Raw genomic sequence first — 54,035 nt, forward strand, 5'->3', positions numbered from 1 at the left:
GAGCCAGTCCTTGACGTTGTTGATGCCGCTGGCCTTGGTGAGCGCACAGGTGTTGTCGTCGGTAGACGGGGCGCCCAGCCAGTTGAACTTGCGCCCGTCGAACTTGATGCCCTTCTTGCCGAGCACGTGCTGCAGCACCAGGGGGCCGATCCAGTTACCGATGGTCAGGCCGTCCGGTTTGGCCTTGGCGTAGATGTAGTTGGCGGCGATCATGCTGCCGGCGCCGGTCCGGTTCTGCACCACCGTCCTGGGGTTCCCGGGGACGTTCTTGCCGAAGTGGCGGGCAATGAGCCGGGTGTAGGTGTCGAAACCCCCGCCCGGGGAGAATCCGACCACGAAACGAATGGTCTTGCCCTTGAAGAAGTCGTCCGCGCCAAGAGAGAGGGACGGCACCAACACAAGGACAAGCGCCGAGAGCATCAAGATTCGGAGTAACCGATTGACCATGACAAGCCTCCTACGCTTTGTCCGCGGTGACTCGCCGGGGCACCCTTCATCAACGGGCATGGACGGTCCGCGTGACCGCTCCCAACCCGTCGATTCGTCATCCCTCTCGGTGAGACCCGCAACGATATTAATAAACCCACGTTTTTCGCACATATCGCAGCCGAATGAAAGCGCGCACCGGATAAATTCCAAGGCCGGTCAAGACGCCGCGAGTCGTTGCCATCGCGTGGCGGCGTCGACGGCGATTTGCTCTCTCAGGCGGAATATGAGAAACATCTGTCCGAGGCGCTTCCCAACGCCGACGGCGAGCGCGTCCTGAGCGCGGTCTTCAAGGACAAGGACTGGGTTCTTCAGATGAACTAGTGTCTGTCGCTTCGTCGACTCCCTCTGTGAGCAAGGAGAACCCTGTGAATCGATTCTGCCTGGTGTGTCAGAACGTCGACTGCAAGAGTCGCGGCTCCGAGGAGATTATGAAGGATCTCCAGGAGCGCGTGGCGGCCAAAGGGCTGGAGGACGTGGAGGTGCGTTCCTACATGTGCTTTGGCGCCTGTCAGGAAGGCCCCAACATGGTCCTTTACCCCGACAGGTTCTGGTACGCAGGCGTCAAGAGCGAGGACCTGGACGACATCGTGGAGCACATGGCCGGCGGCCCGGCGGTGGAGCGGCTGGACAAGATCGACCCCTCCCTCAAGGAACTCATCTACCAGCTTCTGGACACCGGAGTATTTTAACGGCCATGGAAGGCATCCTCTTCCCGCGCGGCGTGCCCGAGGGGCTCGAAGGGCTGGACGCCTATCGCGCACGCGGCGGCTATCAGGCCGTGGAGCGGCTCGCCGAGATGTCCCCGCAGGACGTCGTCGCCAAGGTGGAGGCCTCGGGCCTGCGCGGCCGCGGCGGCGCCGGCTTCCCCACCGGCCGGAAGCTCGCTCTCACCCTCGAATGCCCCGAAACGCCCCGCTACGTCGTGATGAACGGAGGCGAGGACGAGCCCGGCAGCAAGAAGGACCGGGTGCTGATGGAGAATGTCCCCCATCTCATCCTCGACGGGATCATTCTCGCGGCCTACGCGGTGCAGGCGGAGAAAGCCTACCTCTACATCAACCACGGCTACGAAGCGGCCACCCGCGCGGTGGAGACGGCCATCGAGGAAGCCCGGCAGGCCGGGTACTGCGGCGAGAACGTCGCCGGTTCGGGTTTCAGCCTCGAAATCGTCATGGTGGCGGCGCCGTCGAACTACGTCGCCGGCGAGGATACCGCGGCCCTGGAGGTCATCGAGGGGAAGGACGCGCTGCCGCGCCAGAAGCCGCCCTTCCCGGTCACCGAGGGCCTGTTCGGCAAGCCGAGCCTGGTGAACAACGTCGAGACCCTGGCCAACATCGCGCCCATCGTCAACCAGGGCGCGGAGTCCTTCCGCTCCTTCGGCACCGCGGACAGCCCGGGCACCATGGTCTTCTCGCTGGGGGACGAAATGGAGCGGCCCGGGGTCTACGAACTGCCTCTCGGGACCCCGCTGCGCCACCTCGTGGAAGAGTGCGGCGGAGGCTTGAAAAACGGCAAGGCCATCAAGGCCATCCTTCCCGGCGGCCCGTCATCGGGTTTCCTGCCGCCCGAGAGCCTCGACCTGCCCCTCGACCACAACGCCCTGCGCGAAGCGGGCTCCTCCATCGGCTGCGGCGTGGTGAAGGTCCTGACGGAGGACGATTCCGTGCTGGACGAAGTCGTGCGTATCGCGGATTTCTTCGCCCGGGAATCCTGCGGCCAGTGCCCCGCCTGCCGCATGGAAACCAACATGCTGGTGGCGCTGCTCAAGAAGGTTCAGGCGGGCGAGGGAAACGAGGCGCTGGTGGAGCAGTTCGGGAAGGTGATCGCCTTCAACAAGGGCAAGGGGTTCTGCAGCCTGATCAACATGCCGGGACCGCCCATCGAAAGCGCCATCCGGCTCTTCCCGGAAGAGTTCCGCGGCGCCTGACGGCCGGCGGGCCGGGCCACCACCGGCGTCCTGTCACATATTGAGGTTCTTCTTCGGCACGTTGTAGACCACACCGTCCGCGTCCCGCACGAGACACAGGTCGTTGCTCCATTCCTCCACCACCTCCAACTCGTCTCCCGGCGAGAAAGTGGTTTCCTCAATGCCGGAGTTCTTGTTCGCCTGATATTTGTAGGTAAATCCTTCCTTAACCGTGGCCATCCGAGGCCCCTCCCTTCCTGGTGTTCGTGACCCTCTCCCGGGCTGCCGGCCGCGGGTCTGAACCCCGCCTGTCAGCCATCACCCAGTGCACCGTAGACGCTCTTGAGACCGAAGACAAGCCCTGCGTCGCCGCCGAAAACATCGTTTTCTTGGCCTCTGAGCGGCGCGGCCGGTCCGGTCAAGGCTGCCAACCTCCGAAGGCGCCCATGATCCGGTTGACCTGATCATTGAGGGTCCCGGCGGCTTCTTCATGGTTGGGGCCGTGAAACTCTCCTACCACCCGGTGCCCATCATCCGTGAACCTCAACCTGTCCTGGTCAAGCCGGACCTCGTACTCCAACAAGGACTCACGCCAGTCGGCAGGGGCAGGTCCTTCGATGTACTTGACTGTCGTCAAGTCATCGAAGCTTACGGTACCTCCCTGACCGCTCAACTCGATCCGCGCACGCCCACGGACTGGTTCAGCAGTCAGAGTGTCTACGGCGAGTAGTGAACCTCTCCAAGTGTACTCACCCTCACCTAACGGCTCCGTGCTCCGAGGGCCCTCCACAAAGGCGTCGAAGCGTAGGTTGTCAACGGGGGGGCTACTTACGCTGAAGGCAAGCTCCCTGACTACCTTCACTCCCCACTCGGCCCACTCACCCCAAGCTGCGTAGCTGTAGGTCTCGAAGGGATTGTCAGGTGAACCATCCGGATAGTCTCCTGCTCTCGTGTATCCCTTACCTGCCAAGTCAACGAGCTCGCTCTCGTGGGGTACCACGATCTCGTGATCGTTGTACCCTTTACCCATCAACCTGTACGGAGACAGTGGGCCGACTGGTCTACCGCGGGAGCTTCCGTCATGGGACAAGCCAAGAACGTGACCCATTTCGTGGGCGGCGAAGTAAGCTTGGTCCTTGTCTACCGGAACTCCGATGCTCCGGCCTCGGTACCACGTTGCCAAGTCGGTCACCAGCGCTCCATTGTTGAACCATCTGGACCGCTTTAGAGCCAGGAGGCGGTGACTTCCGCAAGCGGTATTGGCCGTGGGACAATGGTTGCTGGCCCAATCAGTGTAGACAGTGATCTCGTCGTCACCGCTGGAGTCCCTGAGCAGCCGGTAGGTCCAAGCCTTCCCACCTCGCTCCAGGATCGCTCGCAACTCATGCGGAAGCTGGAGCCAGTGATCTCCGATGAAATCCACGTCAAGAGTATCGGTGGGGCCAGCCTTGGCCTGACCATAGGTGATCCCGTCCGATTGACCGAGAATATCGTACGTCAATCCTGCTATGGTTCGAGATCCCGGCTCCGGGTCTGGGTTCAGGAAGTAACGGTGATCCTCCCAAGTCTCTCCAGGGTCTATCCCATGCCCCTGGTTGGAAGTCGTCGCGCTGATCCTGGTACCATCTCCTGTCACGCTTGGAGTCGGTAACGACAACGGACCGACCGGTAACAGTACCGAGCCATCACCAATCGAGTTACCTCCTGTTGAGACCCCTCCACCACCGCATCCGGTAACAAGGACAGCCAGTACCAACGCCAGCAACGATTGTCTGGTCATCTATACCCTTCCTCACCCACTACGCCTCTTCCAGGAATTTGCGAATCATGGCGTCTCGCCGGTCTTCCGCCAACTGCCACGGCGGGAGGGATGGCGCAGCGCTTCGTCGAGACTCGCCAGAAAAGCCTCCCTCGGCAACTCGCGCGCGCCGAGGCTCAACATGTGGGGAGTTGTAACTTGGGCGTCGATGAAATAGAAGCTCCAGCCGGTGAGCCGCTCGACCAGGCGCGCCAGCGCCACCTTGGAGGCGTCCGTCGCACGGTGGAACATGGACTCGCCGAAAAACCCGCGCCCGAGTGCGATGCCATAGATGCCGCCCACCAACTCGCCGCCGCGCCAGCACTCCGCCGAATGGGCCAGGCCCGCGTCGTGTAGCCGGACGTAGGCCTGTTCCATCTCCGGCGTGATCCAGGTGCCGTCCTGACCGTGCCGGTCCACGGACGCGCACGCGCGGATCACCCCGCGGAAGTCCGCGTCGAAGGTCACCTCGAACTTCCCCTGGTTCAGCACCCGCCGCAGCCGCCTCGACACATGGAAATCGGCGAGATGGAGGACGCACCGGGGGTCCGGCGACCACCACAGGATGGGCTGGCCCTCGCTGTACCAGGGGAAGATGCCCATGGAGTACGCCAGCAGCAACCGCGCGCTGCCGAGATCGCCTCCCACCGCCAGAAGCCCGCCGGGCTCCGCCTCACGCGGGTCGGGGAAGACGAGTTCCCGGCTCAAGCGATACACAGGCATGGAGGAACCATGATGAATCGAAGCCAGGGATGCAAGGAACGTGGCAATATGGGCGTTGTCCTTCGCGCTATCTATTGCCGGCTTCGGCCAAACGCCTTTTCGAATCGGAACAAACACGTTGACGAGCCCTGCCGGTTCGGGGCACAATCGCGCCATATCGTTCCGTGTGGCAGACGGGGAATCGGCATGTTCAAGAGAATCGACCATGTAGCGCTCCATGTCGCGGACCTGGACCGCGCCATCGCCTTCTATGAGGACAACTTCGGCTTCCGGAAGTACTTCCAGCATCCGTCCAGCGCCGGTATGCAGATCGCGTACCTCAAGCTGGGCGACACCGTGTTGGAGCTGACGCACAAGAGCGACGGCTCCATGACCGGCTTCCACTTCTGCCTGGAGACGGACAACTTCGATGAAACGGTGACCGATTTGCAGCGGCGCGGCGTGCCGCTGCTGCGTGAGCCCCACGGCACCGCGGCGCGGGAGCCGCGTGAGGAAGGCTGGCGCCGGGTCGTCTTCGGCGGCCCCGACGGCGAGCAGATCGAACTGCGCGGCTAGTGTTGCGTCTGGTGAGGCAGGGACCCTACGGATCGTCATTCCCGCGAAAGCTTGCCCTCGACCCCGATCGGGGGCGGGAATCCAGGGGTGGTGGTGGGGCACTACAGCGGCGTTTCCCCGCCGCGCCACCCCTGGATTCCCGCTTTCGCGGGAATGACGAACATGGGGCCTGGGGAATGACGAATATGGGGCCTGGGAGTTCGCGCCGCAGGACCTTTTCTACCGGGCAGACTCCCAGATAAGGCTTGAGCTATCATGGCAGACCAGGAAACCCCGACCATCAGGCTCGATTGCCCCTGTTGCGGCGCGACGCTGATCGTCGATCCGTCGCTGGCGGTGGTGCTGCGGCACGAGGCGGCGCCACCGCAGCACAAGGCGCCGGACCTCAAGGACGCCGGCCGCATGCTTCGGGAAGAAGCGACGCAACGCGATCAGAAGTACCGGCACATCCTCGACGCGGAGAAGGACAAGGGCAAGGTGCTGGACCGCAAGTTCCAGGAATTGTTCAAGAAGGCCAAGGACGAGCCCATCGAGAAGCCCCTCAAGGACATCGACCTGGACTAGTGTCGTGTCCCGTAAATACCTGGCATAAGTTGCGCAGGATTCTTCGTCGTCGGCAAGGCGCGATGACGAGCAGTGGCGGGCACCACGCGAGGAAGAGTAACGCAGCCGACGGCGAAAAAGACCAGCAAATTATGCCAGGTATTTACGGGACACGACACTAGCCTCACCTCCCGCGATCCCCGCCATCGGGCAACGCCGCGGATCGTTGCCGTCCCTGTCCTCCGTCACCACGCCCTGACGGCCGTGGCCTCGTAGCCGTAGACCAGCTCCAGCAACTGTTTCACCATGCGGGCCGTCGCGCCCCAGATGTCCCACTCCTCGTACTGAAAGTGGTAGATGGGCTCCGAGCGCCGGGACAGGCGCGAGTCCAGGGTCAGTGCGTCCTGCCGCAGCAACGCGGCCACCGGCACGGAGAACACCGCGGCGGTTTCCCGCGGGTCGGGATCGAACTCGTAAGGATGGGGAATCAGGCCCACGAACGGGGTCACCAGAAAATTGTACCCGGCCACGACCTGGTCGAGCTGGCCCACGATGCGCACGTGATCGGGGTCGATGCCGATCTCTTCCCGGCTCTCCCGAAGCGCCGCCGCCAGCGCGCCGTCGTCTTCGGGGTCGACGCTGCCGCCCGGGAACGCCACCTGTCCGCTGTGTGAGCTGAGGTTCGCCGCGCGCAGGGTGAGGATCAGGTAATCGCCGTCCGCGCGCTCCTGGATGGGCGCCAGTACCGCCGCCGGGCGGAAGTCGTCCCCGGCGACGGCCTCGGGAATCCGGGTCCTCAGGACCTTGAATCTGTCGGCGTGCGCGTTCACGAACTCTCGGCTACTCCTCCCGCTTCAGCGACTCCGGGAAGTAGCGCGACGGCACCCACACCTTCGCGTCGAAGTTGGTGCATCCGAGAATCCGCAACTCGCGCATGATGCGGATGTAGTCCGGCGACTCGATGAAGCCCTGCCACGCCTGGAGGGATTCGAACTCGATCATGATGGCCACCTGGGGGCTGACCTCCAAGGGGTTGCGCAGGTTGCGGATCTCCCGGACTCCTGGCGCCGCCAGGGTCATCGGCAGCCAGTCGTTCTTGGCCTTGTTGCTGTAGATGGTGAGGTTGGCCTTCTGATCGGGGAGGTCCCAGTGGACGATGTAATTTACCATGCTTGTTCCTTGCCTGTTCCCTACATGAGGGTCCGGACGAGCCCGCCGTCGATCAGGATCGCCGTGCCGGTGATGTAGCTGGCGCGGTCGGAGCCGAGAAAGACCACCAGGTCGGCCACTTCCTCGGACTGCCCGAAACGTTTCACGGGAATCTCCTCCCGGCTCTGCTGCTGCACCTGCTCCAGCGGCAGGTTGAGGCGCTTGGACCGGGCCACGTTGAGGCTGTGATGGCGCTCGGTATCGATGCGGCCGGGCAAAACCGTGTTCACGAGGATGTTGTCCGGTCCCAGCTCGCGCGACAGAGTCCGCGCCCAGCCCACCACGCCCGTGCGGAACGTGTTGGACAGGATCAGGCCGGCGATGGGCTCCTTGACCCCGTAGGAGGTGATGTTGATGATGCGTCCCGCGCCCGCCTTCTTCATGTGCGGCACGGCCTCGCGGGTGAGCCGGACGGTGCCCATGAGGCTCAGGTTGTAGGCGGCCATCCAGTCGTCCTCGCTCAGCGCGTCGAAGGTCCCGAACGGAGGGCCGCCGGCATTGTTCACGATCACGTCCACACGGCCGAAGGCCGCGACACTCTTGTCCACGTAGTTGCGGATGTCGTCGTAGCTGGACATGTCCGCCACCGTGGCCAGCACCTCGCCGCCGGTGGACTTGCGAATCTCCTCGGCGGCCCGCTCAAGGGCCTCGCCGCCGCGGGCGCACATGCTCACCTTCGCCCCTTCCCGAGCGAAGCCCTCGGCGATGGCGCGCCCCATCCCCTGGCTCGCGCCCGCCACCAGCGCCACCTTGCCTGTCAAACCCAGATCCATCCAAAGCTCCTTGTCGTGTTGGGCGCGCTCACTTCTGCGTCCAGTAAATGTTGTCGTCGAACTCGGAATCCAGCCGCATCAGGTAGAGCGCCAGCATTCCGTGGGCGCCCAGAGGGCGCAACTGCCGCGGGTCGCGGGTCCTGACGGCGGCGACCTCCTCGTCGCTCAGGTCGTAGCCGGACAAGGCCGTGTCGAGGTCGGACCTGGCCTGGTCCACGGCGCCGGGCTTCATCTTCAGGTCGAACAGGAACCGGTTCAAATGGTATCGGCTCATGGGGTGCTCCCGGGTGCTTTGCGGTCGCGGACTCGGCCGGGTGACGGGCGCCGGAGCATCAGAGCTTCCAACTGGCGAAGCCCCAGCCGGTGGCGACGTGGTCGGGCATGTAGAAGGTCTCGGAGGCAGGCGTGTCGCTCACGGCCCCCACCGTGACCATCCAGTTCAGGAACTCGGTGTTTCCCGACTGGCGCAGTTGCTCCAGCGTCAGGTCCGCCAGCGCGGCGCCCTCGCCCGCGCGCATCCGCTCCAGCAACCCTTCGTCGAAGCTGGTGTCGATCTCGCCGATCCGGGGCGACCCCGGGAAATGCGACAGCCCGCCGGTGGCGAGCATAGCCACCCGTTCGGGCGCCGCGTCCGCCACTTCCCGGATCAGCCTTCCCAGCGCGTAACATCGCGCCGGCGTGGGCAGCGGGTCGATCCAGGTGTTGACGAAAATCGGCAGGATCGGGACCTCCGGCTCGCGCAGCAGGAAATGCAGCGGCACGAGCTGGGTGTGCTGCAGTTCGATGTCCTCGCCGAAGGAAAGGTCGAGACCGGCGTCCACCCCGGCCTTGAGGATGGCGCGGCCGAGATCGGCATGGTTGCGGTACTGGAACCGGTGGCGGGTGAACTGGCCGCGCACCTCGTCCGCCAGCGTCACGAAGAACGTCGGTATGTTGTCGAAGAAAAAGTTCACGAACTGGTCGTTGGCGACCACGATCAGCACGTCGGGCCGAGCGGCCTCGAGGTCGGCGCGAAGCACGGAAAAGGCGTGCTCCGCGTCCTGCCGCAGCTTCTGCTGCGCCTCCAGGGAGGGCCTGGTCCCCGCCGCCTGCGGCGCCATGCGATAGTGGAGCGTCATGAACTCTTCCCACTCCGCGCCCGGTTCGAGCAGGATGTTGGGAGCGTGGCTTGCGGCCACGGCGGCGACGAATGGCATTTGAACGGGTTCCCTTCTGAATGGGTGGCAAATGATGGTATAATCCGGTCCAACAAATATCAACCAGCCCGCTGCCCGCGCAGGCTCGTGGGGCGCGGCCTCCACAACGGGGAAAATCCATGCGGAAATGGTTCTGGTGCGCTCTCGTGGTCTGCGGACTCGCGGCTTTCGCCGCTCCTTCAACGGGGGAGTCGTGGGAGCCCGCCACCGCGGTTTTTGAGTACCGCGATCCCGTCGACGGCGAGACCGGCGAGACTCCCGCTTCCACCATCATCGGGGACCGGGCGACCTACGTCGCCGAACACAAGGACACCCTGCTCGACGTCGCCCGCCGGAACCACCTCGGCTACACGGAGCTGATGCTGGCCAACTCCGGCGTGGATCCCTGGCTGCCCGGCAAGGGGACGCCGGTCGCGATCCCGTCTGAGTGGATCCTGCCCGACGCCCCGCGCGAGGGCATCGTCCTCAACATCCCCGAGATGAGGCTGTACTACTACCTGCCGGACTCCAAGGTCATGACCTTCCCGCTGGGGGTGGGCGTCGAGGGCCAGCACACGCCGGCGGGGAAGTACCTCATCCGGCAGAAGCGCGAAAACCCCACCTGGTACGTACCGGTTTCCATCCAGGAGGAGCGGGGGCCGGACCAACCCAAGGTGGTCCCGCCCGGGCCGAACAACCCGCTGGGCAAGTTCTGGATGCGGCTGTCCCACACCAGCTACGGTATCCACGGCACCAATCACCCCTGGGCCATCGGCCGCCGCGTGACCCACGGATGCATCCGCCTCTACCCGGAGGACATCGCCTACCTGTATTCGCTGGTTCCGGACGGGACGCCGACACGCGTGCTCTACCAGCACGCCAAGGTCGGCGTCCGGGACGGGACGGCCTACTTCCAGGTCCACCGCTACGGCCGCGCCACCGACGGCGAGCTCATGGCCATCCTCATCGGGCATATCGCCAAGCACAAGCTCGATGTCGACCTGCGCAAGTTGCGGGAACTCCTGCTGGACCTGCCCGACGGCGCCATGACCCCTCTGCCGCCGCGGGAAACGAAACCCCTGATGGCGGATACCACCGCGGGAACGGCCTCCTGAAGCACCCCGTGGGGGCGGCATCACGTCCGGTACTTCTCGTCCAGGGCGTATTTCTCCTCGAGCCCCACGATGTCGTGGAAGTCGTCGAACGGCAGCAACCCGTCCATGAGCGCCTCGGCCGTGCCCTTCTCGCGCAGGTTGGCGTAGTACTTCTGCAGCGCCATGGCCGCTGAATAGAGCGGCCCCACCGGCCAAACGATCAGCGCGAAGCCCAGTTCCCGCAACTCCGCCGGCGTCATGAGCGGCGTGACCCCGCGCTCGATCATGTTGGCCACCAGCGGCCCGGGAATGTTGCGGGCGATCTCGCGCATCTCCTCGCGGGTCTCCGGCGCCTCGATGAAGACCGCGTCGGCGCCGTTCTCCTTGAAGGCGAGGCCGCGCCGGATGGCCTCTTCGAGTCCGAGGGCCTGGCGCGCGTCGGTCCGCGCCACGATGAACAGGTCGCCGTCCGCGCGCGCCGCCACCGCGGCGTTGAGCTTCTTCAGGTACTCGTCCAGCGGCACCACCTGCTTGCCGCGCATGTGGCCGCAACGCTTGGGCCACACCTGGTCCTCCAGGAACATGCCCGCGGCCCCCGCCCGCATCAGCTCGTTCACGGTGCGCACCACGTTGACCGCGTTGCCGTAGCCCGTGTCCGAGTCCACGATCACCGGCGTCCGCACCGCCCCGCAGATGCGGTAGATGGTGCTCAGCATCTCGGTCTGCGTGAGGATGCCGAAGTCCGGCTCCCCGAGGAACGTCGCCGAGATGCCGTAGCCCGTGGTGAAGATCACGTCGAACCCGGCCCGCTCCGCGATGCGCGCGCTCAGCGCATCGTAAACACCGGGCATGACCAGGGTACCCTGCCGGTCGAGAGCTTCCTTGACTCTGCTCATTTGGGCCTCCAACGAGTTTGTTATGGCAACAATGAGGATGGCGCCTAAGGCGTCCCATCTGGCTTGCCCGAATTCCTACCAAACTCTCTTGTTGATGTCGCCACATTCGAAGCCATCGGCAGAATCAGGCCGAACCTTGAAACACATGACCGCAATCAAGTATCTTCCCACATCAAGGTTGATAGGTCCCTTTGACGGTGGCGCGCGAAGGCGCAATTGAAGCAGTTCTCCACGAGCGAACAGGAGATGTCCTTGTGCAGACCGTAAAGCAGGCGTGCAAGCCCCGGCCGGGCGCCTTTGATCCAGCCCGCCGGGACACTGTTCTCGACCTGACCGACTTGATCGACGGCCGCATCGATCCCGCCGAGTTCTTCGCGGAGAACTACATCACCGAGGGCATGAAGACACTGCTCACGGAAGGATTTCGCCGTCTGGAAGGCAAGTCCACCCAAGGGGTGTTCAAGCTGACCCAGGCCATGGGCGGCGGCAAGACCCACAACCTTCTCGCCCTCGGGCTGCTCGCGCGAAACTCCGACTACCGGACCGCGGTCATGAGCGGCTTCTACACACCGAGCGCCGACCTCGGACCGGTTCGCGTCGTCGCCTTCTCCGGACGCGAGAGCGACGCACCGCTGGGCATCTGGGGCGCCATCGCGGAGCAACTCGGGAAAAAGGAGCAGTTCAACGAATATTATACCCCCCTAGCTGCGCCAGGTCAGACCGCTTGGGTAAACCTGTTGGAGGGCGAGCCACTGGTGATCATGCTGGACGAGTTGCCGCCCTACCTCGAAAATGCGGCCTCGAAGAGTATCGGTGACTCCAACTTGTCCGTTGTGACCACCACAGCCTTGTCGAATCTCCTGGTAGCGGTCGGGCGGCGGGAGCTCGGCAACGTGTGTCTGGTGATCTCCGATCTGCGGGCCACCTACGACACCGGAGCCGCGCAAATCCACGCCGCCCTTAATCACATGGAGGCGGAGACGGACCGCGTCGCGATGAACCTGGAACCCGTGCGCATGAACACCGACGAGTTCTATCACATCCTCCGTAAACGCATTTTCGAGACGCTGCCGGACAACGCGGAGATCGAACAGGTGGCGCAGGGCTACGCGCAAGCCGTCCGCGAGGCGAAACTGATGGACGTGACCAACGCCTCGCCCGAACAGTTCGCCGGTCAAGTCGTCGAGTCCTACCCCTTCCATCCGGCCATCCGGGATCTCTATGGACGTTTTCGCGAGAACCAGGGTTTTCAGCAGACTCGCGGTCTGATCCGTCTAATGCGCGTCATGGTGTCACGGATCTGGCAGTCCAACCGCGACCCGTACCTCATCGCGACTCATGATATCGACCTGGAGAGCCGCGAGACCCTGACGGAGATCAATCAAATCAACAACACCCTGGAAAACGCCGTCGCGCACGACATCACGTCCGGCGGTGGCGCCGTCTCCGAGACCATCGACGCGAACCTGGGCAGTGGCGAAGACGCCCAAGACGTAATGCGCCTGCTCTTGATCGCCTCTCTCGCCAACGTCCCCAACGCCGTCAAGGGGCTGACCACGCCCGAGATCGTCGGCAATCTGTGCGCACCCGGACGGGACGTCTCGCAGTTGCCCGGGAACGTCATCGCGCGCCTCGCCACCGCGGCATGGTATTTGCATTACACCAATGACGGACGCCTGCACCTGCGCAACGTTCAAAACCTCGTCGCCCGCGTAACCACCACCGCGGGCGCCTACCTGCGCGATCAGGCGACGAAGGAACTCAAGGAGCGACTGACCGAGATGTTCAAGCCCACCGAGGGGTCCTGCTACCAGCGCCTGCTGCCGCTGCCGGCCGTCGACGAGATCGACATCGGCCAGGAGCGGATTACGCTGGTGGTCGCCGAGCCGCACCCCGACGGGCTGCACCCGGACCTCGTCACGTTGTACGAGCAGCTTACCTACCCGAATCGGGTGGGTTTTCTGACCGGGCAGCGCGCCTTCGACTCGCTGCTGGAACGCGCGCGAGAGTTGAAGGCCATCAACCAGATCATCGGCGAGATGCACGAAGAGGGCGTGGCGGACGGCGACGCGCAGATGCAGCAGGCCCGTGAGACGCTGTTGCCACGGTTCCTCGCGCAGTTCCACAGCGCCGTCCGTGAGACCTTCACGACGTTGTACTATCCCACCCGCAACCGGCTAGCCAAGGTGGACTTTCTCATGGAGTTCAAGGGGAACCGCTACGATGGCGAAGAACAGGTGCGTGACGCGCTCGCCGGCAAGCAGAAGTACACCACCGACGTGGCTGGTGATGTCTATCGCAAAAAGATCGAAGCGCGGCTGTTCACCCAGCAGTCGATGCTGTGGTCGGAGATCGAGCGCCGCGCCGCCACGTCGCCGGAATGGCAATGGCACCGACCCGACGCCTTGACCAGAATCAAAGCGGACTGCATTCACCAGGACCTGTGGCGGGAGGAAGGCAACTACGTCAACAAGGGGCCGTTCCCTAAGCCCGCGACCACCGTGCGTGTCAAGGAACTGTCGCGCGACGACGGAACGGGGCGAGCGAAGCTGCGCCTCACGCCGGTCAACGCCGATAGACTGTTTGCGGACTACGGCGGCCCGGCGACGCCGGCATCCATGCAGGTCGAGGGCCGCGATTTCGAGACCCCGGAACTCAGGGTTTCGTTTCTTGCCGTGGACTCCAGCGGTGGGCACGAGACCGGGGATCCGGTGGAGTGGACCAACCGCGTCACGCTGCAATCCCGCGAATACACGGAGGGCGATGAGCGCATGATGGAAATCCGCGCCGCGCCCGCCGTCCCCATCCGTTATTCCACCGACGGCACCGATCCCAAGGTCGCCGGCGGCGCCTACGACGGGCCGTTTGCGGTCCCGCTTGGCGCGCGCCTGATCCTTGCCGTGGCCGAGAAGGACGGCATCGTTTCGGAACTACACCAGCGCGAGATTGCCGAAAAGCCTGCCGAGAAGCCCATCGACAAGACTAATCCGGCGGCATGGTCCCCTGACGGCGGATTCGAGTTCTCCACCACCCGCACGGCCTACGGCTTCATGACCCGCTTGAAGAAACATGCGGGAAACGCGGGCGGCCTGCGCTTGAGCGTTCAGTCCGATGGAAGCGGACCATGGAGCGAGCTCAGTCTCTCCAGCGACATCGTACTGGACGGCGAAACCATCGAGCGGGCAGTGGAACACTTGAGAGAACTCGTTGCCGACGGCGAAGTGTCCATTGTGGCGAAGGGCATCCACTTCGACACGGGCCAGCGCTTCCTGGACTTCATTGCCGAAATCAAGACGGCCTACAGACGCGAGGACGTGGTGCCATGAACGCGCCGCCCCGGTCCAAGTGCTCGGGATTCGGCTTTCAGCCGGAGGAGTCGGAACACCACTTCGTAGTCACCGTGCCCGGCGGTCATATACAGGAGGTGCTGATCGCTGAGCACGTGCGTTTCGATGCGAACACGCGCCGCGCCGCGCCGTCGTTGGGTGTGGGCATTCAGGATGCCAAACTCCGGGTGGCCTTACCGCGCACCAAATGGGATGCCATCGCCGACGAGGCACGGACGGAGTTCAACCGCCGCCTCGCGAAACAGGGCCTGCCCGCGGCGCGCTGGAAACGGGGTGACAATCCGCTTGCCCGGTTGTTGGGCAAGGAGTTGACCTTGCTTGCCTGGGCTGTCGAAGACGCCGACCCTGCACTCATCCCCACTGCCATCAAGAACTGGATGGGACTAGCGCCCGAGGAGCGCTGGTGGCTGTTCACCATGACCAACGCGGCCACCGGCCACGCCCTGCACGGCCGGAACAAGGGCTGGCGCAAGGCGGTGCGCTTCGCGCTGACCGAAAACCCGGTGACGGGTGACAGTCAGGAGCGTCAGGCCGAGATATTTCGGCTGGTGTCAACAGAGGAAGGGAAAGAAGAACCGCCGACCCGCAAGATCGACTCCCGACGCAGGGCCGCTCAGGCAGGGACAGCCGGTGCTTGAGCTCTCAACGCAACCATTGTTGTTGCGAAATGGATATGGGACGGCCTGAGGAGAGACACAATTCGTCCGCCGACCAACTCTCCATGGTTGGTACGGAAACAGGTAATGGCGCCCCTAATCCGTCATTCCCGCGCAAGCGGGAATCTAGGAAGGGCGGGGTTGACATCGCCCCGAGCTTCATCGAAACCCAGTTTCCGGTTTCGCGGCTGTCAAAGGAGAGTTACAAGGAACGCGACGCCAAGAATGGCCAGACCCTCACAGGTTTCGGCAAGTGGTGGGGCCGCAAGCCCCTCATCATGGTGCGAGCGGTTATCCTCGGGCTACTCATGCCCGCCACCGATGACCCCCGAAAGGATCTGGAGGTTCTCCTCTCACTCTTGACCATGGACGAGGACGGCCTGTGGCAGCGCAAGTACAAGAATATCCCGCTCAAGGAAGTCTATGGGCTTCTGTCGCCGGCAGAACGGCAACAGTGGTTTACAGATGCCGGAGACCTGAACCGTCCGAAGCTCAAACCGGGCCTGAAGACCCGCGACAAGCAACGGCTGCAACGCATGGTCTTCGACCGGATGAGCTATGACGAGAAGCTAACCTGGTGCGTCCGGCCCGAGCACCTGGATGGCCCTTCACCCGACGCTTGGCAACGCATCAACGAACACCTAGGTACGAACGCGGCGAGCTTGCCGGAACTGACGAAAGAGTTGGGCGAGCGCCGTTTCGGACACGCGCCACGGCTTGGCGACGCCTTCTGCGGCGGCGGCAGTGTTCCCTTTGAAGCCGCCCGGCTTGGCTGCGAAGCCTTTGGTTCCGATCTCAACCCAGTGGCAGCGTTGCTCACCTGGGGCGCACTCAATATCGTTGGTGGCGGCGACAAAGTTGCCGCGAGCATCCGGAAGGCGCAGGCCGAAGTGTTCGACGCGGTGGATCGGCAGGTCACAGAATGGCGCATCGAGCACAATGACCTCGGCTGGCGCGCCGACGCCTTTCTCTACAGTACGGAGGCGACTTGCCCCGAATGCGGCTGGCAGGTGCCGTTGGCACCGAGTTGGGTTATAGGGAAGAAGCCACGAACCATCGCGCAGTTGCGCCCAGAACCGCTGCAGAAGCGCTTCGCTATCGACATCCGCTCCGGCGTCAGCAGCGACGACTTAGCTGCGGCGCGCAACGCCGGCACCGTGAAACAGTCACGGTTGGAGTGCCCGAACCACGAGGTCGCCGCCTCTACGCCCATGACAGCGATTCGTGGTGAGCAGCGCGGCAAGTCTAGCCCCGCGAAAACGGATGCCGGCAAACGACACGGACTGCGGCAGTGGACGAACGACGATCTCGTTCCGCAACCCGACGACGTGTTTCAGGAACGGCTCTACTGCGTGCGCTGGCGGCTGCCCCGTCTGGATGTCGCGCTATGGGCGGAACAGGGTGCGCGGGCATCGTTCCCAGGTGAAGCCGCCGCGGACGCCGTATCCCCGAGCCCAGAGGATGCATTTGCATCCCTGCCGGATTGGGTACACCACGAACGCGCGACCGACGCTTTGGTTGCCCTCCTTACCGCTGACCAACGCTGCGAAGTCGCAGAACTGCGCAGACGCGACTGGCAAGCCGAAGACCGTGCCCTCGCAGAGGCGCAACGCGAGTTCGAGACCCGAAAGGCCGCGGGTCGCCCGAAACGCGAACTTGTAACTGCGACGCAACGAATCCAACGACTGAGAGAAACGATCACGCAAAGAAACGAACGTGTGAAAGCCCTCGCCAATTCGCTTCCGAAGACCTTGTACCGGAGCGTGGACGAGACCGACCTGGAGCGAGAGGCGCGTGCCCTAGCGCTGCTTCGGGAGCGCTTTGCGGAATGGCAGACGCTCGGCTACATCCCGAGCCGAACAATCCCGCCTGGCGCCAAAACGGATGAGCCGATCCGGACACGCGGCTGGACTCATTGGCACCACCTGTTTACGCCGAGGCAGTTGTTGACCCTCGGATTGATCTCGTCAAAAGTATGTTCCAGACCGTCGTCCAAGCAGGCCACAGTTGCACTGATGTTGGCACTCTCTCGATGCGCAGATTACAATTCCAAGCTTTGCAGATGGCATACACGGTCGGTAGGAGACAAATCCGAACAAACATTCAGTAACCAAGCACTCAACACTATGTTGAACTTCGCCGGTAGAGGAGTATCGGCACTTGAGAAGGCATTCCGTTTGACCATCAATCCCCAGCGAATTGTGGGGCGCGGCACGGTGATAACAGACGATGCCCGCGCATTGACGGTCGAGCGAGACGTTTGGTTGACAGACCCACCTTACGCCGACGCAATAAACTACCACGAACTTTCCGAATATTTTCTCGCTTGGTACGGAGGACAGGTACGCGCTTTGTTTCCCGACTGGTACGCCGACAGCAAACGCGCCCTCGCCATCCAAGGAGCCAACGCGGCCTTCCGCCTTAACATGGTGGACTGCTACCGCAACCTCGCCGCACGCATGCCGGATAACGGCCTCCAGGTCGTCATGTTCACTCACCAGGACGCATCGGTCTGGGCCGACCTCACCCTTATTCTATGGGCGGCGGGCCTGCGCGTGACCGCCGCATGGACCATCGCAACGGAGACCGACTCAGCCCTCAAAGACGGCAACTATGTCCAGGGCACCGTATTGATGGTGCTGCGCAAGCAGACCTCCGACGAAACAGCGTTCCTGGACGAGTTGGTCCCCGAAGTCGAGAGCGAAGTGGAGCGACAACTCGACTCCATGCTACAACTCGACGGTCGCGAGGTCCCGAACTTCTCCGATGCCGACTATCAGCTCGCTGCCTACGCCGCCGCGTTGCGGGTGTTGACCCGATACGGATCCATCGAGGACATCGACATCGCTTGGCAACTCTCCCGCGAGCGGGAAGCGGGAGAGGTCAATCCCATCGAACAGATCATCGACGATGCCGTAAAGACCGCGAGCAATTTCCTTGTTCCAAAAGGAATCCCCGATCACCTGTGGCGGCGGCTCGGCCCGGAGGAAAAACTCTATCTCAAGGGGACAGAAGTCGAAAGCCGAGGTGAGTTCCGCAACGGGGTCTACCAGGAGTTCGCCCGCGGGTTCGGCGTGCGAGACTACCGCGTGCTTCTCCAGACCGCCAAGGCCAACGAGACCCGCCTGAAGACCGCCTCGGAGTTCGGCCGCCGAGAACTCGGCGGCTCCGCCTTCGGCAACAGCCTCGTCCGCCACGCCCTCTACGCCGTTTGGCGTGCGGCGGAAAGCGGCGAAGTAGCCGACAGCCTCACTTGGCTGCGTACCGAACTCACCGACTACTGGTCGCAGCGTGAGACGCTGGCCTCGGTGCTCCGTTACCTCGCCGCCATTGAAATTGCCCACTGGCAGGGAGACGCCGTCGCCGCTCGTATCGTTGCAGGAGCGGTGGAGAACGACCATGTCTAATCTTCGCGAGGCAAGGAGGAGAGACCGCCGATGATCGCCGAGCCTCTCAGCCGCGTTCTCGAAGCCACCGGGTATCTGTCGGACGGTGAGCCTGCCGCATCCAGCGTGGTGGTTGCGGGTTCCGGCGAGGCACTCGCCCATCCGCATGCACCTGATCGGCTCCCTTCTTTCGAGCCGGAAGCCTGGTGGCGGAACAATGCCAACTCTGCCCCTTGGGGCAGCAATGCCTCCGACCTGACGGTTTACTTCAAATACGTGGATGAACCGGATCAGGCTCCGATCGCCGACTGGCAACAAGAGATCTGGAATCGCGGCTTCTCTCCTTTGCTGTGGATCGTGTCCCCGGATCGCGTCGATCTGTACAACGGCTTCGGTGCTCCGCGGCAGCCTGAAGATGCGGATGAGAACCGGCTGGAGACATTCAAGCTGCTGGACACGAGGTTGGCCGAACTCGACATGCTCGCCGGCCGCTTGGCCATGGAAACCGGCCAATTTTGGCGCAGAGAAGAACGCGTCAACCGCAAGGACAGTGTCGATAGCCGTTTGTTGCGCGACATCAGCGGACTCGAACACGCCCTCGTCGACGAGATGGGTCTCGGTCGCGACGACGCGCAAAGCCTAGTCGGCCGATCCATTTTCACCAAATATCTGATCGACAGGCGGATCGTTACCGCCCAGCGTTTGATGCGACTGTGCGGTCATCGCGATCTGCCCCGAGTCTTGCGCGACCGCTCCGCCACTAAATGCCTGTTCGACTGGCTTCGAAAGACCTTCAATGGCGACATGTTTCCGCCGGCACCGAAGTCGGTTCCTGCCGCCAGGCACCTTGAACGAGTCGCGAGGTTCCTTGAGGCGGAAGATCCGGAAACCGGCCAGATGTCTCTTTTTCCTTATCGGTTCGAGTTCATTCCGGTGGAATTGATCAGCGCCATCTACGAACAATTCGTTCACTCAGCGGCTGCCGAGGCGAGCGGCGAGACGCCGGCGCCTGCAAAGTCCGAAGGCGCCTACTACACACCATTGGCAGCAGTTTCCCTGGTGCTGGACGAGGTGTTCGACGGCCTGACAGGTCATGAACAAGTTCTGGACCTCACCTGTGGCTCGGGAGTTTTTCTTGTGGAGGCACTGCGAAGACTCGTTTACCTCAAGTCCGAAGGATCGAAGCCGAGTCGCAAAATGATCCGCGAGACGCTCTACAAGCAGCTATGCGGTGTCGATGTCAGCAGGGCTGCCGTCCGCATCGCCGCTTTCAGCCTCTATCTGGCGGCGCTGGAGCTTGACCCAGATCCGCAACCACCCCATGCACTCAGGTTTGAGCCGCTCGAAGGTCGGACTCTGCTTGTCGGCGACGTGCGGGGGATCGAACACACACCCGGTGGACGAAAGGCTTTCACAACAACCAAGGGATTGAAGAGATTTGACGTCATCGTGGGTAATCCGCCATGGAGCTTCAAAGGGAAGGCTGGAACCGCCGTCCGTCGAGCCGCAGTGTCACACGTGCCTCTCCAACCTCGCGGGCAAAGCCTTGACTTCGTTGCTCGGGCAATGGACTTCGCGCACGACAAGACGAGGGTTGGCATGATCCTCAGCGCGACACCCTTTTTCAGCCGTAGTTCCACTGGCGTCGAGGCGGCTCATGGCGTCGTCGAGGCCCTTGCGCCGGTAACCCTGGTCAATCTGTCAGACCTCTCAGGTTGGTTGTTCCCGAAAGCCAATATGCCCGCCATCGCGCTCCTGGCTCGCCATCGCGAGCAACCCGTCAATCGTGTGACCCTCATGCAGGCGTCCTGGTCACTCGCTAGTGAACGAACTCACACCTTGGAGATAGCGCCAAGCAACATCACCACGCTTCCAATTGCAAGCTGGAAGCGCAACCAAGGGTTGTTCAAAGCGGCGTTCCTTGGACGCCGCCACGATCTTCTCTTGCTGGACGACCTATGGGAAAAATATGAAACCCTGGAAGTGCGGCTCGACGCGCTGAATACGCGACTGAGTAACGGGTTGACAGTCGGTAAGCCTGACAACCGAAATAACGATGCTACCTTCCTTAAGAATTTGCCATTCGCTAAGCGCAGCAGGGGTGATCGCTACATGCGGCACTTCTTCGTCTCTGACAATCTACCGGGATTCGAACACGACAAGGTTCAGTGGCCAAGGAAGCGTGAGACCTACCGCGCTCCACTTCTACTCGTGGGAGAGTTCATGGAAGGCGGTCCGCGTCCTGTGACCGCTGTTGCCGGACGGGACGTCGTGTACACGGACGCCTACAACGGTGTGTCATTTTCCCGCAACGCACCCGAAACTGCATACCTTGTCTCCGGAGTACTTAGTTCCGCTCTAGCGTCGTGGTACTTCTTGATGACTGGGTCGACCTTCGGACTGTGGATACAGCGACTGAAACTCAGGGACATCGCTGCTATGCCGATGCCAGAATTAAATGAAGCTGTCGAATCCGATGCCGGCAAACGTGTCGTTCAACTAGTACGCACCTTCCATCGCAAGGCCCCCGACGACGACGACTGGGAGTCTCTCGACAATTGCGTATTCGATTTATATGGGCTGGACAAAACCGATCGCATCGTCGTGCAGGACGGTCTGTTTCGGGCGAGTTGGCAATGGAAGCAGGGGCGACTTGAATCCATCGCGCCTGCTAACTCCGATAAACTTCGGAACTATGCACACGCGTTTCTATCCACAATGGACGGATGGCTGTCGGCGTCGAACCGGCGGCGAATGCGGGCAGAAATCTATGATGTGGAGCGAGACGCACCGCTCAGAGCCATTCGATTCGTGCTTGAGGATGTGCCCGGTCCTTCCGTGATAGAGATCGTTTCTCCCGATGGTACGCTCAGTCAAGTACTCGCGCGGATCGGCGACCGCACCAAGGTTCAGATCACGGATGCACTCGTCGGCATGCGAGAGCTGCGAGTACACACAAGGGACGAGGTCTCGATTATCAAGCCGGCGGCGCGCCGGCATTGGTTGGGCGTGTGCGGGCTGGAAGACGCGGACGCCGTTGTCAAGGACAGCGTCTACGGTCGCCATACAACGTGAAGCACAACATGCCCCCGCCCGGAGCTCTTGGCCAGCAATTCATCGACATCCAGGGCGAACGCCGCGACGCCATTCTGCGGATTCTTGATTCAGGCTGGAAACGAGCATTGACCTCTCCCAACGCCCATCCTCACGCGGGCGAGGTACAAATAACGGAATGTCTTCGAGCCGGCATGAGAGAAGCGCTGGCGGAGACGGCTGACTATTGGCGCAAGAAGATGACGGTTTTACCCGGGACCGAGTCTCGTTCAAGTACTGCCGTCTCGACGCCTGACGGACGAACAGACATCCCCATCTTTTTTCAGGACATTCGCGAGGAACTCGGCGAACACGATCCGCATGCAATTGTCGAGTGCAAACGGGTTGCAGGAAACGATACGGATCTTTGTCGTGAGTACGTCGTCGAAGGTATTGACCGTTTCAAGACGGGGAAATACGCCGGTAATCACTCGGTCGGTTTCATGGCCGGGTACTTGCTGTCGGGTGATGCCGATACCGCGACTGCGGGAATCAACAAATACCTGACCCGAAAGGGGCGCCGGCCCGAACATTTGGGATTTTCCCAGACTTCCAATGCGCCCTGGGCTTGGAGCAGCCGTCACTCGCGTCCAAAGCCGGCTGAACCCATCGACCTCCATCATGCATTCTTCAGGTTTTGACCTACGCAGGCTGATTTCGCGATGCTCAAACGACATTCCTCCCGCCGCAAGCCTCTTGACGCCAGCTTTCTTACCAACCGGCTTACCGGGGCCAAGTTTTACGACCGCATCGCCGGTTACTTCTCTTCGTCCATCCTGGAAGTCGCCGGTGAGGCGCTGGAGAGCGTTGAAGGCAAGGTGCGCGCCGTGTGCAATTCCAGCCTCTCCCGTGCCGATGTGGAGGTCGCGAAGGCGGGGCAGGCGGCCATACGCCGCGAATGGTGCGACTCCCGTCCCGAGGACCTCGGTGATGCCGCCAAGCCGCGTTTCAAGCGACTCTCCGACTTCCTGCGTTCAGGAAAGATCGAGATTCGCGTATTGCCCGATGAAATCTTCGGCCTGATTCACGGAAAGGCTGGCGTAATCACCCTGGCGGACGGACGGCAGACCTCCTTCCTGGGTAGCGCGAACGAATCCAAGACCGCATTTCGCCTCAACTACGAACTCATCTGGGAGGACGACTCGACGGAGGCGGTGGCGTGGGTTCAGGAAGAGTTCAATGCCCTTTGGTCGTCGCCCTTCGCGGTGGGTCTCGCGGATTTCGTCGTGCAGGACCTCGATCGCCTTTCGCGTCGCGAATTGGTACGGAATATAAGTGATTGGCGGGAGGAACCTGACCCCGCACCGGTCGTCGTCGAGTCGCCGGTCTACCGAACGGAAGTCGGCCTGTGGGAACACCAAAAGCACTTCGTGAAGCTCGCCTTCGACGCCCATCGGGGGACGCATGGGGCGCGCTTCGTGCTGGCCGACCAAGTTGGTCTCGGGAAGACTCTCCAACTCGCGATGGCGGCGCAGCTCATGGCTCTGATCGGCGATCGGCCGGTGCTGGTCCTTGCCCCCAAACCGCTGCTTCAGCAGTGGCAGGACGAACTCGACACGCTGCTCGGGTTGCCATCGGCGATATGGGATGGCGGACAGTGGGTGGACGAGCAAGGCGTCGAGCATCCAGGAACGGGCGACGAAGCCATTCGGCGCTGTCCGCGTCGGGTCGGGATCGTATCCACAGGGTTGATTACGCGCGGCGGCGATGCGGTGGAGTTGTTGGCAAACATGCGCTTCGAATGCGTCGTTCTGGACGAAGCCCACAGAGCACGGCGCCGGAACTTCCGCATGAACCAACCGTGGGCATCAGCCAAGCCGAACAATCTTCTGCACTTTCTGCAACGGATTTCGCCGCGCACGAAAAGCCTGCTGCTCGCCACCGCAACGCCGGTGCAACTCCATCCCATTGAGGCCTACGATCTCCTCGATGCACTGGCGCGAGGTTCGGAAGCCGTACTGGGGGCTCCGGGAAGCCGCTGGCGCCGGCCACAAGGGTCTCTCGACATGCTTCTGGGCAAGGCGTCACCACCTGTCGATTTCCACGAGCGTTGGGAGTGGATCCGCAATCCCCTGCCGCCGCGCACGGAGGACAAGGACTTCGAGATGTTGCGCCGGTCGCTTTCCCTGTCGGACGACGATGCGTATGCGCCGGGGAGAGCGGTGGAGGCATTGCGTCCACCCGACAGGCAGCGGATCGAAAACGGATTCGAACGCTTTATCGAGCGCCACAATCCCTATATCCGCACAATTGTCAGGCGCACCCGGGAGTATCTGGAAAGCACCGTCGATCCCGGCACGGGCGAGCCCTACCTCGCGCCCGTAAGGATTCGGCTGCACGGCGAATCGGACGATGACGCAATCAAGCTGCCGCCGTTCCTGGAGGACGCCTACGCTCTCGCGGAGGACTTCTGCAAGCTGCTGGGTGAGCGCTCGAACACCGGATTTTTCCGCACCATGTTGCTGCGCCGCCTGGGCAGCACTATCGAGGCGGGACTCCTCACAGTCACGAGGATCCTTAACGGGTGGGAAGCACTTGACGACGATGACCACGATGACGAGGAGAAGGATGACCGGCTTGGCACCCTGACGAACGAGGAACGCCAAGTGCTCTCGCGGCTCGCCCAGGCGATGGAAGCGAACCGGCATCAGGATCCGAAGGCCGCCGCCGTCACGCGTCTGCTTGTGGACGACGGTTGGCTGGAGCGCGGCTGCATCGTCTTCAGTCAATATTACGACTCGGTGTGGTGGCTGGCCAACCAGCTTACGCGTGAGTTGCCGGACGAGACTATCGGTATCTACGCGGGTGTGAACCGTTCGGGCGCGATGCGCGGCGGTATTTTCGAACGCCGGAATCGCGACGCCCTGAAGGACGCCGTGCGCCGGGACGAACTGCGGTTGCTCCTTGGCACGGATGCGGCATCGGAAGGGCTGAACCTGCAACGATTGGGTACCCTTATCAACCTGGACCTACCCTGGAATCCCTCCCGCCTCGAACAGCGCAAGGGCCGTATTCAGCGCATTGGGCAGGTTCGCCCCGAAGTCGATGTCTACAACCTGCGTTACGCGGGCTCGGTGGAGGATCGTGTGCATCAACTCCTCTCGCAACGTCTGCAAGACATCTCCGGCTTATTCGGGCAGTTGCCGGACACGCTCGAAGACGTCTGGATCCAAGTCGCCCTGGGTCAGTTGGAGGAAGCGAGAAAGACCATCGACATGGTGCCGGAGAAGCACCCGTTCGAGATCCGCTACCACGAGGTCAAGCCCGTCGATTGGGAATCGTGCGCACAGGTGCTGGACGACGACGCAAGACGGCAAAGCCTGGCCCAGGGATGGAAGTCGTAGGGGAGTGCTTTTCGAGGCGGGAGCTCCCGTTACTCCGCGGGAATCTCCACGATCACGTCGCCGAGCACCTTGGCGACACAGCCCAGGCGGTCGGCGGCGTCCGACTCGAGCATGGACAGCGTGAGCTCTTCGTTGTCGTCCATGGGGCTCAGGTTGTTCTGGCCGGCCAGGATCTTCACCTTGTCGGTGCCGCAGATGGCCTCGGTGCAATCGTGGCGCAGCTTGACCCCGTTGCGTATCGCCGCCACCAGGATGGTGGTGCCGTCCTCAACCTCGAAGCTCTGTCCCAGGGGCATGAAAGTGACTTTGGGCATGGCGGGTTTGTAGGAGACGGCCGGCGGGTTGTCAAGCTGCGCCGACCCTGCGCCGCCACGCTCAAACACCCGGATGTGGCCATCTCCCGGTTTCTGGAACACGATGGGTTTGATATGTTTTTTGTAATAATCCTTGACTTTTTGTGTTTTTGCATTTATTCCCCGATTTTGGAAACTCATGTGGAAAACCTGACCCCACGGTGCTCATGGACCGATGCACATTGTGTGGGAAGGGAGTACAAGCCATGCCCACCAGCGACACGAGAAACAATTTCACCTACACGGACGCCCACGATTTTCATTTTGCCGACGAACGCGACACCGCGGACGACACCATCGACATGGGCGGCGGCCACGACTTGGTCTATGCCGGCGGCGGCACCAACACGGTGACCCTTGGTGCCGGGTACGACGTGGTGTATGCTTGGCCGGGGCACGGCACCACTACGGTCACGGACTATACCGCGGGTGAGGACTTCATCGGACTCAGCCGCCTTGGCGTCACCTCCTTCGACCAACTGTCCATCACGGCGGAAGGAACGACCGCCGTGATCGATCTGACCGCGTTCGGCGGCGGCACTATCCGGCTGGAGAACGTCGCGGCAAGCAGCCTGCGGTCTTCCAACTTCATACTGGCCAGGGCGGCCCGCCCACTGGAAATCTCGTCGTCGTACAACGGCGGCTTCGTGGTCGGTACAGACCGGGACGAGACCGTCACGTTGAGTCGCGACAACAACCTCGTGACCGGGGGCGACGGGTCGGACAAGTACATCGTAGATGGCATGATGTGGGGCAACCTTCCCTTGCAGCTCCACGACGACACCACGATCACGGACTTTGCCCGGGGCGAGGATGTCATCGATGTCTCCCGCCTCGCCATAAGGAGCTTTTCCCAACTGTCCATCACGGCCGACGGGACCGCCGCGGTCATCGACCTCACGGAGTTCGCGGGCGGTACCGTAAGGCTCGAAAACGTCGCGGCCGGCGATCTGAACGCGTCCGACTTCGTCTTTGAGACGACCGCGCTGCCGCGTTTCACCGCCGAGCACGGCCCCCTCACCATATCGTTCTCGGATGAAGACCCCCGGAGCCAGGAGTTCATCGGAGGGGACGACGAGGACGGGTTCTACGGAGGGGGCGGTTTGGACATCCTGAGCGGCGGGGGCGGCGACGACCGGCTGAACGGTGGAAAACACGACGATACTCTGACCGGCGGGACCGGCAAGGACGTCTTCGTATTCGAACCCGAACACGGAGACGACATCGTAACGGACTTCACTCCGGATGAAGACATCATCGACTTGGCCGCGTTCACGGAAATCAAGCGCTTCAACCAACTGACGCTCACCGCCGACGGAAACGACACCCTGCTCGACCTCACGGCACACGGGGGCGGCCTCATCCGCCTGCAAGGCGTTGCCCTGGATGTCCTCGACGCGGACGACTTCAGGTACGAGCCCACGCAAGCGATCGAGGTCACACTGACCGAAGTGGACGAGATCTTCCTGACGGGGTTCATGAACTACAACGACTACGTCATTGACGCGGGCGGCGGTGACGACATCATCGAAGGGAGTTGGGGGACCAATACGATAACCGGCGGCCTGGGGAACGACGAGTACTGGATACAGCCCGGCCACGGCACCAGCACGGTCACCGACTTCGCCCGGGGAAACGACGTCATAAACGTCGCCCAACTCGGCATCAAGAGCTTCGACCAACTGACCATCACGGCGGACGAAACCACCGCGGTCATCGATCTGACCGAATTCGGCGGGGGCGTGGTGAGACTCGAGCACGTCACGGCAAGCGACCTGGATGCATCCGACTTCGCCTTCGTCCCCAAGCCGACCGTAACCTACATCAAGCTGACCGACTCGAACCGCGGTGCCTCCATGATCCTCAACGCACGGGACACCTCCTATCAGAGCATCGAAGGAGGAGGCGGAAGGGACTGGATCAATACCCGTGGCGGCAACGACATAATCTCGGGACTGGCCGGGGATGACACCCTGATCGGCGAGGCCGGCGACGACACACTGACCGGCGGAGCCGGCGCTGACAGGTTCGTGTTCGGACCCGGCGACGGCAACGATACGATCACCGACTTCCGACCCGGTGAAGACCTCATCAACCTGGCTCTGTTCACCGACATCGCGGGTTACGGCAGTCTGAGCATTTCCGCCGATGGCGCCGACTCCGTGATCAACCTCGAGGCGCACGGAGGCGGCACGATTCGCCTGCTAGGCGTTGCCTCCACCGCGTTGAGCGCGGACAACTTCACATTCTATTCGGCAACGGCGGGGTTTGACCAGTTCTTGTTGAACTACGGCAAGCAGTACATAGGAACTCCCGGCGATGACGTCGCCGTCATGGGAGACGGTCACAACCTGCTCTACGGCGGCGGCGGCACCAATACCCTCACCGGTGGCGGCGGGTTGGACACCTTCCTGGTGGACTCGCAACACGGTACCAGCACGATCACGGACTTTGTCTCGGGAGAAGACCGCATCGACGTCAGCTTGCTCGACATCAGGACCTTCCGACAACTCACCATCGAAGCCGACGGTGACGACGCGGTCATCGACCTGACGCAGTACGGCGGCGGCACCCTCAGACTTCAGAATGTGGCGGCCACCGACCTCGATGCATCCGACTTCGTCTTCGTCACGCATACACAGCAGCACGTCGTCCCGAGCACGACCAGCGAAACGGTCTGGCCCAAGGGAGAGTACGCGAGCCAGCACGTAGAGGGAAACTCCGGGCCTGACTACATCGACACCGGGGGCGGCAACGACACGATCATCGGCAATGACGGTGACGACACGCTCGTCGGCAACCTGGGCCGCGATGTCTTGATCGGCGGAGAGGGCGCGGACACGTTCGTGTTCGCACCCGGCCACGGCGACGATACCATCACCGACTTTACCCCCGACGTGGACAACATCGACCTCACCGGGTTCACCGAGATCGCCGATTTCGACGCCGTGCAGTTGTCGGTGTCCGGTGCCGACACCGTCATCGACCTCTCGGCAAATGGCGGAGGCACGATCCGGCTCAAGGGCGTCTCCACGAGCGCCCTCGACGCCGACGACTTCACGTTCTACACGGCGCCGATCGACGAAGAATTCGTCAGCGGCCCGGGCCCGGATGTTCTGACCGGCGGCACAGGCGCGGACACATTCGTGTTCGCACCCGGCCACGGTGCGGACACGATCACCGACTTTGCCCCCAATGAGGACAAGATCGACCTCAGCGGTTTCACCCGGATCTCCGGTTTCAGCGCCTTGCGCATATTGCCCGCCGACACCGAAACCGTCATCGACCTCTCGGCGCAAGGCGGAGACATCATCCGGCTCACGGGCGTTTCCGCGAGCGACCTCGACGCCGGCGACTTCACGTTCTACACGCCACCGGTCGAAGACGGCATGTGAGCCACGTGGAGGCGCGCCCGCGCAGCGCGCCTCCACTCCCCGCCGGAACCGGCCTCAAAGATCCACCACCAACCCGTCTTCCGCGGTCCGTACCGGCAGCGACGGCCGCCGCGCCAGCATCTCCTCCCCCATGTGCGTCAGGATCAGCCGCTTGCAATGGAGGCGGTCGCGGTTGGCGGCGATCTGCACGTAGCTCATGTGTGAGGCGGACGTGTCGTCGTAGTAGCAGCATTCGCAGATGAACAAGTCCGCGCCGCGGCTGTGCGTGACGAACTGGTCCGTCCAGCTCGAATCGCCCGAAAAAAGCACGGTGCGGCCCGCCGCCGTCACCTTGAGTCCCAGGGAAACGGCGTCGGTCTGGTGCGGCACACGGAAGGCCAGCACCTCGGCGCCGGCCACGGCGGTGACGGTGTCGAGCTGAAGCTCGGAGAAGACGGCGAAGGGCAGCTCCTTTTTGCCGTACATGAGCTCCATGAGGGCGCGCACACGCTCTTCGGTGCCCGGCGGCCCGGCTATCTGCAGCGGACGCGTACGCGGCTGGTCGTAGAGGTAGTGGATGAAGAAGAAGGGCAACCCGCCGAAGTGGTCGCCGTGCAGGTGGCTCAGGATGACCGCGTCGAGGTTCGCCGGGTCCAGGCGGGCGCGCCTGAGGGCCGGCAAGGTCGAGGGGCCGCAGTCCAGGAGATACAGGTGCGACCGATCCTCCAGGAGGTACGCGGTCTGGTTCCGGCCGCCGCTGCCGAAGGCGTCCCCGGACCCGAGAAAGTGGACTCTCACACCATCAAGACTATCAGCGCCCCAACGACCTTGGCAATGAGCGGCGGGTCTGCCACATTCCCTGGAGATTCCGCGTTCCGGCGGCTCCATGAACATCGTTCTCGGCCCCTATCACCCACACCTGGAAGACGCCCTCGCCGGCGAGGTCCGAAGCCGGCGCGCGCGCGACCGGCTCACCCCACTCTTGCTGGTGGTGCCCTCGGAGACGCTGCGCCGGCGGGTCAAGACCCTGCTCGCTCACGAGCACGGCCTCCACCTTCTGAACACCCACATCCTCACCTTTTCCCAAGTCACGCTGAACCTGTTTCACGAGGCCCACGGACCGGAAAAGCCGACCCTGCGCGACGAGACCTTCATGGAGGAGGCGCTGAAACGCGTGCTCCCGGCACACAGGCGGTTCGCGCACATCGCCGAGAACGAGGGGGGCTGCGCCGCGTTGTGGCAATGCCTGCGCGACCTCAAGGACGCCATGGTGGACCCGGAGTTGGCGCTGGACGCACTGCGCGAAGACCATTTCGCCGGTCGGGACCGTGACGCGCTGCACGGGCTCTTCGAGTTGCACCGGGAAGTGACACACCGCTTCCCGGAGTGGCGGGCGCAAGATCGCCAGGACCTCGACGGCCTGGCGGGACTGGAGGCTCCGCTGTCGCGCTGGCTCGGGCAGTTCGCGCGCATCTGCTACTACGGCTTCTACGAGTTGACCCAGACGCAGTTGGAACTCTTCCAGAGCATCGCCGCCCACCATCCGGTGACCCTGTTCTACCCCCTCGCCCAGGGGCATCCCGACTGGTCTTTCGCCCAAGATTTCTTCGACCGCTACCTGCGCGGCCTGGCCGGGGCGGACGATGTCGTGGACCTGCTGGGCGGCGGTGCGGGCAGCGGCACAGCCTCCAGCGGCCCGGAACCGGACGCGCCGGGCCACCCGAAACCGAACGGATCCGTCATCGGGGGAGGCGGCCTTCCGAGGCCGGGAACTCCGCCCCGCCGCGAAGTCCTCGATTGCGCCAACCCCCGGGACGAGGTCCTCACCGTGGCCAAGCACCTGCTCCGCCTCGTGGAGGAGGAAGGGCTCGACTTCCGGCAAGCCGGAGTGGTGGCGCGCACCCTCGACCCCTACCTGCCCTGGATCCGGGAGATCTTCCCCGCCCACGGCATCCCTTTCCACACACCGGCGCGGGAGCCCCTGCACCGCTCCCAGCGGGTCCGGGCCGTGCTCGCGCTGCTGGACCTCCCGGTCCGGGACTACCCGCGCGCCGCGGTCATCGACCTGCTCGCGTCCCATCACTTCAACTTCGCCGGGGTCCTCGGCAGCCGGACCGAGCCTCGGCCCGAGCTCTGGGACGTGGCCACGCGATCCCTGGGCATCGGCCGCGGCCTGGGCGAGTGGCGGCGCCTGGAACGCTACCGCGACACGCCGCTCGAACTGAACCTCGTGGACGAGGAAGAGGAAGGCCGGCGCCTTCGCGTCGACTCGGAACAACTCGGCGCGCTGCTCGACGCGGTCGAGGCCCTGCACGCGGAGCTGAACGCCCTGCCGCGGGAAGCCGCCTGGTCCGATCTCGCGGCCCGCTGGCGCGCGCTCCTCGACCGCTTCCTGATTCCGGGTCCGGATGACGGCGAGGCCGAGGTGACCCGCGCCATCGACAACGTCTTCGCCGGCTTGGCGGCCCTGGACGCCGTCGGTGGGAGGGTGGCGCTGCCGGACTTCGTCGCGGCCCTGCGCAAGTCCCTGGACCGGGCCTCGGTGGCGCCGATGCGCGTTCCCGTGCCGGGCGTGCAGGTGCTGGACGCCGGGGCGGCCCGGGGCATCCCGTTCCGTGCCCTCTTCCTCGTGGGCATGAACGAGGGCGTATTCCCGCGCACCATCCGGGAAGACCCGTTCCTGCCCGACCGCGCCCGGCGCGTGCTGGAAACCGTGCTGGGCTACAAGATCTCCTCGAAGCTGGCGGGCTACGACGAAGAGAGGCTGCTGTTCGCCCTGCTGTCGGGCGCGGCCGACGAGCGCCTCTGTTGCACGTGGCCGCGGGCCGACGCGGCCGGGCGCGCGCTGGCTCCGTCGTGGTACCTCCGCGCGGTAGCTCCCGCCGCGGACACGGACGGCGGCGGCATGGAGTCCCGCTCCATTCCCAAGAGCGCCCTCGGCAAGCGCGGCACGCCGCCCTTCGACGACCCCCGGTGGCTCCTGCCCGAGGAACTGGCCGTGCGCCGGGCGCTGAGCGGCGAGGACCCGCGCACGCACGCGCGCATCGCCGGCGCGTCCATGGAGAACCTCGACAAGAGCCTGGCGGCCATCCGCGCCCTCAACGACGGCGCCGGCGCCCCGGGACCGTTCGACGGCGTCACCGGCCCGCTGCCGGAAGCGTGGGACCGGCTCCTGGAGCGCCGGATCTCGCCGACGACACTCGAGGCCTACGGGCGCTGCCCCTTCCAGTACTTCGCTGGCCGCGTGCTGCGCCTGGAACGGCTGGAGCGGCCCGAGTGGAGCGCACCGATCCAGGCGCTGGAGCAGGGACAGATCTGTCACGAAATCCTGCAGGCGTTCTACGAAGACCTTGACCGCGCCCTCGGGGACGGCTGGCGCGGGTGGCTCGACAGCGCCGCCGCCCGGGTCCTGTCCGCCTTCGAGGAACGCAGCCCCACGGGCTATCCGGCCGTGTGGGAAGCGGCCAAGGAGGAGTTGCTGGCCATGCTGCGCGAGGCCGTGCGGGCGGACCGGCAGGAAATGGCGAGGTCGGGCTTCCTCCCCGTGGGATTTGAAAAGGACCTCACCGCGCAACTGAATGCCGACTGGCCGGAGGATCTGCGCGGGCTCCCGCTTCAGGGCCGGCTCGACCGCGTCGATCACGATGCGCGCGGCGGCCGTTATCGGGTCATCGACTACAAGTACAAGAGCGGCAAGGAACCCGGGGCGGTGGACAAGGACCCCGTGCGCGCCGCGCTCCAGGCGCGCAGGCTGCAACTGCCTATCTACCTGCTGCTGGCCGCCGGCAATGAGATCGGCCGGGAAGCGGCCGGCGCGGACGCCATCGACGCGGCCTGGTACTTCCTGGCGCCGCGCTGGGAAGACGGGCCGCTGGTCGCGAAAGAGCTATCGGGACAGTCGTGGCGAGAGCCCGCGGGCGCGAAGATTCGCGAAACGGTAGCGCGCCTGTTGAGGGGCATGCGCGACGGCGAGTTCCCCTTGGTGAAAGGCGACTACTGCCGCTTCTGCCAGGTATCGGAGATCTGCCGCAAGGACCACTTCCCGTCGGTCTCGCGCGCCACCCGACATCCCGCGGCGGAAGCGCTGGCGCGTATCCGGCAAATGAAGGTCACGGGGGAGACCGGAACGTCATGACGACTCCGCCCGCGGACCATCGCGAACGCCGGCTGGCCTCCACCACCTTCGACCGCAACGTGGTGGTGACCGCGGGCGCCGGCACCGGCAAGACGACCCTGCTGGTGGAGCGCTGCGTCAACCTGCTGATGCGCCGGGAGCCCGCGCCGGTAGGCGTGACCGAGCTGGTGGCCCTGACCTTCACCAACAAGGCGGCCAACGAGATGAAGGCGCGTCTGCGGGACCGGCTGGAAGCCCTGGCCGGGACCGGGGCGACCCCGCCGCGGTCGCCGCAGGATGCCGGGACGGAAGAGATCGATGCCCTGTGCGGCCGATACGGACTCACGCCGGACGATGTTCGCGGCCACGCACACAAGGCGCTGGCGGAGCTGGAGCGGGCCCAGATCGGCACCATCCACGGCTTCGCCGCGTCCCTGCTCCGGCTCTACCCGCTGGAGACCGGGCTCGACCCCGGGTTCCGCGAAGGTGACGAACGGCTATTGCGGCGGCACTTCGACACCTCCTGGGGCCTGTGGCTCGACGGTGAGCTGTCCAGCGCCGGGCCGAGGACCGGGGAATGGAAGCAGGTCCTGGCGCGCTTCCCGCTGGAACAGATCGGCGAGTTGGCGCGGGGCCTGTGCGCGGAGAACGTGGATGTGGAGGGAATCCGGCGCAACGACGCATCCGGTGACTCCGCGGACGTCCTTGGGAAGTGGCTGGGCGATCTGGATGAAACCGTAACGGATCTCATGGCGCGTCACCCGGAACAGCGGAAGAACGAGCAGGCACTGGCGGTGGCGCGGAAGGTGATCCAATCGATACACTCGGCTCCCGCCGAAGCCGTTTCCGTCGACCCCGACGACTTGAGCCTTCTGCACCACAACCCATCCCGCGTGAGAGGATGGAACGAGGACGATCTCGAACGCGCCCGCGCCGTCGTGAAGGCCGCCGGCGCACTGGCCCAGGTCGACCGCGGCCAGATGGATCGGCTCTGCACCCTGTTGACGCCCTTTGCGCGGCAGTGCCGCGCCGACTTCACGCGCAAGGGCTTGGTGACCTTCGACGGCCTGCTGGTGCGCGCCCGCGACCTGCTGCGCGACCACCCGCGCATCCGCGAAGAGCTGAAGGACCGCTACAAGGCCATCCTGGTGGACGAGTTCCAGGACACCGATCCGCTCCAGTACGAAATCCTTTTGTGGCTGTGCGAGAAGCACTCTCAACGCGCGGCGACGTGGCGCAACATTCGCCTGGCCCCGGACAAGCTCTTCGTGGTGGGGGACCCCAAGCAATCCGTCTACGGATTCCGCGGCGCCGACATCGAAGCCTACCTGAAGGTCATCCAGGAAGTGATCGTAGCCCAAGGCGGGATCCGCTACCCGCTGACGGCCAACTTCCGCAGCGACGCCCGCATCCTCGACGTGGTGAACGGCGTCTTCCAGAACCTGATCCGGGAGCAACCCGGTCTTCAGCCGGAGTACATCCCGCTCCAGCCCGGCCTTGAGACCGCGGCGGAGGCCAACGCCGTTCACTCCGAGCCCTTCGGACCGGCTCAGGACAAGCCCTTTGACCAGACTCAGGACAGGCCCTTCGGCAACGCTCAGGACAGGCTTGGCGTAGCGCCGGCCGAGCAACATCGGAGGGACCCGTCATCCGGGCCGGATTCAAGGCCGGTGCGGCTGCGCCGGGCCACCGCGGCGGACGGCAAGCTGAATGCCGGAACCGCGCGCCGGCTGGAGGCGGAGTCCCTGGCCCGGTGGCTCGACGAGGAGGTCCTCGGCCGCACGCACCTCCACCGCCCGGACGGCGCTCTCGTGCCCGCGCAACCCGGCCACGTCGCCTTTCTCCTGCGCGCTCTCACCAACGTGCAGGTCTACCTGGAAGCGCTGCGCCGGCGCGGCATCGGCTACGTCGTGGAGGGCGAACGCGACTTCTACGCCACCCAGGAAGTGGTCGACACGGTCAATCTGCTGCGCGCCATCGACAACCCCCATGACCGCCTGGCGCTGGTGGGAGTGCTGCGCTCGCCGCTGGGCGGGCACGACGACGTCGAGATCTACGAGCTGAGCAAGAAGAGCCTCCTCGGCTACCGCGCGGCGGCCGACCACCGCTGGGTAGACCTGCCCGGGACGACCCTGGACCTCTATCGGCGCCTCGACCGCCTGCACCGCGAGGTGCGTTTCCTGGAGGCCGGACAAGCGGTGGAGCGGGTCTTCAGGGAACTGCCCCTGTCCGTCCTGGCGGCGAGCACGGGGGCGGGCCAGCAGGCCGTGGCCAACCTGGAGAAGATACGGCTGGTGGCCGAGGAGACCAGCGCCGAAGGCAGCGGCACCCTCAAGGACGTCGTCGCCGAGCTGGAACACCGGGTCCTGGACAGGGAGAACGAGCCCGAGAGCCCGCTGGAGGAAGAGACCCTCGACGCCGTCAGGATCATGAGCATCCACCGCGCCAAGGGCCTGGAGTTTCCCATGGTGGTGCTGGTGGACGCCATGGGCGGCACCGGCGGCAACCGGTCCCTGGAGGCCGAAGCGCGGCGCGACTGGGCCACGGGGCTGACGGGCTTGCGCATCGGCGAGACGTCGAGCCTCGCAGGCGTCTTTCTCGATGCGAAACGGCGCCAGCGGGAGGCGTACGAGCGCAGCCGGCTGCTCTACGTGGCCATGACCCGGCCGCGTGAGCGGTTGGTCATTTCCTTCGCTGAAAGGGACCGGGCGTCAAGAGCTCCGAGCGACAGCCTGCTGGCCATGCTGGACCAGGCCACCGGCGTCAACCTCGCCCAGGCCGGGCCCGGCATCGTCCCCTGCGACCCGGGCGAGATGGAAGTCGAAGTGGTGGTGGAGGACGCAGGGGCCGAGGAACGCCACGGCCGACAGCCGGCGCCGCCGGACGCAGAGGACTGGACGTGGTACGAAGACCTGTGGCGGCGGCGATGGGAAGACTGCGAAGCCCGCCGCCAAACCCCGCAGTTCCTCACTCCCACCCGATTCAAGGCCGCCGGAGAGGCGGCGGAAACGGACACGGGGCAGCCCCGTGCTGGGAGCACGCCCGAGGCCGACGGCCTCGAGCGCGACACCGCGCTCGTACTCGGAACGCTGACCCACAGGGTGCTCGAACACTGGAACTTCCAGACCACCCGCGTCGAAGAAGACCTTGACGAAGCCGTCGCCAAGCATGCGCCCGCCCTCCCCGCGGCAGAGAAGCGGGTAGTCGTCTCGGAGCTGAAGAAAATCTGGACTGCCCTGCTGGGCTCCGCGGTTTACGACGAGCTTCGGTCCGCGCGCATCCTGGGACGCGAGATACCCTTCGTCATGCCCTGGAACGGGCAGGTCATGGAAGGCGTCATCGATCTGGTCTACGAGCGCGACGGGCGGCTCTACGTGGCGGACTACAAGACGGACCAGGTCACGGACGACGACATGGGCCGGCTCATGGACGACTACCGCCACCAAGCGGAGATCTACACCGAAGCCGTGCGACGGGGACTTGACCGGGAGGTGGACGCCTTCCGGTTGATCCTGCTGCGGCTGGGGCGTGCCGTGGACGTGCCGCCGGGACCGGTCGCGCCAATTCATGTGCCATGAGGAGTGAGCCCCACATCACCGCGGAGGGTATGCTCGCCCGGCTCGGAGTCAAGCCCGGCGCCATGGGAAAGCTGGCCCTGGTACCCGGCCCGCGCGAACGGGCCGCGCGGCTGCGGCTCGCCATCGAGGACCCGCAAAAGACCCTCGCCTTCCAGGATTACGAGATGCACACCGGCACGTTGGGCGGACGCCGCGTCACGGTGGGCAACGGTGGGCGGTACTCCGCGGACACCGCCATCACCACGGAGCTGCTGTGCGCCGCCGGCGTGGAGACTCTGGTGCGGGTGGGAAGCTGCGGCTCGCTGCAGGGAGGCGTCAAGCTGGGCGACGTCGTCATCGCCACCGGCGCCGTGCGCGGCGACGGCGCCAGCCCGCGTTACGTCCCCGACGACTTCGACACCGTATGCCACCCGCTCGTGGTGGAAGCGTTGACGCGCGCGGCCGAGAGCCTCGACGTACCCGTGCACCACGGCCGCGTATTCACCACCGACGCGCTGTTCCGGGAGACGCCGGAGTTGCTGGCCGACCTGGAGCAACAGGGCATCGCCGCCATCGACATGGTGACCGCCGCGTTCCTCACGGTGGCCCAGGTCAAAGGCGCCAGGGCCGGCGCCGTCCTCGCGGTTTCCGACGAGTGCGTCACCGGAAAGCTCGGCTTCCACGGCCCGTCGGCCCGTGAGGCCGAGAAGCGTGCCATGGAGATCGCCCTCAAGGCGGCGGAGTGGCTCTGACCGGGGGCGCCAGCCTCCGCCGTTCCGTGGTTTGCAGGGCGCCGGACTTGGTATTTGGAATTAGCGACCCGGGAGCGGGGGTGAGTCCATGGCACAGGGTCCGAAAGGCTCGCGGGCCGAGATCATCCGCTGGGGCGAGAAGCTCTTCGAACGCCGCCTCGTGAGCGGATGGGGCGGCAACCTCAGTTGCCGCTTCGGCCGGGACCGCTACCTGGTGACGGCGAGCGGAGCCCCGCTGGGATTCCTCAAGGCGGCGGACATCGTCGAGATCGACGCCGGCGGCCAAGCCGTCCGGCCGGGCCGGCAACCCTCCAGCGAGACCCCGCTCCACCTTGCCGTCTACGCCGCCACCGACACCCGCGCCGTGGTCCACGTCCATCCGCCCGAGATCATCGCCGGTTGCAGCGGCATCGAGGAATTCGTACCGTTGAGCTTCGAAGAGGAATACAGTCTGGGCCGCGTACCGGTCATCGCCCATGAAGGGCCGACCGTCGCCGACCCGGAACCGGTGGCGCAGGCGCTGCGCGACCACCCGGTGGTGATCCTGCGGGGCCACGGCACGGTAGCCCGCGGTCGTGACCTCATGGAGGCGTTCCTGGTCACCGATCTGCTGGCGGAGGCGGTGCGTTGCCGGCACATGATGCCGGGCGATTCGTAGCGGCCCATGCCGTGAAATCGGCCCCGCGGCGAGAAGAGAGAAGCATGATCGTCGAGGTCCACTGTCACCCGTTCGGGCCGCCTTCCTACCGGGATCTGCGCGGCAAGATCCGTAGCGTCCCGGACCTGATCGGCTTCCGGCGGAACCATCCCGAGCTGTACCGAGCCCGGGACACCGAGCCGCTGGTGGACTACGTGGACGAGTTGATCGCGGACATGGACCGGTACGGGGTGGACAAGGCGCTGATCATGACCACCGGGGGTTGCGACACTCCCGACGAGAAGGACGAGAAGACCGCGGCCGCCGTGGCCCGGTACCCGGACCGGTTGTACGGGCTGGCGAGCCTGGGGGAAGACTACTCGGGCAACGGCGTGTGGGAGAACGCGCCGGCGCTGCGGGCGGCGGCGCCCGGGCTGATCGCGGACCGCATCGAGCGGCTGGGATTCAAGGGCATCGGCGAATCCCACGGGGGCCCCTTCACGACGGAGACGCATCCGGTGAAGATCGCCGACGACCTGCGCCCGATAATGGAGTCCCTGACCGTGTACCGGGTGCCGCTGCTGATCGCCACCGGCTGGACCCAGTTCCCCGGGCGGATGTACTACGCCGACCCGATATACGTGGACGAGATCGCCGGACGCTATCCCGACGTGCCCATCGTGCTGACCAAGATGGGCCGAGCCATCCAGCATTACTTCGAGTCGGCCCTGATCGTTGCCATGCGCAACCCCAACGTGTATTTCGATACGACTTCCACGACGGCGGAGCACCTGCGCCGGGCCGTGGAAACCATCGGCGCCGACCGCATCATGTTCGGCACCGACTGGTCGCCCACCTGGAGATGCGTCGAGGTGCCCGAGCCGCTGTACCCGGCGAGGCTCAAGGTCGTCCGGGACTCGGGCATTTCGGACGAGGACGCGGAGCGGGTGCTGTGGAAGACGGCGGTGGAGTTGTATGGGTTGTGAGGGCACGGGCAGGGTTGGGGGGCTTGCCCTCGACCCGATCGGGGGCGGGAATCCAGGTGGGGAGTGGGGCCGGGGAACACAGGCACAAGCAAGGAGGATTTCATCATGCGTTTGGACGGAAAGGTGGCGATCGTGACGGGCGGGGGCATCGGCATCGGCCGGGCCTATTCCAAGGCGCTGGCGCAGGAAGGCGCCAAGGTGGCCGTGGCCGACATCCAGGTGGAGGCAGCCACGCAGGTGGCGGCGGAGATCAACAAGGACGGCGGCGAGGCCATCCCCGTGGCCGTGGACGTCTCCTCGCCGGAGAAGACCCGCGAGATGGCGGACGCGGTGCTGAAGGAGTACGGGCGCATCGACATCCTGGTGAACAACGCCGGCCTCTACACGGCGCTCACGAAGAAGTCCTTCATGGAGATCCCCGAGGACGAGTGGGACCGGGTCATGGCGGTGAACGTCAAGGGCCTGTTCCTGTGCGTGCAGGCGGTCTATCCGGCCATGAAGGAACAGGGCAAGGGCAAGATCATCAACATCTCCTCGGGCACCATCCTCGGCGGGACGCCGATGTTCCTGCACTACGTCACCTCCAAGGCCGGCGTGCTCGGCTTCACCCGCGCGCTGGCGCGGGAGATCGGCCCCGACGGGATCAACGTCAACTCCATCATGCCCGGCCTCACCATCTCGGGCGACAACCAGCAGGGCGTCACCACCCCCCAGCAACTGGAGAACCGGCGCAAGAGCCGCGCGTTCCAGCGGGACCAGTACCCGGACGACTTGGTGGGCACGGTGGTTTTCCTGTCGTCCGACGACAGCGACTTCGTCACCGGCCAGTCCATCAGCGTCGACGGCGGCCAGCACATGCACTGACGTTGTGGCGCCACGGATAGGGGAAGGAACGTCATGAGCGGCCTTGAACTCGCCGAGTACCGCGTGCACGAGATTCGCCTCGGACGCGAGACGCGCTTTTCCTCCGGGGTTCTGGAGGTGGACGCCGAAGGTCTCGCCGCCTTGGCGGAGCAGGACCCGCGGGTGCGTTCCGCGCGCTTCGACGTGGTGCGCCCGGGCGAGAAGGCGCGGGTCACGGGCATCCGCGACGTGGTGGAGCCGCGCATCAAGACCGCGGGCACGGGACAGGTGTTTCCGGGAATCCTCGGGCCGGTGGCGCCGGTGGGCACCGGGCGCACGCACCGGCTCTCAGGCATGGCGCTGGCCACGGCCGTGGCCTACGAAGGCACCGTCCGCACCGGCACCACCTCACAGCGGAGCGCCATCCTCGACATGTGGGGGCCGGGCGCCGACATGACCCCGTTCGCCTCCCTGGTGAACCTGGTCATGACGCTGGACCTGGAAGACGGCCTGCCCGCCTTCGAAGCCCATCAGGCCATTCAGCGCGCGCAGTTCGGCGTGGCGTTGAGGGTGGCCGAGACCACCACCGGGCTCGCGCCCGACGACGTGGAGGTCTTCGACCCGGACAGCCGCGGCGACGACCCGCCCCGCGCCGTCGTCATCATCGGCTGCTTCACCGAGGCGCAGCACCGGCCGTCCAACGTGTCCTATTACGGCCTCCACATCCAGGAGACCCTGTCCACCATCATCCATCCCAACGAACTCATCGACGGCGCCATCGCCCCCGGCACCATCCGCACCGTGAGCTATCATCCCATCACCTGGAACTGGCAGAACCAGCCCCTGGTGCTGGCGCTGCTCAGGGACCAGCGCTTCCGCTGCGCCGGGGTCATCATCGAGCGCATCGGCTTCGAGACCTCCCAGGAGAAGGAGATCGCCGCCCAGAACGCGGTGGGACTCGCCGCCTCCCTTGGCGCCGACGCCGCGCTGATCACGCGCACCGGCTCGGGCAACGCCTTCATCGAAGTCATGCTGACGGTGAAAGGCTGCGAGGAGCAAGGCATCAAGACCGTCCTCGTCACCTACGAGTACGGCGGCAAGGACGGCACCGAAGCGCCGCTGCTGTATTACGAAGAGGCCGCCGACGCCGCCATCAGCACCGGCAATCGCGACGTCGAGGTGGAACTACCCGCGGCCGACCGGGTCGTCGGCGCCTACGAAACGCTCCAGCTCATCAACTACCCCGGCGCCCCCTACGTCGACGCTCACGAGCCTTTGGTGCTCGAAGCCCGCGACGTCATCGCCGGCGGCATCGACATCTGGGGCGCCCGCAACCGGCTCTGCCGGCCGTACTGAGCAAAGGGAACGTCATTCCCGCGAAACAGGCGGTGTCAAAACACCGCCTAGCCACGACCCGGCAGCACCACCCCGAGTCGTCATTCCCGCTTCCGCGGGAATGACGACTCGGGGGGTTGGCGCCGATTCTTGCCCGGAAGACGTTTGGACACAGCCTGAAAAGCGGGAATCCAGGGGCCGGGAGGGGGCGCCAGCCCGGCGCCCTACTCCGGATGCAACGGCGCGCTGTACATCGTGCCGGGCACCACGACGCCGCCCGCAGGGCGTTCGCCGGGCTTGAGGTGGGCGAAACGGTCGTTGTAAGCCGGCGGCAGCGGACGGCCGCCGGGGGTGCCGAGCCAGAGGCGCAGCAGGTCGCGCCGGCGTTCGGGCTCGGGATAGTCCTCGAACTCCGTGCGCGAGTGGCAGGTGACATGATTGTGCAGGATCTGCACGTCCCCTTTCAGAAACTCCATATCGTACGACAGCTCGTTATTCAGCTTGGCGAAGAGATCCAGCGCCTCCTTGAGTTCCTCGGTGTGGCGCGGCAACTGCTCGAACCGCTGGGCCGAGCGGATGTACGTGCCTCCCGCGCTCACGGTCAGGTAGTCTTCGTAAAAGTTGAAGATCGGGAGCTGCCACCACGGATCCTTCCCCTCGGGAACCTCTTCGCGCCGGTCCCGGTAGATGGGGGCAGCCAACTCCGCCACCAGGTCGGGGCGGCGTTTCAACATCTCGTTGTAGATGCTCAGGGTGCTGGTGAAGCGGCTGCTGCCGCCGGACTTGGCCGGGTGCAGGCACATCAGCACGACCACGTCGCAGGCGTCGGAGTGGAAGGGCAGCATGTCATGGGTCTGGTAGCCGCGGTGCTTGGGGTTCTTGAGAGTGCCGCCGAGATCGGCCACGTGGCCCAGCAGGTGCCCCTTGGAGTTCTGGGACACTGGATAGCCGAGGAAGAGGCCGATGCCCCAGAAAGCGATGGCGGCCTGCATGCGGCTGTAACGCTCCACCGGCACGCCCCGTATGAGCCCTATGCCGCGGCCGTTGATCACCTCGTCGGCGACCTCATCGAGCCGGTCCCCCAGCGTCGAAAGCACGAAGTCGTCCCGGGTGACGTCCAGGATGTCGAGCCCGCGTTCCTCCACCCGAGCGACGGCCGCGTCCAGATCCGCGATCTCGCTCTCGGTCAGCGGGTGAATCCAGCTCTGGTCGGCATCCAGGTCCTCCGCGGTCCAGGCCGCGGGGTCCACAACGGGCTGGTTCAGCACGGCCGGCTCTCTGACGATGTTCAGCATGGGTCTTCCTCCGAAGTTGCTGCCCTTCGTGTTCTCACAAACTCTCGACCTTGGCAATACGGCACGGCAACCCGCGGGTGTCCGCGGACCCCGTCACCGGATCCCACGGCCCATCATAGCGCATGGCGGCATTGATGTTCACTTCCAAAGCGCCGCGATGCGGGGCCTCCGCCTCCGGGTACCACCAGCCCATGCCGGTGCGCGCCACCCCCGGCAGGGTGGCCTCGGTGACGCGGACCTTCAGGCGGCAACGCCCCGGGCCGCCGGCGGTCTCCACCCACACCCAGTCGTCGTGGGCGACCCGGTGCTGCGTGGCCGTCTCCGGATGCAGTTGCAACCACGGGTCGGGCGACACCTTGCGCGCCCAGCCCTGGTCGCGGAACCGCGAGTGGTGGTAGGTGCGTTCCCGCACCCCCGTCAGCAGCGTCAGCGGATAGGCGTCGCGCACCGCGGGCGTCTCGCGCTCCGCGCGGGTGGGCGTGTAGTCCGGCAGCGGGTCCAACCCCAGCTCGGCGAGGCGCTCGGAATAGAGTTCCACCTTGCCGGTCTTGGTCTTGAACCCGGCCTTTTCGAAATCGCCGTAGGTGAACGGGAAGTTGGCGTAGCCCTTCTCGCGCATCTGCTCCACGCTGACGCCGCAGTCCCCCAGCAGGAACTCGTTGAACTCGCGCTTGGTCTCCCAGGGGATGAAGCGCCGGGCCTCGGCGACGCCGCGGGCCTCGATGCGACGGGCCAGGTCGTGGGCGATACGGAAGTCGCCGCGCGCCTCCCCCAGTGGCTCCACCGCTGGCTGGATCAGGCTCAGGCACGGCCCGGACCCCTCCAGCGACACCTCCTCGTCCTCCAGCCCCGTGGTCTTGGGCAGCACGATGTCCGCGTACTCGGCGGTAGGGTTCATCATGTGGGTGGCCACCGCGAAGAAGTCCAGGGACTTGAGCGCCGCCAGGGTCTTCGGCGTGTCGGGATAGGTCACCACGATGTTGACGCCGCTGACGTACATGGCGCGCACCGGGTAGGGCTTGCCGCTCAGCACCGCCTCGATCACCGACGGGTTGTGGCACGAGGTCTGCCAGCCCTCGGGGCCCGCCCACAGCGGGAACCGGTCCGCGCCGATGGTCCGCTGCTCCACTTCCAGGGGCAGCCGGAACTCGGGCTTGTGCAGCACCTCGATGTAGTTGGTGAACCCGGCCGGCTTCTTCACCCGCCGGTTGCCGCCCTCGCGGTCCAGGTTGCCGCTGATGGCCACCAAGCAATGGAAGGCCCGAAACGTCTGCACCCCGGCGCTGAACGCATCAATGCCGTGCCCGCTCACGAAGCACGACGGCCCGTCGGAGTAGAGCTCCGCGGCCCGCTCGATGTCCGCTTGCGGCACCCCGGTCAACTCCGCCGCGCGCTCCGCAGGGTACTGGGCTGCCCTCTCCGCCAACGCATCGAACCCGTGGCACCAGCGCTCCACGAACTCGCGGTCGTAGCCCCCGTGCTCCACCAGCCAGTGGATCATCGCCAGCCCGATGGCCGCGTCCGTGCCCGGCCGCGGCCGCATCCACAGGTCCGCCATGGCGGACGCCGGGGTTTCGCCCGGATCGATGACTACGACGCTCGCGCCCTTTGCCTTGGCGCGCTTGAGCGCCTGCCACTGCGGCGGGTCCGCCGCGTACGGATTGCGCCCCACCACCAGCGCGCAGCGCGTGTTGTCGATGTCCTCGCCCTTGCTGATGGCCAGCCCCGTGATCCGGTCGCTCAACGCCCGGCACCCGCCGCACAGGTCCTGGTTCATCATCCAGTTGGGCGACCCGAACCCCCGCAACAGCAGCGCCAGCATCACCCCACGGCTGAAATGCGCGTTGCTCACCGCCCCGCACAGCGCGGGAGCGCCGTACTTCTCCCGCACCGCCAGCATCGCCTCCGCCATCTCGTCCAGCGCCTCGTCCCACGACACCCGCCGCCACCGCCCGCCACCCCGCGGCCCGGTGCGCTTCATGGGGTAAAGCACCCGGTCCGGATGATAGGTCAGCTCCGGCAGGCCGCGAATGCCCTTGACGCAGAACGCTCCCAGGGACGCCGGATGCTCGGGGTAAGGCGACACCTTCGTCACCCGCCCGTCCTCGACGGTCACGAGGGAGCCACAATGGGCGCTGCACTCCCAGCAGGTGCTGGGGATGATGGATTGGGTGGTGTTCATGGCATTGTTGCCGATAATCGACGGGAGCCTGAGAAGCTTCTTTGCTCCCTTTCCCTCCAGGAGAGGATCGGGGTGAGGGGCCCACAACCTGACGATGCATTAACCGCCGGAGGGTATCCAACGGAGAGGTGCCGTGTCAACAGAGCTGCTGTCGTTTAGATCAGGGATAGAGCCGTCCGCGAGCCAGCGCCTTTTGCTTCAGGCGTTTAGCCTTCGTCTTCTGTCGGCTTGGCGCATGAGCTTCATAGTTCGCAAGAGCGTGAGCCGGATTGGCCGCCTTGCCATCGCTCGCATCCAACGGATCCTCAGTGCAGGGGATGTCGTGTTCGCGAAACTCTCCTACGGTTAGCCCGTACACAGCCGCGGACTCGGAACCATTGCCGGTGTACAGCCCATAAGACTCCTTGGCCGTTGTCAGGGCTGAGCGATCAACGGAGAGCTTGTTGTCGTCTTTCGGGGTCGGCATGAACGACTGGCTTGACGGGGCATCACCCTGCATAAAGCCCGGATGCACTTGCCGAAACAGTACTTCCTCGTCGTCGGATAGTTCGATGGCCATCGGGGAACCTACACCCCTACTCGTGCATCGAATTCGGCCAGGAAGTCTTCTCCAGCGTTCATAAAGTGTTTTGCCTCCAACTCCTCCGGACCTTCGATCTGGATGCCGAAGAACTCCAGCCCTCCATCGGCTTCAATCTCGACGGAGTAGTCCCATCCGTGGACTTCAAACTCGAACAGCACGCCACCAGCAAGGGTCGGAAAAACTGCAAGGGCTCCAGCCAGCGAGGGACGTTGCCTGAGGAAAGTCTTTGCCACCTTGATGGCTTCGTCGGATGGCGCGGAGCCTTCACCATCGTGCCACCCGTCCTGGAGGTTCCCGAGATCGGTCAATCGTTCCATACAACGCATCACATTGTCCGCCAGATCCGGGTCGATCAACTCCACATCGAAGACATCGATGATGCTGCGGAAAGTGTCTCTGTTATCGAGCTCGATCATGAGCTCGAACTGAATTGCGGCACCTATATTCCCGTCGAACTCTGCCGCGATCCGATCACTGTCAACGTCGATCCTCAGTTCCCCGTATTCCTGGGTATGGACATCAATGTAGCCGGCTACGTTGAATCCTCGCAGGTCGCCGATTCCTTCGAAGCGGAGCTGGTAAGTCTCCCGTACATGGGTGATGAGGGCTTTTCGGCGATAATTGTCGAGAAAGACAACGTTTCCTTCGGGATCAGGCCGGTCTGGAAACTCGATCCTTTCCTGATCGCGTAGACCGGCGCCGAGTTTGTTGAGGGCGCGGATGTGCTCAGAGGAAAGTGCTGTAGGGAAGCGGTCTTGGCCGGCGCCATCGATCAGGCCGACCAGGTCTTTGAAGGACTGATCGACAATCTCTTCGAGCTCTTCCGTGAAACCCGGCAATGTTATCTGCGCTTGTTCCAGGCTCCAGTCGAGTTTTGGAACTGCACTCCCATCCTCGATCCCGACCAAGTCAAGTGAGATGCTTTTGTCGAACCCCTTGGGGAGGCGTTCACGGTCGGCATGCGACTGTCGCCAACGGTCCTTGGCGTAGGCAACCAGCAAGTCGCGGAAAGCAGACAGGTCGGCCAGCAGCGTCGTCGGCAGGCGCGGGCCTTCAAAGCGTGCCCCGACATAACGCAACTCGAATATTTTCCGTCCAGTAGGCAGGTCGGTATCTCCAGGCAGCGCAACTCAATTATACCCTTAACCAGATACCACCGGACAAGCCGGACTTCAAAAGTCTAGAGGCAGGCACCTTGAGGTGGTCCCGGAAAATCGCCTTTGGGCCATGCTCGCGGGTTCCAGACTCAACGGGTCACCGCCCGGTGGGTGGTCGCCCCTCTGCCCGCTCTACCGGAAACGCCGAATATGTTAAACAGGACCCTGGCGGCATGATCCATTACCCCTAAATACGCCTTATTGCTGCCGCCAGCCTGTCCCACAAACCAGGACCACTCTACTACGGGATGAGGGGTAGTAAGATGCCCGGCTCTCAAAAATCACGTCAAGGGAAACTCCCTCCCATTCACCCGGGGGAGATACTCGACAGAGAATTTCTCCGTCCCTTGGGTATCACGCAGTACCGGCTCGCCAAGGCGATTGGCGTCGACGTCCGTCGAATTCGTGCCATGGTGCAGGGCCAGCGTTCGATTACAGCCGAGGCCGCGTTGTTGCTGTCCCGCTTCTTTCGAAACTCCGCTGAATTCTGGATGGGGCTACAGAGTCAGTATGAGCTTGAGTCGACAACTGACCGACTCAATGCCGTATACGGCGACGGTTCAGTTTCGACGCTCGACGAGGTACTTGGGGCCCTCCAATTTCTCTCCTTAGCGGACGACGACAACGGGTAGTCTGTGGTTGTAGATTTCCAACATCACTACGTGCCGGAGCAACTGGCCCGAAAGAAGGGCCTCTACTCCGACAAGGTCGCCGTGGCCACCGAAGGCGGGGTGCCGCGGATGACCCTTCACTCGAAGCTGTACGACGCGGAGGCGCAGCTCCAGGACATGGACGAGGCGGGGGTGGATGTGTCGGTGGTGTCCTGCCATCTGGGCTGGGATGGCAACCTTGAGGATTGCAGGGTCATCAACGACAACTACGCGGAGCTGGAGCGGCGGTACGACGGGCGGTTCGTGGGGCTGGCCCACGCGCCCGTCCTTGAAGGCGACAAGGCCCTGGACGAGCTGGATCGGGCGGTCCTGGAGCGGGGGCTCCACGGCGTGACCATCACTTCACAGGTGGGCGGGCTTTTTCTCGACGCGCCGGAGCTGGACCGGTTCTACGAGCGGGTGGCGCGCCTCGGCGTCCCGATATTCGTGCATCCGGCGTTGGTGCCCAAGGGGTATGATTCCATTCAGGGCTACGATTTGCCGCGCATCATCGGCCGGGAGATCGACCTCACCATCGCGACCATTCGCCTGATCGCCGGAGGGGTGCTGGACCGGCACCCGGAACTCGACTTCGTCATCGGTCACTTCGGCGGCGGCATATCGGCGCTCAAGGACCGGCTGGTGGCCATGGCGCACCGGTTCGGCACCCTGAAGCATTCGTTCGACGAGTATTTCGACCGGCTCTACTTCGACCTTTCGGGCTTCGAGGGCGGGATCACGGCCTTTCGTTGCGGGCTGCTGGGCATCCGGCCTGAACGGCTCGTGTTCGCCACGGACTATCCGCAGAACTTCACCGGCGTGAGTACGCAGGGCGGAAAGGGTAACCAGGCCATTCGCGAATACATCGACGCGGTCAGGAACCTGGATCTGGCGGAGCAGGTCAAGGAGGATATCCTGGGTGGGACCGCCGCCCGGCTGTTGAAACTGGACCGTTGAAACCGCCGAGCGTCTAATTTGAAACCCCTGTGTCCGTCCAACCAATGAACGGAGTTCCCATGAAATACCTTGGTCTCATGATGCTGGCCGTGCTCATCGGCGCCGCGCTTGCCGGCCCCGCTCAAGCGGGCGAAACGGTGGAGGTCCTGCTGGTCGACCGCCTCGACGAACCGCGCGGCTTCTGCCTCGACATCCGCGGCCACAAGCAGCGCGCCAGGGTGGACAGGGGGCTCCAGGCCCACAGTTGCTACAGCTATCAGGGGCAGATCGGCGTCGACCAGGGATTCGACACCGACGGCATCAAGGCGGGACGGTTCCACATGCCAGGGTTCGACGTGTGCATGACCGCGGGCGGGTCCAAGGCGGGCGCACGGCTCGGTTTGGCGAAGTGCGACGGATCGGCGCCGCAGGGCTTCTCGCTCGCGGCCAGCGGCGAGATCCTCTCCAAGGGCACGCCGACGCTGTGCGTGACCGTGGCGGGTGGTGAGTCGAGGGAGGGAGGAGGCGGCCGGCCGGTGCATCTCATCCGCGGGTTGACCCTGGAGAACTGTGACGAGGGCCGGGGCAAGTACCAGCGCTGGCGCGTGCGCACCAAGGCCGACTAGCCGCCGGCTTCAGGTGTCTGCCTCTGCGGCGCGTGGGCGGGGACACCGGCCGGCTGCCCCCCCGCCCCTGGATTCCCGCTTCCGCGGGAATGACGATTCAACATTGAGGTTAGTTCAACGCGAACAGCGTCTTCGGATTGTCCGTAACGATCTTCTCGTACTGCGGCTCGGTGATGCTTCCCAACTCCCTGAGGTTCCGCAGCGCCTCGATCTCGGTGGACTGGTCGTTGTGGCCGTAGTCCGTGCCGATGACGATGTTGTCCTCGCCTGAGTACCGGAGGATGTAGTCGACGTCGTCGTCGGTCTGGCAGGACACGTACTGCCGGTACTCCTTCAGGATGTTGTCCGGCAGGTCCTTGTTCTGCGCGCCCCAGCGGCGCTGGAGGTCCTTGACGACATACGGCACCCAGAGCGCGGCGGCCTCGGCCCAGTGGAAGCGGAGCTTGGGGAACATCTTGGGGATTTCGCCCATGATGACCGAGTGGAACATGCCGATGATCGGGATGCGGAACTTCCAGAAGCTGCCGCCGCCGTTGTACTGCGACACCAGGTCCAGCTCCTGGGGGTTGCCGTTGCCCACGTGCACGCCCACGGCCATGTCCATCTCGCTCACCTTCTCGTAGAGGGGATAGAAGTAGGGATCGGTGAGCAGGCGGTGGCCCTCGATGGGGCGCATGAACACGCCGCAGGCGCCGTTCTGCTTGCAGTACTCCAGCTCCTCAAGGGCCGTGGTCATGTCCAGCAGCGGCAGCACGCAGATCCAGCGCAGGCGTCCGTTGCCCCGGCTGTGGAGGTCGGCGAGCCAGCGGTTGTAGCTCTTGCAGAGGGGGATCTCCACCGCGGGCTTGTCGGTGACCTGCTCGATGAAGATGGTGGGATAGAGCACCTGGACGTCTATGCCCAGCTCGTCCATGTGCTTGACGCGGGCTTCGACGTTCTCCATCTCGCGCGTTTCCTGGGGCGTGAACATCACGCGGCCGGTGCGTTCGGCCACCTCGCCCAGTTCCTGGGCGGTCATGACGATCCGCACCAGTCCGCGGATCTTGCCGTCGATGAACCAGTACTCGCCGCCCCCTTCGCCGGTCGGTTTGACGACGAGCGGGCGGTACTTCTGGTCGGCCGGTTCCATGTAATCCCAAGTATGTTCGGACTCGACGACGTGGGCGTCGGCATCGATAATGGACATGATCGCTACCTCCCGATTTTCTGGCGTCCCGGTCTCGCGAATCGTGTGAAGAAGGTGCGCGGGCGTGGGCGCGGAACGCTGAATGCGTAGTCGTGGATACCACCTTTTTGAACGGGGAACCAGCGGAAACCGCCGCCGGATTATCCCTTGACAAACCACCCGCCGGCAACTACTCACGAAATTTGCCAAGCCGCTCATGCGCGGCTACACGGCCTTCGGGCCGGCACGGCCCGCGGGCCGTCTGACGGAAAGGAAAGCGCCATGCCAACGAAATCCCGGGCCGCAATCCTGGTGGAATCGCGCAAGCCCCTGGTGGTGGACGAGGTCACTTTTCCGGACCCGGCCCCCGACCAGGTGCTGGTGAAGCTCTACGCCAGCGGCATCTGCCATTCCCAGCTCCATCAGATCCAGCGCACGCCGGAGGAGCAGCGCTCCAAGCTGCCGGCCCTCCTGGGCCACGAGTCCACCGGCGTGGTGGTGGCCAAGGGCCGCGACGTGACGCACGTGAAGGAGGGAGACCGGGTATTCACTACCTGGGTGGACCGCAACGCTCCCGAGTCGCCGCTGCCACCCGTGTCCCACGCCCTCAACCAGCGCCCGGCCATCCCGGCCGTCTGGCGCGGCGAGTCTATCTGGGCGTCGGCATCCACCTGGGCCGAGCACGTGGTGGCCTCCGAGCGCGTGGTGCTGCCCTTGGACGACGACGTGGACACGGACGTGACCTCCATCATCGGCTGCGCGGTCACCACCGGCTCCGGCGCCATCATCAACACGCTGCAGGTGCGCCCCGGCCAGTCGGTGGCGGTCTACGGCGTGGGCGGCATCGGCATGTGCGCCATCTCGGCCGCGGCCGTGGTGGACGCCTACCCGCTCATCGCGGTGGACCTGGACGACGAGAAGCTGGAGTTCGCCAAGGGCTTCGGCGCCACCCACTGCATCAACGCCGGCAAGGTGGACCCGGTGGAGGCGATTACCGAGCTGACCGGCGGCGGCGCGGACTACGCCCTGGACGCGGTGGGGCATCCCACCACCCAGGAGCAGATCCTGCGCTCCGTGCGCACCGGCGCACCCGGACTCGAGCGCGGCGGCACCGCCCTGCTCATCGGCCTGCCGCCGTCGGGCGCCACGCCGCTCATCAATACCAACCTGTTCGCCGGCGGCCGTTATTTCACCCGCACCCACGCCGGCGACTGCCTGCCGGACCGCGACTTCCCGACCTTCGTCCGCTGGTACCGCGAGGGCAAGCTCAAGCTCGACGAACTCGTGACCCGCCGCTACACCCTGGACCAGGTCAACGAGGCGGTGGACGATCTCGCGGAAGGGAGAGTCCTGGGGCGGGCCATCTTCACGTATGCGTAGCCACTCTCCGTCATTCCGCGGAACAGGCTGTGTCAAAACGTCGCCCGGAACAAGAACCGGCACCGACGCCTCGAATCGTCATTCCCGGGGAAGCGGGAATCCAGGCGGGGCGAGGCGAGAATGACGGACCGACGGGATTGACGAAAGGACCCTAGGAGGACGGCAAATGTACATCGACTGCGACACCCACTATTTCCCGGTGAAGTTCCTGGAGGGGATCAGCGACCAGTACCCGGAGTCGCCGCGGGTGGTGCGGAACGGCGACGAGGTCAAGTCCGTGCTGCCGGACGGCACCCTCATCAAGAACCAGGCACCCAAGGGGCGCTGGGACCTGGACACCCGCGTCGCCCAGGCGGACTTCGAGGGGTTCGACAAGCACGTGCTCATCCCGGAGAACCGCGAGCTGCTGTACACCTGGGACCGGGACCTGGGCTGCGAGCTGGCCCGGCGCTACAACGACGCGGTGGCCCGGGACCTGGCGGAATGCGCCCATCCCGAGCGTTACATCGGCGTCGGCTGGGTGTTCCTGCCGGACGTGGAAGAGTCGTGCAAGGAGCTGGACCGGATGGTGAACGAGCTCGGCATCAAGGCCGTGAAGTTCATGGGCGGCTTCGAGGACGCCAACCTGGGCGCCGAGCGCCTGTGGCCGTTCTACGACAAGGTGTGCCAGCTCGATGTTCCCATCCTGGTGCACGACACCGCGTCGGACCGGCAAGGCCATCCCAACCCCGCGCTGGTGGGCATCGAGCAGCTCTTCCTGGAGGTGGACAACAACGCCCTGCCCTTCCTGCTGGCGTTCCCGTTCCGCTACATCGTCGACATGGGCAGCCTGATCCTGCGCGGCGCGCTCAAGGAGTTTCCCGACTTGCGCATCTGCTTCGTGGAAGGTTCCGCCGCCTTCGTGCCCTGGCTCATGAACCGCCTGGACATGGACCCCGACGCGCGCAAGCGGCTCGGCAAGGCCCCGAGCGAGTTCTTCAGCCAGATCTGGGTATCGGCCTTCGCCGCCGAGACCTCCGTGCGCTACGCCTGCGACTTCTGGAAAGACCACAACCTGACCGTGGGCAGCGACTACCCGCACAACGATCCGTCGGGCACGTGGAAAGAAGGCACGGTGCGGATGGTGCAGGAGCTGGAGGGCATCTCGGACGACGACAAGGAGAAGATCCTGGGCGGCAACGCCATGCGGCTCTTCGGGATGACGTAGACCGGTCGGTCTCGCCTTCGACAGTGCAACTCTCCCGGGTGGGAGGCGACGGAAGCCTCCGCCGCCCGCCCACGGCCCGATCAACCCACTGAGCGAAAGGATCACCGTGCTCTTCTCAATACACGTCCCGGCCCGGAACGCGGAAGAGATCAGCCGCCGCGCCGTGGCCGCGGAAGCCCTGGGCTTTCACGCCATGTTCTTCGCCGACGGCCACCTGAACAACCTGGACGGGTTCCAGGCCATGACCGTGTGTGCGCTGCGGACGGAAAAGCTCCGTTTCGGCATCGCCGCGACCACCATGGCCTACCGCGATCCCACGACGCTGGCCCTGTCCGCGGCCACGTCCAACGAGTTCTCGGACGGACGGGCCATCCTGGGCCTGGCGACCGGCGACGGTTCCACCTACCGGCTGGGGCGCAAGGCCACGCGGCTGGCGGATTTCGCCGCCGGACTGGCCAACATCCGCGAACTGCTGGGCGGGCGCTCCATCGAGGTGCCCCGGGGCGAAGAAGGCGCCGGCGCGGCCTCCCTCAACGTGGGCAAGCTCCCGGTGCCGATTTACGTGGCCTCGGTGGGTCCCCGCAGCCTGCGGGTGGCCGGACGTTACGCCGACGGCATCATGCTGGGCACCGGATTCGACCTCGACGTGCTGGAGTGGGCGCAGGCCCACGTCGCCGCCGGCGCTCGTGAAGACGGCCGGGACCTGTCCGACATCGACATCGCCATGGCGGGCATGATCTGTGTCGACCGTGACGGCGCGCGCGCACACGAACGGGTGCGCCCACGCCTGGTCAACCGCGTCCATCACAACTTCCGCTTCACGACGGAGACCGTGCCGCCGGACGAGTTGCCCGGAGTCAAGCGCTTCATGGCCGGCTTCGACATCAGCAAGCCGCTGGAGGAGCGGGCGGACCCCTCGCTCATCACCGACTACATGCTGCGCCGCTTCGCCATCACCGGCACCCCGGAGGAGTGCCTGACCCGCGTCCGCGAACTGGCCGAAGCCGGCGTGAAGCATCTGCTCCTGACGCCGCCCATGCGTGTGCTCGACGAGGTCATGGACCTCTGGGGACGCGAGGTCATCCCGGGTTGCGCCGACCTCGAATAGCGGACCACCGGAACCGAGAGAGGAACCCCCATGCCCGACCTGGACCCCACAACGCTCACCATCGCCAACCTGGCCCCGCGCATCGCGGCGCGGGAGGTCTCGCCCGTGGAACTGACCGCCTGCTACCTGGAGAGGATCAAGCGCCTCAATCCCGCCATCAACGCCTACAGCACCGTGATGGAAGAGGACGCCATGGCGGACGCGCGCCGGGCCGAGGGTGAGATCGCGGGCGGGAACCACCGCGGGCCGCTCCACGGCGTACCCGTGTCCATCAAGGACAATCTCGCGGTCAAGGGCTACCCCACCACCGCCGGCAGCAAGATCCTGGCGGACTGGAAGCCCGACTTCGACGCCACCGTGGTGACCCGGCTGCGGGAGGCCGGAGCCATCGTCCTGGGCAAGAACAACATGCACGAGTGGGCCGGCGGCGGCACCACCATGAACCCGTATTTCGGCACCACGCACAACCCGTGGGACCAGAGCCGGGTACCGGGAGGCTCCAGCGGCGGCTCGGCCGCCGCCGTGGCCGCGGACCTGTGCCTGATCTCCATCGGCACCGACAACGCCGGCTCCGTGCGGAACCCCGCCGCCTGGTGCGGCACCGTCGGCCTCAAGGCCACCTACGGGCGCGTGAGCCGCTACGGCGGCGTCGCCGGCACCGGCGGGGTCTCCTCCGACCACTTCGGCCCCTTCACCAAGACCGTGGAGGACTGCGCCCTGGTGCTTGGCGCCATCGCCGGTGAAGACCCCAACGACCCCCTGTGCTCCAACGCGCCCGTGCCGGACTACACTGCGAGCCTCGGCAACC

43 protein-coding genes are annotated in these 54,035 nt (G+C 64.8%); 26 read left to right on the forward strand and 17 right to left on the reverse strand.

The window, feature by feature from the left end:
• Positions 1 to 447 (reverse strand): tripartite tricarboxylate transporter substrate-binding protein (locus OXF11_15785; GenBank protein MCY4488553.1); only part of this gene is annotated, 447 nt, incomplete at its 3' end.
• Positions 448 to 854: 407 nt separating this feature from the next.
• Between OXF11_15785 and OXF11_15790 the strand changes: the two genes are divergently transcribed.
• Both OXF11_15790 and OXF11_15795 read left to right on the forward strand, forming a co-directional pair.
• Entirely contained in the window at positions 855 to 1,178 is a 324-nt protein-coding gene (locus tag OXF11_15790; protein ID MCY4488554.1) for a (2Fe-2S) ferredoxin domain-containing protein, read from the forward strand.
• 5 nt (positions 1,179 to 1,183) lie between these two features.
• A complete protein-coding gene (locus OXF11_15795; GenBank protein ID MCY4488555.1) occupies positions 1,184 to 2,416 on the forward strand; it encodes an SLBB domain-containing protein in 1,233 nt (410 codons plus the stop codon).
• Between the two features lie 33 nt (positions 2,417 to 2,449).
• Here OXF11_15795 and OXF11_15800 read toward each other — a convergent pair whose 3' ends face one another.
• The 3 genes from OXF11_15800 to aat all read right to left on the reverse strand — a co-directional run bounded on the left by OXF11_15800 (position 2,450) and on the right by aat (position 4,916).
• Entirely contained in the window at positions 2,450 to 2,635 is a 186-nt protein-coding gene (locus OXF11_15800; GenBank protein MCY4488556.1) for a hypothetical protein, read from the reverse strand.
• Between the two features lie 178 nt (positions 2,636 to 2,813).
• Positions 2,814 to 4,175, reverse strand: coding sequence for a hypothetical protein (locus tag OXF11_15805; protein MCY4488557.1), 1,362 nt, complete (start codon positions 4,173 to 4,175; stop codon positions 2,814 to 2,816).
• Between the two features lie 45 nt (positions 4,176 to 4,220).
• Positions 4,221 to 4,916, reverse strand: a complete 696-nt coding sequence (gene aat / locus OXF11_15810; GenBank protein MCY4488558.1) for a leucyl/phenylalanyl-tRNA--protein transferase — start codon at positions 4,914 to 4,916, stop codon at positions 4,221 to 4,223.
• Positions 4,917 to 5,102: 186 nt separating this feature from the next.
• On the opposite strand from aat, the gene OXF11_15815 reads away from it, so the two are divergent.
• Both OXF11_15815 and OXF11_15820 read left to right on the forward strand, forming a co-directional pair.
• Entirely contained in the window at positions 5,103 to 5,471 is a 369-nt protein-coding gene (locus OXF11_15815; GenBank protein MCY4488559.1) for a VOC family protein, read from the forward strand.
• A gap of 255 nt (positions 5,472 to 5,726) precedes the next feature.
• Complete coding sequence (locus tag OXF11_15820; GenBank protein ID MCY4488560.1) at positions 5,727 to 6,035, forward strand: hypothetical protein; 309 nt, start codon at positions 5,727 to 5,729, stop codon at positions 6,033 to 6,035.
• Positions 6,036 to 6,259: 224 nt separating this feature from the next.
• Here OXF11_15820 and OXF11_15825 read toward each other — a convergent pair whose 3' ends face one another.
• From OXF11_15825 to OXF11_15845, 5 genes are read right to left on the reverse strand one after another with little or no spacing between them, the layout of a single operon-like run.
• Positions 6,260 to 6,844 (reverse strand): CoA pyrophosphatase, encoded by a 585-nt coding sequence (locus OXF11_15825; protein MCY4488561.1) that lies wholly within the window; start codon positions 6,842 to 6,844, stop codon positions 6,260 to 6,262.
• Positions 6,845 to 6,854: 10 nt separating this feature from the next.
• Positions 6,855 to 7,184: a hypothetical protein gene (locus OXF11_15830; protein ID MCY4488562.1), complete on the reverse strand. Its 330-nt coding sequence runs from the start codon at positions 7,182 to 7,184 to the stop codon at positions 6,855 to 6,857.
• A 20-nt stretch (positions 7,185 to 7,204) separates the two neighbouring features.
• Entirely contained in the window at positions 7,205 to 7,996 is a 792-nt protein-coding gene (locus OXF11_15835) for an SDR family oxidoreductase (GenBank protein ID MCY4488563.1), read from the reverse strand.
• A 28-nt stretch (positions 7,997 to 8,024) separates the two neighbouring features.
• On the reverse strand, positions 8,025 to 8,270 hold the full coding sequence (locus OXF11_15840; GenBank protein ID MCY4488564.1) for a hypothetical protein: 246 nt from the start codon (positions 8,268 to 8,270) through the stop codon (positions 8,025 to 8,027).
• A gap of 58 nt (positions 8,271 to 8,328) precedes the next feature.
• Positions 8,329 to 9,192, reverse strand: coding sequence for a hypothetical protein (locus OXF11_15845; protein ID MCY4488565.1), 864 nt, complete (start codon positions 9,190 to 9,192; stop codon positions 8,329 to 8,331).
• A 119-nt stretch (positions 9,193 to 9,311) separates the two neighbouring features.
• Between OXF11_15845 and OXF11_15850 the strand changes: the two genes are divergently transcribed.
• Entirely contained in the window at positions 9,312 to 10,286 is a 975-nt protein-coding gene (locus OXF11_15850) for a L,D-transpeptidase family protein (protein MCY4488566.1), read from the forward strand.
• A gap of 20 nt (positions 10,287 to 10,306) precedes the next feature.
• Here OXF11_15850 and OXF11_15855 read toward each other — a convergent pair whose 3' ends face one another.
• Positions 10,307 to 11,161, reverse strand: coding sequence for an isocitrate lyase/PEP mutase family protein (locus OXF11_15855; GenBank protein MCY4488567.1), 855 nt, complete (start codon positions 11,159 to 11,161; stop codon positions 10,307 to 10,309).
• Positions 11,162 to 11,358: 197 nt separating this feature from the next.
• Between OXF11_15855 and OXF11_15860 the strand changes: the two genes are divergently transcribed.
• The 6 genes from OXF11_15860 to OXF11_15885 all read left to right on the forward strand — a co-directional run bounded on the left by OXF11_15860 (position 11,359) and on the right by OXF11_15885 (position 24,987).
• On the forward strand, positions 11,359 to 14,487 hold the full coding sequence (locus OXF11_15860; protein MCY4488568.1) for a DUF499 domain-containing protein: 3,129 nt from the start codon (positions 11,359 to 11,361) through the stop codon (positions 14,485 to 14,487).
• Positions 14,484 to 15,146, forward strand: a complete 663-nt coding sequence (locus tag OXF11_15865; GenBank protein MCY4488569.1) for a DUF3780 domain-containing protein — start codon at positions 14,484 to 14,486, stop codon at positions 15,144 to 15,146. Before OXF11_15860 ends, OXF11_15865 begins: the two co-directional genes overlap by 4 nt.
• A gap of 83 nt (positions 15,147 to 15,229) precedes the next feature.
• On the forward strand, positions 15,230 to 18,571 hold the full coding sequence (locus OXF11_15870; protein MCY4488570.1) for a DUF1156 domain-containing protein: 3,342 nt from the start codon (positions 15,230 to 15,232) through the stop codon (positions 18,569 to 18,571).
• A gap of 30 nt (positions 18,572 to 18,601) precedes the next feature.
• Positions 18,602 to 21,625: an N-6 DNA methylase gene (locus OXF11_15875; GenBank protein ID MCY4488571.1), complete on the forward strand. Its 3,024-nt coding sequence runs from the start codon at positions 18,602 to 18,604 to the stop codon at positions 21,623 to 21,625.
• Complete coding sequence (locus OXF11_15880; protein ID MCY4488572.1) at positions 21,622 to 22,284, forward strand: hypothetical protein; 663 nt, start codon at positions 21,622 to 21,624, stop codon at positions 22,282 to 22,284. Before OXF11_15875 ends, OXF11_15880 begins: the two co-directional genes overlap by 4 nt.
• A 21-nt stretch (positions 22,285 to 22,305) precedes the next feature.
• Positions 22,306 to 24,987, forward strand: coding sequence for a phospholipase D-like domain-containing protein (locus tag OXF11_15885; GenBank protein ID MCY4488573.1), 2,682 nt, complete (start codon positions 22,306 to 22,308; stop codon positions 24,985 to 24,987).
• Positions 24,988 to 25,016: 29 nt separating this feature from the next.
• Here the strand turns inward: OXF11_15885 and OXF11_15890 are convergent, their stop codons facing one another.
• The gene (locus OXF11_15890) at positions 25,017 to 25,301 is read right to left on the reverse strand and encodes a 2Fe-2S iron-sulfur cluster-binding protein (protein MCY4488574.1); all 285 of its coding nucleotides are present in this window, start codon (positions 25,299 to 25,301) and stop codon (positions 25,017 to 25,019) included.
• Positions 25,302 to 25,546: 245 nt separating this feature from the next.
• On the opposite strand from OXF11_15890, the gene OXF11_15895 reads away from it, so the two are divergent.
• A complete protein-coding gene (locus OXF11_15895; GenBank protein MCY4488575.1) occupies positions 25,547 to 28,735 on the forward strand; it encodes a hypothetical protein in 3,189 nt (1,062 codons plus the stop codon).
• A 54-nt stretch (positions 28,736 to 28,789) separates the two neighbouring features.
• Here OXF11_15895 and OXF11_15900 read toward each other — a convergent pair whose 3' ends face one another.
• On the reverse strand, positions 28,790 to 29,512 hold the full coding sequence (locus OXF11_15900; GenBank protein MCY4488576.1) for an MBL fold metallo-hydrolase: 723 nt from the start codon (positions 29,510 to 29,512) through the stop codon (positions 28,790 to 28,792).
• An 88-nt stretch (positions 29,513 to 29,600) separates the two neighbouring features.
• Between OXF11_15900 and OXF11_15905 the strand changes: the two genes are divergently transcribed.
• From OXF11_15905 to OXF11_15935, 7 genes are all read left to right on the forward strand, one after another.
• On the forward strand, positions 29,601 to 32,849 hold the full coding sequence (locus OXF11_15905) for an exodeoxyribonuclease V subunit gamma (GenBank protein MCY4488577.1): 3,249 nt from the start codon (positions 29,601 to 29,603) through the stop codon (positions 32,847 to 32,849).
• Positions 32,846 to 36,406 (forward strand): UvrD-helicase domain-containing protein, encoded by a 3,561-nt coding sequence (locus OXF11_15910; protein ID MCY4488578.1) that lies wholly within the window; start codon positions 32,846 to 32,848, stop codon positions 36,404 to 36,406. The genes OXF11_15905 and OXF11_15910 overlap by 4 nt, the downstream gene beginning before the upstream one ends.
• Before the next feature lie 29 nt (positions 36,407 to 36,435).
• Positions 36,436 to 37,137 carry a hypothetical protein gene (locus OXF11_15915; protein ID MCY4488579.1) on the forward strand — a complete coding sequence of 234 codons (702 nt, stop codon included), beginning with the start codon at positions 36,436 to 36,438 and terminating at the stop codon, positions 37,135 to 37,137.
• Between the two features lie 88 nt (positions 37,138 to 37,225).
• A complete protein-coding gene (locus OXF11_15920; protein MCY4488580.1) occupies positions 37,226 to 37,795 on the forward strand; it encodes a class II aldolase/adducin family protein in 570 nt (189 codons plus the stop codon).
• Between the two features lie 44 nt (positions 37,796 to 37,839).
• Positions 37,840 to 38,760, forward strand: a complete 921-nt coding sequence (locus OXF11_15925; GenBank protein MCY4488581.1) for an amidohydrolase family protein — start codon at positions 37,840 to 37,842, stop codon at positions 38,758 to 38,760.
• Positions 38,761 to 38,862: 102 nt separating this feature from the next.
• A complete protein-coding gene (locus OXF11_15930) occupies positions 38,863 to 39,624 on the forward strand; it encodes an SDR family oxidoreductase (GenBank protein ID MCY4488582.1) in 762 nt (253 codons plus the stop codon).
• A 33-nt stretch (positions 39,625 to 39,657) separates the two neighbouring features.
• Complete coding sequence (locus OXF11_15935; GenBank protein ID MCY4488583.1) at positions 39,658 to 40,959, forward strand: hypothetical protein; 1,302 nt, start codon at positions 39,658 to 39,660, stop codon at positions 40,957 to 40,959.
• 203 nt (positions 40,960 to 41,162) lie between these two features.
• Here OXF11_15935 and OXF11_15940 read toward each other — a convergent pair whose 3' ends face one another.
• From OXF11_15940 to OXF11_15955, 4 genes are all read right to left on the reverse strand, one after another.
• The gene (locus tag OXF11_15940) at positions 41,163 to 42,233 is read right to left on the reverse strand and encodes a TauD/TfdA family dioxygenase (GenBank protein ID MCY4488584.1); all 1,071 of its coding nucleotides are present in this window, start codon (positions 42,231 to 42,233) and stop codon (positions 41,163 to 41,165) included.
• 34 nt (positions 42,234 to 42,267) lie between these two features.
• Positions 42,268 to 44,415 (reverse strand): molybdopterin-dependent oxidoreductase, encoded by a 2,148-nt coding sequence (locus OXF11_15945; GenBank protein ID MCY4488585.1) that lies wholly within the window; start codon positions 44,413 to 44,415, stop codon positions 42,268 to 42,270.
• 160 nt (positions 44,416 to 44,575) lie between these two features.
• On the reverse strand, positions 44,576 to 44,974 hold the full coding sequence (locus OXF11_15950) for a hypothetical protein (GenBank protein MCY4488586.1): 399 nt from the start codon (positions 44,972 to 44,974) through the stop codon (positions 44,576 to 44,578).
• An 8-nt stretch (positions 44,975 to 44,982) separates the two neighbouring features.
• Positions 44,983 to 46,077 carry a hypothetical protein gene (locus OXF11_15955; protein MCY4488587.1) on the reverse strand — a complete coding sequence of 365 codons (1,095 nt, stop codon included), beginning with the start codon at positions 46,075 to 46,077 and terminating at the stop codon, positions 44,983 to 44,985.
• A gap of 341 nt (positions 46,078 to 46,418) precedes the next feature.
• Between OXF11_15955 and OXF11_15960 the strand changes: the two genes are divergently transcribed.
• The 3 genes from OXF11_15960 to OXF11_15970 are packed head-to-tail and all read left to right on the forward strand — an operon-like array spanning position 46,419 to position 48,367.
• On the forward strand, positions 46,419 to 46,787 hold the full coding sequence (locus tag OXF11_15960; protein MCY4488588.1) for a HigA family addiction module antitoxin: 369 nt from the start codon (positions 46,419 to 46,421) through the stop codon (positions 46,785 to 46,787).
• A 3-nt stretch (positions 46,788 to 46,790) separates the two neighbouring features.
• Positions 46,791 to 47,762 (forward strand): amidohydrolase family protein, encoded by a 972-nt coding sequence (locus OXF11_15965; GenBank protein ID MCY4488589.1) that lies wholly within the window; start codon positions 46,791 to 46,793, stop codon positions 47,760 to 47,762.
• A 59-nt stretch (positions 47,763 to 47,821) separates the two neighbouring features.
• On the forward strand, positions 47,822 to 48,367 hold the full coding sequence (locus tag OXF11_15970; GenBank protein ID MCY4488590.1) for a ricin-type beta-trefoil lectin domain protein: 546 nt from the start codon (positions 47,822 to 47,824) through the stop codon (positions 48,365 to 48,367).
• A gap of 109 nt (positions 48,368 to 48,476) precedes the next feature.
• Here the strand turns inward: OXF11_15970 and OXF11_15975 are convergent, their stop codons facing one another.
• Entirely contained in the window at positions 48,477 to 49,553 is a 1,077-nt protein-coding gene (locus tag OXF11_15975) for an amidohydrolase family protein (protein MCY4488591.1), read from the reverse strand.
• Positions 49,554 to 49,814: 261 nt separating this feature from the next.
• Between OXF11_15975 and OXF11_15980 the strand changes: the two genes are divergently transcribed.
• From OXF11_15980 to OXF11_15995, 4 genes are all read left to right on the forward strand, one after another.
• Entirely contained in the window at positions 49,815 to 50,912 is a 1,098-nt protein-coding gene (locus tag OXF11_15980; GenBank protein MCY4488592.1) for a zinc-binding dehydrogenase, read from the forward strand.
• A 166-nt stretch (positions 50,913 to 51,078) separates the two neighbouring features.
• On the forward strand, positions 51,079 to 52,119 hold the full coding sequence (locus OXF11_15985; protein ID MCY4488593.1) for an amidohydrolase family protein: 1,041 nt from the start codon (positions 51,079 to 51,081) through the stop codon (positions 52,117 to 52,119).
• A gap of 106 nt (positions 52,120 to 52,225) precedes the next feature.
• The gene (locus OXF11_15990; protein ID MCY4488594.1) at positions 52,226 to 53,227 is read left to right on the forward strand and encodes an LLM class flavin-dependent oxidoreductase; all 1,002 of its coding nucleotides are present in this window, start codon (positions 52,226 to 52,228) and stop codon (positions 53,225 to 53,227) included.
• A 30-nt stretch (positions 53,228 to 53,257) separates the two neighbouring features.
• Positions 53,258 to 54,035 (forward strand): amidase (locus tag OXF11_15995; GenBank protein MCY4488595.1); only part of this gene is annotated, 778 nt, incomplete at its 3' end.

The sequence above is a fragment of the Deltaproteobacteria bacterium genome, assembly GCA_026712905.1.
Lineage (GTDB): Bacteria > Desulfobacterota > Binatia > UBA9968 > JAJDTQ01 > JAJDTQ01.

Coding starts and splice junctions, on each gene's coding strand:
- OXF11_15870 (MCY4488570.1), top strand. CDS start 15,230: ATGGTTGGTACGGAAACAGGTAATGGCGCCCCTAATCCGTCATTCCCG.
- OXF11_15820 (MCY4488560.1), top strand. CDS start 5,727: ATGGCAGACCAGGAAACCCCGACCATCAGGCTCGATTGCCCCTGTTGC.
- OXF11_15865 (MCY4488569.1), top strand. CDS start 14,484: ATGAACGCGCCGCCCCGGTCCAAGTGCTCGGGATTCGGCTTTCAGCCG.
- OXF11_15925 (MCY4488581.1), top strand. CDS start 37,840: ATGATCGTCGAGGTCCACTGTCACCCGTTCGGGCCGCCTTCCTACCGG.
- OXF11_15895 (MCY4488575.1), top strand. CDS start 25,547: ATGCCCACCAGCGACACGAGAAACAATTTCACCTACACGGACGCCCAC.
- OXF11_15845 (MCY4488565.1), bottom strand. CDS start 9,192: ATGCCATTCGTCGCCGCCGTGGCCGCAAGCCACGCTCCCAACATCCTG.
- OXF11_15885 (MCY4488573.1), top strand. CDS start 22,306: ATGCTCAAACGACATTCCTCCCGCCGCAAGCCTCTTGACGCCAGCTTT.
- OXF11_15980 (MCY4488592.1), top strand. CDS start 49,815: ATGCCAACGAAATCCCGGGCCGCAATCCTGGTGGAATCGCGCAAGCCC.
- OXF11_15970 (MCY4488590.1), top strand. CDS start 47,822: ATGAAATACCTTGGTCTCATGATGCTGGCCGTGCTCATCGGCGCCGCG.
- OXF11_15840 (MCY4488564.1), bottom strand. CDS start 8,270: ATGAGCCGATACCATTTGAACCGGTTCCTGTTCGACCTGAAGATGAAG.
- OXF11_15800 (MCY4488556.1), bottom strand. CDS start 2,635: ATGGCCACGGTTAAGGAAGGATTTACCTACAAATATCAGGCGAACAAG.
- aat (MCY4488558.1), bottom strand. CDS start 4,916: ATGCCTGTGTATCGCTTGAGCCGGGAACTCGTCTTCCCCGACCCGCGT.
- OXF11_15935 (MCY4488583.1), top strand. CDS start 39,658: ATGAGCGGCCTTGAACTCGCCGAGTACCGCGTGCACGAGATTCGCCTC.
- OXF11_15940 (MCY4488584.1), bottom strand. CDS start 42,233: ATGCTGAACATCGTCAGAGAGCCGGCCGTGCTGAACCAGCCCGTTGTG.
- OXF11_15945 (MCY4488585.1), bottom strand. CDS start 44,415: ATGAACACCACCCAATCCATCATCCCCAGCACCTGCTGGGAGTGCAGC.
- OXF11_15850 (MCY4488566.1), top strand. CDS start 9,312: ATGCGGAAATGGTTCTGGTGCGCTCTCGTGGTCTGCGGACTCGCGGCT.
- OXF11_15975 (MCY4488591.1), bottom strand. CDS start 49,553: ATGTCCATTATCGATGCCGACGCCCACGTCGTCGAGTCCGAACATACT.
- OXF11_15795 (MCY4488555.1), top strand. CDS start 1,184: ATGGAAGGCATCCTCTTCCCGCGCGGCGTGCCCGAGGGGCTCGAAGGG.
- OXF11_15805 (MCY4488557.1), bottom strand. CDS start 4,175: ATGACCAGACAATCGTTGCTGGCGTTGGTACTGGCTGTCCTTGTTACC.
- OXF11_15815 (MCY4488559.1), top strand. CDS start 5,103: ATGTTCAAGAGAATCGACCATGTAGCGCTCCATGTCGCGGACCTGGAC.
- OXF11_15875 (MCY4488571.1), top strand. CDS start 18,602: ATGATCGCCGAGCCTCTCAGCCGCGTTCTCGAAGCCACCGGGTATCTG.
- OXF11_15855 (MCY4488567.1), bottom strand. CDS start 11,161: ATGAGCAGAGTCAAGGAAGCTCTCGACCGGCAGGGTACCCTGGTCATG.
- OXF11_15835 (MCY4488563.1), bottom strand. CDS start 7,996: ATGGATCTGGGTTTGACAGGCAAGGTGGCGCTGGTGGCGGGCGCGAGC.
- OXF11_15950 (MCY4488586.1), bottom strand. CDS start 44,974: ATGGCCATCGAACTATCCGACGACGAGGAAGTACTGTTTCGGCAAGTG.
- OXF11_15915 (MCY4488579.1), top strand. CDS start 36,436: ATGCTCGCCCGGCTCGGAGTCAAGCCCGGCGCCATGGGAAAGCTGGCC.
- OXF11_15920 (MCY4488580.1), top strand. CDS start 37,226: ATGGCACAGGGTCCGAAAGGCTCGCGGGCCGAGATCATCCGCTGGGGC.
- OXF11_15960 (MCY4488588.1), top strand. CDS start 46,419: ATGCCCGGCTCTCAAAAATCACGTCAAGGGAAACTCCCTCCCATTCAC.
- OXF11_15985 (MCY4488593.1), top strand. CDS start 51,079: ATGTACATCGACTGCGACACCCACTATTTCCCGGTGAAGTTCCTGGAG.
- OXF11_15910 (MCY4488578.1), top strand. CDS start 32,846: ATGACGACTCCGCCCGCGGACCATCGCGAACGCCGGCTGGCCTCCACC.
- OXF11_15905 (MCY4488577.1), top strand. CDS start 29,601: ATGAACATCGTTCTCGGCCCCTATCACCCACACCTGGAAGACGCCCTC.
- OXF11_15890 (MCY4488574.1), bottom strand. CDS start 25,301: ATGCCCAAAGTCACTTTCATGCCCCTGGGACAGAGCTTCGAGGTTGAG.
- OXF11_15830 (MCY4488562.1), bottom strand. CDS start 7,184: ATGGTAAATTACATCGTCCACTGGGACCTCCCCGATCAGAAGGCCAAC.